Source organism: Streptomyces sp. NPDC088246 (assembly GCF_044741025.1).
In the GTDB taxonomy this organism is placed as follows: Bacteria; Actinomycetota; Actinomycetes; order Streptomycetales; family Streptomycetaceae; genus Streptomyces.
Map to the genome: position 1 here is coordinate 125,666 of NZ_JBIURV010000007.1, position 53,832 is coordinate 179,497.

Below are 53,832 nucleotides of genomic sequence, written 5' to 3' on the forward strand. Positions count from 1 at the left end.
CCTCCCACCTGCTCGCTCACCCGGCGGTAACCACCCACTTCGAAGTGCGTACTTGATCACTTCCGGGCCTGCGACAAGCCTAATCGGCATGACCGACAACGCCATTGAGAAGTCGCCGCTCACTCTCCTCGGGCTCGGTGCCATGGGTACCGCGCTCGCCCGCACCTGGCTCGCCGCCGGGCATCCGCTCACCGTCTGGAACCGCAGCCCCGGCAGGGCCGAGCCGCTCGCCGCCGAAGGGGCGGCCGTCGCCGGGTCCGCTGCAGAGGCGGTGGCGGCCGGCAGGCTGGTCGTGGTCTGCCTGCTCGACGACGCCTCGGTCGACGAGGCCCTGACCGGCGTCGACCTGGCCGGCAAGGACCTGGTCGACCTCACCACCTCCACGCCCGCCCAGGCCCGCGCCCGCGCCGTCCGGGCCCGCGAGCGCGGGGCCCGCTTCGTGGACGGCGGGATCATGGCGGTCCCGCCGATGATCGGCGCCCCGGGCTCCGGCGCCCATGTCTTCTACAGCGGCTCCCGCGCCCTCTTCGACACCCACCGCGACACCCTGGCCGTACCGGCCGGCACCTCCTACGTCGGCGAGGACGCCGGCTTCGCCGCCCTGCACGACGTGGCGCTGCTGAGTGCGATGAACGGGATGTTCGCCGGGGTTTCGCACGCGTTCGCCCTGATCCGCAAGGAGAACATCGAGCCGACGGCCTTCGCCCCGCTGCTCGCCGACTGGCTCGTCGCCATGACGTCCTCCGTGCACGCGGCCGCCGCCCAACTGGCCGACGGGGACTACACGCGCGGGGTGGTGTCCAACCTCGCCATGCAGGTCGCGGGCAACGCCACCCTGCTGCGCACGGCCGAAGAACAGGGCGTCAGCGCCGAACTCCTCACTCCTTACCTGGCCTTGATGGAACGCCTTCTCGCGGACGGGCGCGGCAACGAGAGCACGACGGGCGTGGTCGACCTGCTGGCACTGTGACCCACCCGATTGCGTACGGTCGGCGCATGACATCCGACCGCGAAGCCGACCACGGCCACCGCAGCTCCCCCGGCCTCGACCTCGACGCCTATCTCGCCCGCATCGGCTGGACCGGGGAGCGCCGGCCGACCGGGGAGGTACTGCGCTCCGTGCACCGCGCCCACGCACTGGGCATCACGTTCGAGAACCTGGACCCCGTTCTGGGCAACGCGCCCTCGCTCGCGCTCGCGGACCTGGAGGCGAAGCTCGTACGGGGTGGGCGCGGCGGGTACTGCTACGAGCAGAACACCCTGCTCGCCGCCGCGCTGACCGCGCTCGGGTTCAGGATCACGCTGCTCTGCGCACGGGTCGTGCTGGGGGCCGGGCCCGGGGACGTACGGCCGCGCACCCACATGCTGATGCGGGCCGAGGTGCCGGGCGAGCCGACCCCGTATCTGGCCGATGTCGGCTTCGGCGCCTCCGGCGCGCTGCTGGAGCCGATCCCGCTGGCCGCGGACGCGGAGCTGCACGACGCCCCGCGCCGCCACCGGCTCGTGAACACCCCGCACGACGGGCCGCTGGAGCAGTGGGAGCTCCAGGCGCAGACCGCCGACGGGAGGTGGGAGGCCCAGTACGCCTTCACGCTGGAACCGTTCGAGGCGCCGGACTACGAGGTCATCAACTGGCACATCGCGACCAACCCGCGCTCCCCGTTCCAGCACCAGGTGTACGTCCAGCGCACCACCCCGGACGCCCACCTGTCCCTCACCGGCCGCACACTCGTGGTCAAGGCGAACGACGGCACCCGCGAGGAACGGGAGCTGACGGACGGCGCCGAGGTGCTCCGGGTACTGGCAGCCGCCTTCGGCATCCACCTCCCCCGGGGCACACGGCTGCCGGAGTGACGTGAGGGACGCGCCCCTCACACCCCCCAGCGCCCCTCACGCCCCTCACGCCCCTCACGCCCCGAACACTGCCGCTCACGTGGCGCATCTCACCCGTCCGCGTCCGTCACGCCCCCACTCCGGCCCATTCCAAGCCCCGACCCGTCCCGGACCGGCGTTCCCACGGTTCGGGGACGGTGGGTGCATGGCTATGGAAGACGAAGCGGGGCGCCGGGGTTACCCGAGTGGGGCAACCGGAGGCGAAAGCCCGGGCGGCGCGTGAAACGCAGTCGTAAGCTCCCAGACATGCAGGTCATCCAGTCCACGAAGCTCGCCAATGTCTGTTACGAAATCCGGGGCCCCGTGCTCGAGGAGGCGATGCGGCTGGAAGCAGCCGGTCACCGCATCCTCAAGCTGAACACCGGCAACCCTGCCGCGTTCGGGTTCGAGTGCCCGCCCGAGATTCTCGAAGACATACTGCGCAACCTCTCCGGGGCGCACGGTTACGGCGATGCGAAGGGGCTGCTGTCCGCGCGGCGGGCGGTGATGCAGCACTACCAGACCAAGGGGATCGACCTCGACGTCGAGGACATCTACCTGGGCAACGGCGTCTCCGAGCTGATCCAGATGTCCATGCAGGCGCTGCTGGACGACGGCGACGAGGTCCTCGTACCGGCTCCGGACTATCCGCTGTGGACCGCCTCGGTGTCGCTGGCCGGCGGTACGGCCGTGCACTACCGGTGCGATGAGCAGGCCGACTGGATGCCGGACCTCGCCGACATCGAGCGGAAGATCACCGACCGCACCAAGGCGCTCGTGATCATCAACCCGAACAATCCGACGGGTGCGGTGTACGACGACGAGATGCTGCGCGGGCTGACGGAGATCGCCCGGCGCCACAATCTGGTCGTCTGCTCCGACGAGATCTACGACCGGATCCTGTACGACGGAGCGACGCACACCCCGACCGCGACGATCGCGCCCGATCTGATGGTGCTCACCTTCAACGGACTCTCCAAGAACTACCGGGTGGCCGGATATCGCTCGGGGTGGATGGCGGTCTGCGGTCCGAAGGCGCACGCCTCCTCGTACATCGAGGGGCTGACGATCCTCGCCAATATGCGGCTGTGCGCCAATATGCCGTCGCAGCACGCCGTGGCCAGCGCGCTCGGCGGGCGGCAGTCGATCAACGATCTGGTGCTGCCGGGCGGGCGGATCCTGGAGCAGCGGGATGTCGCGTACGACCTGCTGACCCAGATCCCCGGCGTGACCTGCGTGAAGCCGAAGGGGGCGCTGTATCTCTTCCCGCGCCTCGACCCCAAGGTCTACAAGATCAAGGACGACCGGCAGATGGTCCTCGACCTGCTGCGGGCCGAGAAGATCATGGTCGTGCACGGTACCGGGTTCAACTGGCCGGAGCCCGATCACTTCCGTGTCGTGACGCTGCCCTCGACCGAGGACCTGACGGACGCGGTGACCCGGATCGCGCACTTCCTGGACGGATACGGCCAGCCTTAGCGGGCGGCCGGTCCCCCTCCACCCCGGCATCGATTGCAGATAACTTTAGACTGAATCCAATGTAGGATGGTTCCACTGCAACACCAGGAGGCCATCCATGTACGAACCGATCCGCACCAAATCGGTCCACACACCGGCCGACCACGCCGCCGACTTCCCGCACCGTTCCCGCGAGGAAGAGCTGGACATCCAGCTCGCCGGACACCTGGCCGCACTTCTCGCGGTCACCGACGAGCTGGACCTCGGCGCGGCGGGCGACCGCATCGCCGAGCAGGTGGCCAGGCTGCGCGGCGCGCCGCCCGCCCGGCACGCCGGTCGAACCGATGCACCCGCACTCGCGCTGCACCGCCGCGCCCATGCCCTCGCGGGCCGCGCACTGGTGGTGGCCGCGTCCCGCGCCGACACGGCCGTCGCGATTCTCGCGGCCGAGCGCATGGACGCCCACACGGCGGCGGTCGCCGCCGCCACCGCCCCCGCCGCCCCCTCGCGACTGGTCGGCGCCCTCTGACGGCCCCGGTCCACGGGCCGCCGAGGCGCGTGGACCGGGTGCCACCCGTTGCCGGTTGCGGACCCGTACCGTCGCCGGAGCCGTCGATGCGCCGCGCAGGTCGCCGCCCGAGTTCGCAGCACTTCGCCCCGCCGAGCCGAAGCTCGACGGGGCGAAGCGGACCCCCGAATCAACCAACAGTGTCCCGATAAGGGGATTCCGGGGGCCGTACCGCGGCGGGTCATTGACCCCACAGGTCAGGGCGGATGTCCGGAGACCCGGCCGCGGAGTGTGTGGGGGCGCCCGGCCGCGCGGGGTGCGCCCGGGGGCGTCAGCCCAGGCGCTGGACCAGCGCGCGGTACTCGTCCCACAGTTCCTTCGGTGTGTGGTCACCGAAGGTGTTGAGGTGCTCAGGAATCAGCCCCGCCTCCTCGCGCCAGACTTCCTTGTCGACGTCGAGCAGGAAGTCCAGGTCGGAGTCGGAGAGGTCCAGGCCATCGGTGTCCAGGGCGCCCTTGGCGGGCAGGATGCCGATCGGCGTCTCGACGCCCTCGGCCCTGCCCTCCAGGCGCTCGACGATCCACTTCAGGACGCGGCTGTTCTCGCCGAAGCCGGGCCACACGAACTTGCCCGCGTCGTTCTTGCGGAACCAGTTCACGTAGTAGATCTTCGGGAGCTTCGACTGGTCCGGCTTGTCCGCGCCGACCTTGATCCAGTGGTTCATGTAGTCGCCCATGTTGTAGCCGCAGAACGGCAGCATGGCGAACGGGTCGCGGCGCAGCTCGCCGACCTTGCCCTCGGCGGCGGCGGTCTTCTCGGAGGCGACGTTGGCTCCGAGGAAGACACCGTGCTGCCAGTTGAAGGACTCGGTGACCAGCGGTACGGCCGAGGCGCGGCGGCCACCGAAGAGGATGGCCGAGATCGGCACGCCCTTCGGGTCCTCCCACTCGGGCGCGATGATCGGGCACTGGCCGGCCGGGACGGTGAAGCGGGCGTTGGGGTGGGCGGCGGGCGTGTCGGACGCGGGCGTCCAGTCGTTGCCCTTCCAGTCCGTGAGGTGGGCGGGGGCGGTCTCGGTCATGCCCTCCCACCACACGTCGCCGTCGTCGGTGAGCGCGACGTTGGTGAAGACGGAGTTGCCCCACATGGTCTTCATGGCGTTGGCGTTGGTGTGCTCACCGGTGCCGGGCGCGACGCCGAAGAAACCGGCCTCGGGGTTGATCGCGTAGAGGCGGCCGTCCTCTCCGAACCGCATCCAGGCGATGTCGTCGCCGATGGTCTCGACGGTCCAGCCGGAGATCGTGGGCTCCAGCATGGCGAGGTTGGTCTTGCCGCAGGCGCTCGGGAACGCGGCGGCGATGTACGTGGGAACCTGCGCCTCACCCTGCGGCGGCGTGAGCTTGAGGATCAGCATGTGCTCGGCGAGCCAGCCCTCGTCGCGGGCCATCACCGAGGCGATGCGCAGCGCGTAGCACTTCTTGCCGAGCAGGGCGTTGCCGCCGTAGCCGGAACCGTACGACCAGATCTCGCGGTCCTCGGGGAAGTGCGAAATGTACTTGGTGGTGTTGCACGGCCACGGAACGTCTTCCTGGCCCTCCTCCAGGGGCGCGCCCAGCGTGTGGACGGCCTTGACGAAGAAGCCGTCGGTGCCGAGCTCGTCGAGGACGGCCTGTCCCATGCGCGTCATGGTGCGCATCGAGACGGCGACGTACGCGGAGTCGGTGATCTCGACGCCGATCGCGGAGAGCGGGGAGCCGACGGGGCCCATGCAGAACGGGACGACGTACATCGTGCGACCGCGCATGGAGCCGCGGAAGACACCCTTCTCACCGGTGAAGCTGTTTCCCTCTTCCCCCGTAAAGATGGCCCGCATCTCGGCGGGGGCCTTCCAGTGGTTCGTCGGGCCCGCGTCCTCCTCCTTCTCGGAGCAGATGAAGGTGCGGTCCTCGACGCGCGCGACGTCACTGGGGTCGGACGCGGCGTAGTAGGAGTTCGGGCGCTTGATCTCGTCCAGCTTCGTGAACGTGCCCTTGGCCACGAGCTCCCCGCACAGGCGCTCGTACTCGGCCTCGGAACCGTCGCACCAGACCACCCGGTCCGGCTGGGTGATGTCTGCGATCTCATTCACCCAGGAAACGAGCTCCTGGTGGTTGGTGGGGGCAGTGAGGGGAGCCGCGATGTCGCGCGCCACGATCGCTCCTTGGTGAGGGTGTCTGTTTGGTAGTTGCCCCGTGGGGGCCGCGACCCGGATGCTTCGTAGCCGCTCATCCGGTGCCGAACGCACTCATTTGATCATCCGACCGAATCACCCATATGTCCAGGGGGCCGCCCACGTGAGCATTGCCACTCGCATTCGTTACCTACGGTTGCGTAGGTACGATGCGGGAATGACTGCTGCCGCCGCCGCGCCCGAGCCAGCCGGGCTGGAAACAGCCGAGTCCGACGCCGTCCCGGTGAAACCACGGATGCGCGGCTGGCTGCACGCCGGAATGTTTCCCGCCGTGATCGTCGCGGGGATCGTGCTGATCGCGCTGACGGACAGCGTCCGTGGCCGGATCGCCTGCGGCATCTACGTCCTGACCGCGTGCCTGCTGTTCGGCGTGAGCGCGCTCTACCACCGCGGCACCTGGGGTCCGCGCGGCGAGGCGGTGCTCCGCCGGCTCGACCACGCCAATATTTTCCTGATCATCGCGGGCACCTACACCCCACTGACCCTGCTCCTGCTCCCCGAGTCGACCGGGACGCCGCTCCTGTGGGCGGTCTGGGCGGCGGCAACCGCGGGCATAGCCTTCCGGGTGTTCTGGGTCGGCGCCCCGCGCTGGCTGTACACGCCCTGCTACATAGCGATGGGCTGGGCCGCGGTCTTCTTCCTGCCGGACTTCATGCGGACCGGCGGGATCGCGGTGCTGGTGCTGGTCGTCGTCGGCGGGCTGCTCTACAGCGCCGGCGGTGTCATCTACGGCATCAAGCGGCCCAATCCGTCACCGCGCTGGTTCGGCTTCCATGAGGTCTTCCATTCACTGACCCTGGCGGCCTTCGTCGTGCACTACGTCGGCATCTCACTGGTGGCCTACAACCACGGCTGAGCACCCCCTTCCATCTCCTCCCCGCAATGGCCGTGGCTTGAAAGCCGCGGCCATTCGTCATTCCTGGGCCCGGACAGGCGACACACATTGACACTCACACTCTTTTGAGAGTTACTTTCACTTGACTGCGACTCTCGAAGGAGTTTTCCCATGAACCGACGCTGGTGGGCCCTGGGCGCGCTGGTCGCGAGCATGCTCGTCCTCGGATTCGACATGACGATCCTCAACGTGGCGCTGCCGACCATGGCCGAACAGCTCGGCGCGACCACCGGCGAGCAGCAGTGGATGGCCGACGCATACGTCGTGGTCTTCGCCGCTCTGATGCTCCCGGCCGGGCTGCTCGGTGACCGTTCCCCAAGCTCTCAGCTTCGTTCGAGCAGGGGAGATCTCACTGGCCATCGCGGATGCTCATCACCGGCCTCGGCATCTTTCTGATCGGCTCGCTCATCGGCTCGCTCGCCGACGCCGTGCCCGCCGTCGCGACCGCCCGCTGTGTGATGGGCATCGGCGCGGCGCTCGTGATGCCGCTCGCGCCGGCCGTGCTGCCGTCGCTGTTCGGCGCGCCCGGGCGCTGCTGGTCGGGGCGTTCCTGACGAACCTCCCCACCCCGTCGCGGGAGCGGACGGACGTGGCCCCCGCGCCCGCCGATGCCTGACAATGGCGACCATGGCCGCCACCTCTCGTCCCCCTTCCGTTTCCGCCCCCGCAACGCCGCCCCCACTTGGGTTGCGCGAGCGGAAGAAGCTCAAGACCAGGATCGCGATCCGTCGGGCGACCTATCGGCTGATCTCCGAGCAGGGGTACGACGCGACAACGATCGAGCAGATCGCGGAGGCGGCCGAGGTGTCGCCGAGCACCGTCTTCCGGTACTTCGCGACCAAGGAGGACATCGTCCTCACCGACGAGTACGACCCGATCATGGAGGCCGAGCTGCGCAACCGGCCGGCCGACGAACCGCCGCTGGAGTCGCTGCGGTTCATCATGGCCGAGGCGCTGACGGCGTTCCTCGCGAGCGAGGAGGAGGAGCTGCGGCAGCGCACCCGGCTGATGGTGGAGGTCCCCGCCATCCGGGCGCGGATGACGGAGACCATGTCGGACACGGCGAAGGTGCTGGCCCGGACGCTCGCCGACCGCAGCGGCCGCAGCCCCGACGACCTGGAGGTCAGGGTGTTCATCGCGGCGGTGCTGGGGGCGCTGCGCGAGGTGACGCTGTACTGGGGCGAGCACGGTCAGGAGGGCGACCTGATCGCGATGATCAACCAGGCACTGGATACGCTCGAAGGCGGGCTGACGCTGTAGGGCCTGTCCGGCGGATCTTCGCGGGCCCGCGACGCCCGGCACGGCACCTCGCTGCGTTGTCGGAGTCGTCCAAGTACGTCCAGTACGAGGACGATCCTTCGCGTTGCGATGCACCGCACCGGACGCCGCGGGCCGATCCGCGAAGATCCGCCGTACAGGCCCTGGCTAGGTGGTCACACAGGGTGGGTCGTACGGCAGTTGGACAACGTATCGCTTCCATTGCTGCTGGCTCAGGGCGCCGGAGCTCCCGGCGCAGATGCGGCTGATGGCGGACTCGACCTTCAGGTCCCAGAGCGTGGCCACGCCGTCGTCGGTGGTGGCAGCCAGAGTGTGGCCGTCGGGGCTGAACGCCAGAACGGCGACGTATCCGGTATCCACGGTCAGCGGCCGGCCGATGGCGGTGGGGTGGTCGGGATCGGTGACGTTCCACAGGTTGATGGTGCCGTTGTCGGTGTGGCCGGCTGCCGCGAGGGTGTGCCCGTCCGGGCTGAACACCACCGACCACAGGCTGCCGCCGGGCACAGTCAGGGGACTGCCCCTGCGCGTCAGGTGGTTGGGGTCGGTGGTGTTCCACAGGGTGACGGTGCCGCGGCTGTTCCCGGTGGCGAGCGTGCGGCCGTCCGGGCTGAACGCCACCCAGGTGCTGGTCGCGGCCGGCTGGGAGATCGGCTCCCCGATGCGGACCCCCTGGTCCGTCGTACTCCACAGTCCGACCTTGCCGTTACTGCCGTCGCCGCCGGCCGCCAGCATCGTGCCGTCGGGGCTGAACGCCAGGGACATGACGGACTGCGTGTGTGAATTGGAGATGCCGGGCTGGGTGGCGGGCTTTGCGGGGTCGCTGACGTCCCACAGGGCGATGCTGCCGAGCTTGTTGTCGCCGGCTGCGGCCAGGGTGTTGCCGTCGGGGCTGAACGCCAGGGAGAAGATGAGCCCGTTCGCCCCGGTGAGGGTCTCGGGGAGGGGAACGGGGTGGCTGGGGTCGGCGGTGTTCCACAGGTGGACCTTGCCGTCGGCGTCGCCTGCGGCCAGGGTGCGGCCGTCCGGGCTGAACGCCACGGCGTCGACCGGGTCCTTGGGTCCGGTGAGCGGATCACCGCGGGGAGCGGGATTGTTGGGGTCGGCGGTGTTCCACAGAGAGACGGTGCTGTTCTGGTTTCCCGCGGCCAGGGTGCGCCCGTCGGGGCTGAACGCCACGGATGCCACATTGCCGCCGGCGCCGATGATCCGGGTCGGCGGCAGACTCCACAGATCGACGTTGCCGTCGGCGTTCCCGGCGGCGAGGGTGCGGCTGTCGGGGCTGAACACCACGTCGGTGACAGCGTCGCCGGGACCGGTCAACGGCCGGCCGAGAGGGCCGATGGGCCCGGAGCGGGTGATGTTCCACAGATGGATGGTGTGGTCGGCGCTGCCGGCCGCCAGGGTGTGACCGTCGGGGCTGAACGCAACCGACATGACGGGCTGGGCGGGACCCGTCAGCGGCTTGCCCAGCGGGGTGGGGTGGCCGGGGTCGGCGACCTTCCACAGGTGGACCTTGCCGTCGTTGGATCCGGCGGCCAGGGTGCGGCCGTCGGGGCTGAACGCCAGGGTTCTGACGCGATACCCGGTCTTCAGGGAACGGCCGCGGACGGGTTGGGCCGGGTCGGTGGTGTTCCACAGGCTGATGGTGCCGGCGTCGTCGTCGCATGCGGCGGCCAAGGTGCGCCCGTCGGGGCTGAACGCGACGCGCCGGGAGAAGGCGTCGGGGCAGTCGAGGTCCAGGGGCGCTTTCGCGGGCTTGACGTCGTCGGGGTGGGTGACGTTCCACAGGCTGACGAGTCCGGCGTACGATACGGCGGCCAGGGTGCGGCCGTCAGGACTGAACGCCAGCGATTCGATGGCGTACCTGGCGTCCCAGCTTTGAATGCCGGGACTCTTCAGCCGGCCCAGCAGGACGGGGTGGCTGGGGCTGGTCAGACTCCACAGGTCGACGAATCCGCCGGAACCCTCGTCGCCGTTGTGGCTGGTGTGACCGCCGATGGCCAGCACCTGGCCGTCCGGGCTGAACGCGAGCGACAGGATCGAATTGACGGAACGGTCCACGGGCACGGGTCGGCCCAGCGCCACCGGACGGCCGGGATCGGAGACGTCCCACAGCCGGACGAGGTTCTGGTCGATGTTCCCGGCCGCCAGCATGTGCCCGTCGGGGCTGTAGGCCACGGTGTGCACCACACCGCGCGGACCGGGAAGCCGGGTGGCCAGCGGGGTGTTCTGGGTCGTGATGAGCCGGGACGCCGCATCCGGGCTCGGGTCCATCCGATAGGCGGTGAGGGCGAGTTGGGCGGACAGCGAGGGGTCGGTCGGGCCGAGTTGCACGGACGCGGAGGTGACGGCGGCGTTGATCGCCTGGTCGCGGGAGTGCAGGGCCTTGGTGGCGGCGTCCCGGGCGCGGGCCTCCTGCCGGAAGGCGAACGTCGCGGCCAGCGAGGCGACCACGGCCAGGGCGGTGATGGTGGCGACCGCGGCGCGCCGGAGCCGTTGCCCGCGCCGCTGGTGGTGGCGGGCGGCTGCCAGAAAGGCCCGGGCGACGCCGCTGAGTTCCGGCCCGTGCGTTTCGGCCCAGGTGAGGGCGGCCTCCAGGCGGTTGCCGCGGTACAGCGCGGCTGCCTCCCGGCCGGCACCTTCCCAGAGCTCGGCCGCGTCCTGCAGATCCTGTCGTACGAGGTTCCCGGTGCGGTCGTGCTCGATCCAGTCCCGCAGCCGGGGCCAGGCACGGATGAGCACCTCATGGGTCATCACCACCGTGTCCTGGTCCCGGGTCAGCAGCCGGCCGCTGGTGAAGTCGTCCAGGACCCTGACGGCCGCATCCCGGTCCGGCGCGTGACGCAGCAGCTCCTCGTACCGGACGCGCCGGCGGCTGTCGTCGGCGTCGCGCCCCACGATGACGAGCCGCAGGAACACCCACCGTGCGGCCTCCTGGCAGGGCGGCGGCAGGGTGTCGTAGAGCCTGTTCGCCGTGTTGGCGATGGCGCCCTGGATGCCGCCGGTGACGCGGTACCCGTCCACGGTGAGCGTGTAGCCGTTGCGCTGCTGCCAGGTGGCCCGCAGCGCGTGGGCGAGCAGCGGCAGCCGGCCCGTGGTGCTCGCCCCGAGAGGGCCGCCGACCGTACCCAGCTCCGTCAGCAGCACCTCGACCAGGCCGTCTTCGACGTCGAGTCCCACGCTGCCGGCCGGGCGGCGGATCGCGTCCTTGAGTTCGCCCTCCGTCATCGGCTCCAGCAGGACCGGTCCGGCCCTGAGCGCCGCCCGGAGCTGCGGATGCGCCGTGCACGCGGCATAGAAGTCCGCGCGTACTCCCAGCACCACGACCGCACCGCCCGTGGGCCGGGCCAAACGGTCGAGCACGTCGATGAGCCACTGCCGTTCGGTCTCGTCGCCGCAGGCCGTGAAGATCTCCTCGAACTGGTCGACCACGACGACCAGGCCCGCGGAGGGGGGCTCCCCGCCGGGCGCCGGATCGCCGGATCCGGTGATCTCACGCAGCTCGGCCAGGCACCGTGCGGGATCGGCCCGCCACGCCGGTGCCGTGCGCCGCGCGGTCTCGGCGTCGAGCCCGGCGGCCGCCGCCAGCGCCAGGGCCGGGGATGCCGTCGGGGTCAGCACCAGGCGCGGCCAGGTGCTCGACCCCGCCACCGGAAGCCGCCCGTCGTCCAGAGCCGGCAGTACCCCGGCCGCGAGCAGGGACGACTTCCCGGCCCCCGAAGGACCGATCAGCACCAGCGGGCCGCCCTCACGCATCCGGGCGTCCATCCGCTCGCACACGAGGTGGACCATGCGCTCACGGCCGTAGAACCACTGCTTGTGCTCTTCGTCGAACGGGACCAAGCCCGGGTACGGGCACGGAACGTCATCGGCGCCGGGGCCGGCCACGGTTCTGCGCCCCTCGTCGCCGAGGTGGACGTGGAAGTCGCGGCCGGCCATGAAGGCGCTGCCGCCGCCGGTCACACGCGCCTCCTGCCGTCTCGGCTGCCAGAGCGGCGGCCCGTCGGGGGCCGAGGCCTCGGTGCTGCGTTCGGTCACGCCTGTCCGCCCCTGGTGACGTTCATGTCCCGGCCGGCCAGGAACGCGTCGCCGTCGGAAACGTGTGCCTCCAGCGTCATCGAGCCCGTGATCTGCGGTCCCGGGGTTCCGGCAGCGCGCAGTTCCCCGCCGAGCAGCGCGCGCAGTTCTGCGACAGCTTCCGGCCGCGTGGCCATGAGCCGGATGATCCGCGCCTGCCACTCGGCGACCAACAGCCCCTGGAGCTCCTCACCGCCGCCCGTCTGCTGCGCCTGAAGCAACTCGCTGCGTACGTCGGTGAGTTCCTCCTCGACGCGCTCCGGGTGCGCGGACCGCCACAGCGCCAGGACCGAGGACTTGACCGCGCCCCAGCCGTCCGTCGCCAGCAGATCGATCAGGCGCGCCGCGGCTGCCGATGCCAGGCCGGCGAGTTCCACACTCGTCTCCATGTCTTCTCCTTGTCCCTTACCGCCCGTGGGCCGCGATGGCTGTCATGGTCAGGTGGGAGGCGATGAACGCGTGGTCGCCGCCCACCGTCCACAGGAACCCCACGTCCGGCTGCCCCGGGTCCCTGTATCTCCACCGGGCCCTGCCGGTGGCGGCGTCGATGGCCCACAGCGTCTTGGCGCTGTCGGTGGCGAAGACGGTGTCGGCCGAACACTGCGCGTTCTTGCCACCCAGCGTGGCGGAGGCGTTGAACGCGTTGGTGGTGCCTGTGTCGCTGGCGCCGTCGAGCACCGCGACCCACTGGATTGTGCCGTCGGCCGTGGCCAGGGCGGCCAGGTCGCTGCCGACCGGTACGTAGACGGTCGCGCCGTCCAGGCTGGAGAACGGGGTGCCGATCTGGACCTGGTCCCCGTTCTTCGCGTCGAAGCGCTGATGCCACTTCTCGCTGCCCGTGGCCGCGTCGACGGCGAACAGCGTATTGCCGTTGCCGCCGGCGAACAGGAACAGCCCTGCGGCGTAGCACGTCAGCGGCCAGCCGGTGGTGAAGTAGGACGAGGAGTGCGGGACGGACACCTTCCAGCCGCGGGCGCCCTTCCTGCCGGCGTCGATCATCTGGACGCGGCCGGGTTTCCTGCCCGGAACGGCCGAGGCGGCCAGCAGATGAGAACCCGTGGGCGGCACGAGCACGTTGTTGATGTCCGTGCCCTTGACCTGCCACAGTCTCTTGCCGGTCGTGGCGTTGAACGCACGGATGTAGCCGGTGGTCGGATCCTTGGCCGAGAACTTCCCGTCAATCTTGAGTACCGTTCCGCATACATAGACCGTGTCCCCCGCGACTGCCACATAGTTGCTCACGTACCTCGCGGCATGCGTGCCGCCACCGGGATCGACGTCGGCAAGCGTGGTCGCCCACTTCGCCTTCCCGCCGGCGGCGTCGAACGCCGCCAGCACGCCTGACTGACTCGGTGTGTCGCAGAGCAGGTAGAACACTCCGTCCCCGTACGCCGTCGGGTAGTTGCCCATGCTTGTGCCGAACTGGTTGGTCGTGTTGAGCGGGGAGGACGCGGATTTTCCGGTCGCGGCGTCCAGGAAGGACGTGGCCGTGTCCGTGACCACCATGACCACCTTGTCGGACGCTTCCAGGCAGGTGGGGGCGTGCTTTCCGGCTTCCGACCATGCCTTGACGGCGTCGGGTCCGGCCAGCACGACCGGTTGCGGTCCGTCCGTCGAGGACGGCGACGCGGAGGGGGCGGACGTGGATCGCCCGCCCGAGGGAGAGGCCGGCCGCGCGGTGGGCCCGGGCCCGCCGGCCCGGCCGTCGGGTGCTGGTGACGAGTCGCCGGAGAGGGCGAGTGCCGCCGCGGTCCCGCCGAGTACGGCCGCGCCCCCGGCCAGAGCGATGATCAGCTTCCGGCGGCTGACACCCGCGCCGGCGGCGATCTCCGGCGGCGGAAGCGGGCCCCGGCCGCCGCCCCCGGCGGACTCCGATCCCACCGCCGCGGTCGCTGCGGCCATGTCGGCGGTCACCGCCGGGGACAGCCACCTGCCCTTCAGGGACGGCAGGTTCTGATGCCTCAGGTAGGCGACGAGTTGCTCCGCGGTGGGACGGTCCTGCGGTTCCGGGTACAGGCAGCCGCCGATCACGTCGCGCAGTGACACGGGCAGTGCGCCCGTGTCCGGCTCGCCTCCGGAAGCGGCAAACAGCACGGTCGACCCGAGGTCGAACATGTCGTCCGTCGGTGAGGGTGCCGGGCTGCCGGTGGCCTCCACCATCCCCAGGGCGGTGATGCGGGGCCCGTCCATGGTCAGCAGCACCGAGTCCGGGCTCACCTCGCCGTGGACCGTCCCGGCCGCGTGGAGTACGGCCAGCGCCTGGGCTAGGCCGTCGGCGAGCACCCGCAGAGCCGGTTCGGACAGCGGGCCGTGCCGGTCCACCGCCCGCCGGAGCGGCAGTCCGGCGGTGAACCGGGTCGCCAGCCAGGGAACCGGCGCGTCGACGTCGGCATCCACCACCGGTACGAGGAAGGCACCGGACAGCGCCCGTGCGGCCTCGACGGCGGCTCGGAACCGGTCCCGGAACCCCGGGTCCCCGGCGAGCTCGGGCCCCACGACCGTGACCGTGAAGAGGAGCCCCTCGTCCGTGCGGGCCGCGAAGACTTCGCTCCCGCCGACCGCGCGCTCTCTTCCGAGCAGCGCATACGGCCCGATCCGACGCACACCGTCTGTTCCGGGATGATTCATCGTCCGCCCCTCACGCCAGCCTGATCGTCTGATCACGGGCCGCCTGGTAGGCGCTGCCGCCGCCGGACACATGGGCCGTCATGGTGATTGATGGCTCCGGATCGGCGGCCGGCTCCGTGCCGTGCCCGGGTTCGACAGCGGGGTCGGTATCGGTATCGGTATCGGTATCGGTATCGGACAGGAGAGCGGTCACCGCGTCGCCCAAGTGCTCCAGCCCGTCCGGCAGATGGGTCTCCGGAACGCGGAGGAACTGCAGGCGCGCCAGCTCCGCGATCTCGGCCGGCAGCGCCGAGGCGTCGGGCAGCATCGTCGCGTCCCCCAGAAGGACCGGGACGACGCGGTTTCCCGCCCGCAGTGCTGTCGCGATCTCCAGGCGGACCCAGTCGTGAGCCCGGTCCAGGAGCCGCACCCCGTCCTCGCTCCGCGCGTCGAGCCACCCTGGCCCGATCAGTACGCACATGAGCTCGCACTCGGCGGCCTGCCTCCGCAGGATCTCGGCGAAATCGGCCCCGGGCGGTATCGACCGGCCCGACTTGAAGATCTCGTCGGCACCCAAGCGGTCGGACAGCGCGCGGTAGACGCGATTTCGCATCCACCGGGAGTCCGGTTTGCGAAAGCTGAGAAAGATGCGCGGCACAATTGCCCCCTCTCTGGCAAGCCTTGACGTCAGGGATCGTGCTCACCCTAGGGGCGCAGTACTCGCCCGGTGGCTATTCGCCGGGGATTGAATAGCGGCCGCAAGGCTCCGTACGCTGGCGGGTATGGATCCGGCGGACAGCGCGGCAGGGACGGTCCCGGCAGGGAGATCGACCAGCACGCGTCTGCCGCCGGGCGACTTCGGCGTCGTCCTGGCCACACTCCGGGCACGGCGAGGGTGGAGCGTGCGCGAGTTCGCCCTGCGTGCGAACGTGTCCGAAGGGCAGATCTGCAATCTGGAGAGCGGGTTGCGCAACCCGACGCCCGCTGTGGCGGCGGCATGCGACGCGGCCTTCGGCACCGGCGGGGAACTCGTCGAGCTGGCCGGGGCCGGCCGCCGCGGCGCCCGGGCCGAGAGCGTCGTCGAGGCCGGCCCGGTGGTCGCCGGATACGAGCGGGTCCTGTGGGAGCTGAAGGACATCGGCAGATCCACCGGACCGAGGTTCGTCACCGCTTCGATGAAGTCGATCACGCGGATCCTGACGGACGCCGGCCCGCACGCCGTTGGCGAGCAGCGCGCCGAGATCTGGCTGCTGGCCTCGAGGTTCGCCGAATACACGGGGTGGATGGCACAAGAGGCGGGAAATCCCGCGGAGGCGCTGCGCTGGACGAATCTCGCTGTCCGCTGGGGCGCACACGGCGGGGACGAAACGGTGGCCGCGTATGCCCTGGTCCGCAAGGCGTTCATCGCCCAGCACCGCGGTGACACCCATGCGGCGATCGGATTCGCCGACCAGGCCGCCGGGCACCCGGCGGCCAACCCGGTGATCCGCGCGCACGCCGCGCGCCGCGCGGCCCAGGGGCATGCGCGCCGTGGCGATGCGGGGGCCTGCCGGGAGGCACTGGAGCGGTTCAGAAGCCACGCCGCCGAGGTCATCGGCGACCGGACCCCTCACTGGGGCCCGCGCACCGAGAACGGCAACCCTCGGCTCATCGAGGCGTCCTGCATGCTCAGCCTCCGTCGCTTCGAGCTGGCCGCCGACCTTTTCGCCGCCGAACGCCGGCGCCGGCCGGCCGTCCCGGCGGACAGCAACTCCCAGGCCCGCTTGGCGGTTCGGCAGGCGACAGCCCTGGCCGGTTTCGGCCGCCTCGACGACGCCTGTCAGATCGTCGAGGCCACGCTGCCAGTGATCAAGCGCATCGACTCGGCCACCGTCCGCGCGGAGCTGGGCCGTTTCGTGGAACAGGCCCGGACCCGGAGAGCCAGCCCGGGCCAACTCGCCCTCATCAACGCATCGGCCGCCCTCGCGACCGGCTGACAGTCGCGATCGGCTGGCAGTACGGACAGATCTAGCTAGACGGGGCTTCGCCCTCAGCCCCCGGATGGCTCCGTACTCAGTCGTCGGACGGGCTTGATCCGAGGCTCCGCGCCAGCTCCTCCCGGTCCGTCGTCGGCGCATCGCAGACGAAGTGCCTGCACACATAAGCCGTCGGCGCATCGCCCACCATCGGCCGGTCCGCCAGCAGCGGGAACTCCGTCCCTGCCGTCTCCCCCGCCGCCACCACCGCACCGGGCGCCCGCCCCAGCAGCGCCGTACGGTGCAGTTCGCCGCCGACCGGCCCGGCGACCGCGACCTCGCGCGGCCCGTCGAGCAGCGCCTCGGCGACGGCGAGCCCCCAGCCGATGAACCGGGGAACCCGCGGGCCGAGCGCCTGCACCACGCCCAACGCCCCCTCCGCTGCGGTGCGATGGGCCTCCGAGCCGGTGTACGCGGCGTACGAGAGCAGCGCACCGGCCGCCGCCGTCCAGCCCGCCGGGGTCGCGCTGTCGGTGGGGTCCTGCGGGCGGCGGATGAGCTTCTCGGCGTCGTCCGCCGTGTCGTACAGCTGCCCGCCCTCGCCGGTGAAGTGCTGGAGCACGATGTCGAGCAGGAAGCCGGCGAACTCCAGCCAGACGCCCTCGCCGGTGACCGCGGCCAGGGCGAGGAAACCCTCCGCGACATCGCCGTAGTCCTCCAGGACCCCGGCGTGCCCGCCGGTCCGTCCGTCCTTCGACGTACGGGTCAGCCGGGCCACGTCGCCCATGTGCACCCGTACCAGCAGATCCGCCGCCTCGGTGGCGCGCTCGATCAGATCGGGCCGGTCGAAGTACGCCCCCGTCTCGGCGAGCGCGGCGATCGCCAGACCGTTCCAGGCGGCGACCACCTTGTCGTCCCGCCCGGGACGAGGGCGCAGCTCACGGGCGGCCAGCAGCTTGGCCCGTACGTCGGCGGCCCGGTCCGCGTCCACGACGGTGCCCGTCCGCGCGAGCCGGAGGACCGAGGCACCCTCCTCGAACGTGCCCTCCTGCGTCACCCCGAAGTGCTCGGCGGCGAAGGCCGCGTCCTGATCGCCGAGGACCTCCCTCAGCTGCTCGGGCGTCCATACGTAGTACGCGCCCTCGACATGCCGGCCGGCCCCGTCCTCGCTGTCGGCGTCGAGCGCGGAGGCGAAACCGCCCTCCGGCGTGCGCAGCTCGCGCACCATGAAGTCGGCGGTCTCCAGAGCGACCCGGCGGGCCGGTTCCGAGCCCGTCGACCGCCACAGGTGTGCGTACACCCGGCAGAGCAGCGCGTTGTCGTAGAGCATCTTCTCGAAGTGGGGTACCAAAGCGCCACCAGTCCTCGGCGTGAGTACGTACCGGTGGAACCCGCCTCCCACCTGGTCGTACAGGCTCGAACGAGCCATCGCGCCGCACAGCCCTTCTGCCATCTCCAGCGCCGCCACGGAACCGGCCCGCGCGTGGTGGCGCAACAGGAACTCGATCACCATCGACGGCGGGAATTTGGTGTCTCCCTTGAACCAGCCGCTCGCGGGATCGATGTCCCGAGTCAGTTGGAGGAGGGCCAGGGCCTGAGTCTCCTCGGTGGGCATCCCGGCATCCCCAGTGCTCAGCTCCCGCCCGGCAAGGTCCCGAGTGATCTTCCCCGCGACTTCTCCCACCTCGTCCCGTCGGCTCGTCCAGGCGTTGTGCACGCCTTCAAGCACCTGACGGAAGGACGGCATGCCATGGCGAGCCTCGGGCGGGAAGTAGGTGCCGAAGTAGAAGGGCTCGCCATCCGGCGTCATGAACACGGACATGGGCCAGCCGCCCTGCCCAGTGGCGGCTTGCACGGCCTCCATGTAGACGGCGTCCACGTCGGGCCGCTCCTCACGGTCCACTTTGACGGACACGAAGTGCTCGTTCATGTACGCAGCGGCGTCGTCGTCCTCGAAGGACTCGTGCGCCATGACGTGACACCAGTGGCAGGCGCTGTAGCCGACGCTCAAGAACACGGGGACGTCGCGCCGCCGGGCTTCTTCGAACGCGTCGGTCTCCCACGGCCACCAGTCAACGGGGTTGTCCGCGTGCTGGAGGAGGTACGGGGACGTGGCCTGCGCGAGTCGATTGGGCATGGTCCCATCCTTGCGCACCCTCCCCCGCCCCGCCCATGCGCCACAGGGGCAGCACACAAACGGGGCGGAGGTGCCGGCTCAGTATGAACAAGGCCGGGTCCGATGCCCGGCCTTGCGCTTCGAGCTCACCTCTCGGTGGTGGCGTCCTTCTTCGACAGCCAGTCGAACTCAAGCCGTTCCAAGATCGGGGTGTGGTCCCCCTGCCGCGCGGCGGGCTGGACCGTGATGCCCTTCCTTCCAAGGGCGCACTTCAGGAGCATCCGCTTGTCCGCCATATCCGCCGCTTCCCACGCCTCACGCAGGGTGCCGACCTGTGTGAGGGGCGAGAGGTCTGCCTCCGCGTCCAACGCCTCAAGGGTGGCGGTGGTGCTCTCGATAACGGCACGCTGCCCTTCGCTCAGTTCCTCGAAGCGCTCTTCGTCCATCTTCCCGTACACGTAGAAGTCGTCTTCGAGCTTCTTCACACGCCGCTGGGCCGCCTCAAGGGCCTTCTGGGCCTCGTCCTTCTTCGCCTGCGTTTCGGGGTCCGCGAAGGCGAGCCACCGGCGGGCTATCTCGATGACCACCGGGTCACCGGGCTCAAGGGCCGTGATGTGGTGGATCCAAGCCTGTCCAACCGCGTGGTCGATGCGGTCGGCGAGGGTCACAACTCCCTCGCAGATGGACTTGCCCCGCGTCTGCCGGACCTCACACCGGTAGCGTCCGCCACGGTGACTCATCGAGCCACCACACGGTTCAAGCTCGCCCGTACCCTTCTTGTCCCGCAACCGCCCACATCGGTAGCTCCCCGTGCCCAGGTACTTGGCTTCCGGCTTCCCCCTCGCCCACCGTTCATCGGTCCGTTCGGAAATGAGCGCCTTGATCTTGAACCACTCGCCCGGCGTCACAACCCCTTTGCCGCACATGACGACTTCGCCCTTCTCGTTGCGCAGAGGCTCGCCGTACCCCTCCCAGTTGTCCAAGGGGTCAGGAACTGTTCTCGACTAAGTGTCCATGAGTGTCCTTTAAGTGCCACTCCCGGTCCACCGAGTAGCGGGCGAAACCCCCGCCGAGCAGGTCGCACATCCCGCCCATGGCCATCGCCGCGCAGGTTTCGGCGGCCATGTCGAGGGCGTCCTGGGCCCGGTTGATCGCATCGCTCTCTCGCGCTGACGCGCCGTACCCAGCACACTGGGCGGCGATGACAGCAGGGGCAGTTGCAATCGTCGTATCCGGAGGGGGACGCACATGCGGGACAGCCATCGGGCCGAAGCCGAACGGCTGTTGGTACGCGCCGTCGAGGAGGAGGTACGGCGGTCGGGTGGCCGCGCGGACGCCGGTGCGCTGACGGCACGCGGGCGGGCCGCGCTCGATTCCCTGGCGGCCGGGGCGTCCGACGAGTACGCCGCGTACCTCCAGGCGCTGGACGCGGCGGAGGCCGGACAGCAGCCGCTGTCGCAGCGGTTCAGCCGATCGGCCATGGGAACTCCACTACTGGTCACGGGAGTTGCCGCGGTCGCGGCCTTCGGAGCCGATGTTGCGTTCGGTACGGCGGCGGGGCCGGCCCTCGGCGCGGGCGCCGTCGTCGCGGTCGCGGGGGCCACAGCGACCGTCGCCAGGATCACCGCATCGCACTGGCCCGCCGCCCACCGGCACGCAGGTGCGCTCGGACAGCCCGGCGGCGCCGAACAGCTGCGGCTGCAGTGGCTGGCGGCGCTGGAAGTACGGGGCATCCGCCCGTTCCTCGACCAGCAGCGGATGCTCACCGCCTCGTCGCGCACACCGGCGAAGAAGGTCCCCGCGCAGTCGCGCACCGCCCCGTCGCTGCGCGGCGGGGACCGCAGCGCAGCGGCCCGTATGCGTGCGGTCCTTGAGCAGTCGTTCGGCCATCTGCCCGCATCCGAGGGGCCGTTCGCCGGGCGGCGGGCCGAGCTGGCGCAGATCGCGCAGTGGGTGCGGGAGGCCCGTGCGTCGACGGAGACCAAGCCGACCGTCGTCGTCCTGCACGGTGCGCCCGGCGCCGGGCGCACCACGCTCGCGGTACGGGCGGCGCACAGCCTGAAGGACCAGTTCCGGGGCGCCTGCGTGGTGGACCTGCGCGGCGACGTGGCCGGCCAGGCGCCGCTGCCGACGCGTGACGCGCTGCTGCATCTGCTGAACCGGCTGGGCGCGCCCCGCGAGCAGCTGCTGTTCCGAGAGGGGGTCTCCCCCGGTCGAGCGGAGTCGGGAACTCGGGGAAGGGCCTCTGCCGAGCAGCAGGTGCGGCGGCTGAGCGAGCTGTACCACCAGCATCTGACCGGCACCCCGGTGACCATCGTCCTCGACGACGCCGGCGACGCCGCCCAGGTCCGCACGCTGCTCCCCGAGCGTTCCGACAGCCTCGTCCTCGTCACCGCCCGCGAGCCCCTGGAGCTGCCCGCCGACATCCCGGCCCGGGTCCATCAGCTGCCGGTCGGCGCACTGGACGCGGCGGGCGCGGAGGAGCTGCTGCGCGAGGCCGCCGAGGCGCAGGAGCAGGGGCCGTACGACTCCCAGTCGACGGACACGGTCGTCGAGCTGTGCGGTGGGCTGCCGCTGGCGCTGCGCATAGCGGGCTCCTCGCTCGGTCCACGCACCCGGAGCGCACTCGCCACCGATCTCGCCGCGTACGGCCCGGTCGCACCGGCCGAGCGGGCGCTGTGGCTGCGCTACACCGACCAGTCCGAGCAGGCGCGGCGGCTGCTTCGGCGGCTCGCGCTGGCCGGGCGGGCCAGCCTGGGCGCCGCGGCGGCGGCCGCGCTGCTCTCGGCCGACGAGCAGGAGGCCGAGCGGCTGCTGACGGCGCTGGCGGGGGCCGGGCTCCTGGACCATGTGCGGGGCTCGCGCTACCGGCTGCACGATCTCGTACGGGGCTTCGCCCTGGCCCGGCTGCGGGACGAGGAGGAGGCGGCGGACCGTACCGCGGCCCAGGAGCGGCTGATCCGGAACTACGCGGACCTGGCCGGCGCCGTGATCCGCATGGTGGACGGCAAGATGTCCACCCGGGCCGGGCAGTTCGGCTCGCACGGGTTCGGTTCGCTGGACTCGGCGCTGCGCTGGCTGGACGACGAGTCGAGTTTCATCACCTCGGCGCTGCGGCACGCGGAGGGCGTCGACCAGGGGGCCGTACTGGATCTGCTGGGCGCGCTCTGCGACTACTGCCTGCTGCGCGGCGACCTCTACCGGCTGGGCGAGATCAGCGAGTTGACGCAGGCCGTGGACAAGGGGCTGCTGGAGCGGTCCGTACAGTGGCGTACCGGCATCGCGGCCCGTCAGCTCGGCGAGCTGGACAAGGCCCGCACCACGCTGTCGTCGGTCGTCGGGCTCTACCGCGAGGCGCAGAACGAGGCGGGTACGGCGCTGGCGCTCTGTTCGCTCGGCATCACCCTGCACCACCAGGGCAATCTGACCGAGGCGTCGGCGCGGCTCCGCGAGGCGATCGAGCTGCAGTCCTCCGAGGAGCAGGCCGAGGACCGGGCCTGGTCGCTGCACGCCCTGGCCGCCGTGGAACGCGACCGGGCCCATGTCGCGGAGGCGCTGAGTCTCCTGGACACCGCGCTGGCCCTGCACCGGGAGGGCGAGTCGCTGCACGGCGAGGCGTGGACGCAGTTCCAGCTGGGCCAGACCCTGCTGCGGATGGGCGACGTGGAGCGGGCGGAGGAGGCGCTGCGTACGGCCCTGGACCTGTACGGCCGTACCCGCGACGAGCGCGGCGAGGCGTGGGCGCTGACCCAGCTGGCCCGCGCGCGGCTGCTGGACGGCGACCCGGCCCCGGCCGTCGAGCAGCTGGACCGGGCCCTGGCCCGCCACCGCGACAACGAGGACGCGCGCGGCGAGGCGTGGACGCTGTACTACCTGGGCCAGGCACTGGAGGAGAACGGCGACACCGACCAGGCGGTGCGGCAGCTGGAGCGGGCGCGCACGATGTTCTCCCGGATGCGGGACACGTACGGGCTGGCGTGCGCCCGGCACCACTCGGGCCGGGTCACCCGCGACCAGCGGGCCGCCCAGACCGGGAACCTCCGCAACTCCGGCTTCGCCCGCCAGCTCCTGGTCGACGCCCGTGCCGACTTCCGGCGCATCGGGGTCGCCCACGGCGAAGCCTGGACCTGCCTGGAGCTGGTCCTGATCGACGCGGGCAACAACCGCGCCGCGCAGGCGCTGGAGCTGTGCGGCGAGGCGGCCGAGCTGTTCGAGTCCTACGGCGACAAACGGGGCGAGGACTGGGCCCGCTTCCTGCGCTGCACACTGCTGCCGTACGCGTCACCGGGCGGCAGCGAGGTGGGCACGGTGGTGGCCCAGCAGGAACTGGCCGACCTGCTCCTGGCCGGCCACCCGACGCGCGACAGCAAGCTGGAGGACTGCGCGGAGGCGTTCACCGTGGTGCTGAACCGCGGCGTGGACCTGGAGGACGGCTGGCAGGCGTGGCGCCTGGGCATGACGCCCACACGCCACGCACGGGAGGTCATGGGCGTACCTGTCCGGCCATGACCGGCCCGTCCGGCGTGTGAGGACGTCTTCCACCCCGGCCGGGCACAACCGCCCCGTCCGGCGCCAGGCGAACGGGGCGGCCACCGGATGCCCCGGTACCGCCCCGCGCCTACTTCCGCTTCGCGGACCCCGCACCCGCGGCAACGGCGCCGCCGGACGCCGCCTCCGGGTCCGGGGCCTCCTCGAAGTCGACCTTGCCCATGTGACGGTTCATGGACTTCATCAGCAGCCACACGCCCGCGGCGAGCGCCGCGAAGACGATGAAGCCGAGAACGCCGGGGGTCACCTTGTTCTTGTCGAGCTCATCGGCAAGCGGAACGAGGTCGGTCAGTGCCTGGGTCGCGTACATATCAGGCATTGTCGCGGATGCCCGCGAAGAGGTCGCTCTCGGGGAGGGAGGTATCGACGAGAGACTTCGCCAGCTCGTACTCCTCGGTCGGCCAGACCTCCTTCTGGATCTCCATCGGAACGCGGAACCAGCCGCCGTCGGGGTCGATCTGCGTCGCGTGCGCGATCAGCGCCTTGTCGCGGATCTCGAAGAAGTCCGCGCACGGAACATGCGTGGTCAGCGTGCGTTCGTCGCGCTCGAACTCCTTCCAGCGCTTCAGCCACTCGCCGTACGGGGACTCCAGGCCACGGGCCAGCAGCGCCTCATGGAGCGCCACCGTGCGCGGCCGGTTGAAGCCCTGGTTGTAGTAGAGCTTCTGCGGCTGCCAGGCCGGACCGAACTCCGACTCGGGGAACGTCTCGGAGTCCGACGCGCCGTCGAACGCGATCATCGTGATCTTGTGGGTCATGATGTGGTCAGGGTGCGGGTACCCGCCGTTCTCGTCGTACGTCGTGACGACCTGCGGCCGGAACGCACGGATGCTGCGGACGAGACGCCCTGCGGCCTTCTCCTCGTCCTCCAGCGCGAAGCAGCCCTCGGGCAGCGGCGGCAGCGGGTCGCCCTCGGGCAGACCCGAGTCGACGAAGCCGAGCCACTCCTGCTCGACGCCCAGGATCTCCCGGGCCTCGTCCATCTCCTTCTTGCGCACCTCGTGGATGTTCTCCTCGATGTACGCGTCGCCCTGGAGCTTCGGGTTGAGGATGGAGCCGCGCTCGCCTCCCGTGCAGGTCACGACCAGCACGTCCACCCCCTCGGACACATACTTGGCCATGGTGGCCGCGCCCTTGCTCGACTCGTCGTCGGGGTGGGCGTGAACGGCCATCAGTCGCAGCTGCTCAGTCAAGACTCGATCCTCGTTGAGTTGATTGGACGCCATGAAGAGGTGTCGTCCCGAAGGGACGTCGGTCCGGGGTGGCGGTCGGGTGGCGGGTGGCAGGCTTCTATAGTGACCGAACCGGGGGGCGGAAAATTCCTCGATCCCCGGCACGGGAGGAACGATCATGACTGCGGTGCGCGAAGCGCTTCCGGACAACCGCTACGGCCGCTCCGCGGACCAGAGCGCGGACCGCAAACTCAAGATCATCGGTTCGGTGCTGGGCGCCGCCCTTCTCGGCGTGATCGGCTGGATCGGATACGACTACGTCGCCGGCCAGGGCATCAGCGCCGAGGTGATCAAGTTCAAGGTCGTCTCGGACCAGCGGGTCGATGTGCACCTGGAGGTGCGCAAGGGCACCGACACCAAGGGCTACTGCACGCTCCGCTCGCAGCACGAGGACGGCAGCGACGTGGCCCGCAAGGACTTCCGCTTCGACGACCGCACGGACCGTATCGACCGCGTCCTGTCGTTGCGCACGACAGCCAGGGCGACCAACGTCGAGCTGCTGGGCTGTACCGACGACGGCGGGGCGGCACAGTGACCGCCGCACGCCGACGCTGAACCGCTGTTGTAGCCGCTGACCTGCACATATGCAGTCCTGACGGTTTACCTCCTCCCCCTTTTCCTGGGGAATTGTTAGGCTCGTGGTTTCGCCCACCCGTGGAGGCACATGCTTACGGGTAGGGCGATGCTTTGTATTCCCAGTACCGACGAGGAGCACCCTGTGACCCAGACCAGCGAAAACGTCACCTGGCTCACGCAGGAGGCGTACAACCAGCTCAAGGCCGAGCTGGAGTACCTGTCTGGTCCCGCGCGCACGGAAATCTCCGTAAAGATCGCGGCGGCCCGTGAGGAGGGTGACCTCCGGGAGAATGGCGGGTACCACGCGGCCAAGGAGGAGCAGGGCAAGATGGAGTTGCGGGTGCGCCAGCTCACCCAGCTCCTGGAGCACGCGAAGGTCGGCGAGGCACCTGCCGACGACGGCGTGGTCGAGCCCGGCATGGTTGTGACGATCGCCTTCGACGGCGACCCGGACGACACGATGACCTTCCTGCTCGCCTCGCGCGAGTACGCGAGCTCGAACATCGAGACGTACTCCCCGCAGTCGCCGCTCGGCACCGGCGTGAACGGCAAGAAGATGGGCGAGGACGCCGAGTACGAGCTGCCGAACGGCAAGACGGCCACCGTGAAGATTCTCGCGGCGAAGCCTTACACCGGCTGATCCCGCACCACTGATGCGGGGAGCCTCCGGCCCGACGGGCCGGAGGCTCCCCGCATGTGCGGCGTCCCCCGGACCGTGACCCGCCGGCACTTTCGCACCGCCGGTGTGCGCAGGACCACCAGGATCAGCAGCGACCGGAGCAGCGACACCCGGACCGCGACACCTCGCGGCACACAAGGCTCAGCCCATCACCAGATAGCCCGCGTCGTGCAGCGCCGCCGAGACCTCCTCGCAGTGCTCCGGCCCCTTCGTCTCCAGCTGCAGCTCCACCTCGACCTCGGTGAGCCCGAGCCGGGGATCGGTCCGCACATGGCCGATGTCCAGGACGTTGGCGTCGACGACCGAGAGCACGGCCAGCAGCGTGGCCAGCGCGCCGGGGCGGTCGGTCAGCCGCAGCCGCAGGCTCAGATAGCGGCCGGCCGCCACCATGCCGTGGGTCAGGATGCGCTGCATCAGCAGCGGGTCCACATTGCCGCCCGACAGCAGCGCGACCACCGGCCCGCGGAACGACTTCGGATCGCTCAGCAGCGCCGCGACCGGGCTCGCACCGGCCGGTTCCACCACCAGCTTCGCCCGCTCCAGACAGAGCAGCAGCGCACTGGACAACTCGTCCTCGGAGACCGTACGGACCTCGTCGACCAGCTCCCTGACCAGCTCGAACGGCACATCACCGGGGCGCCCCACCTTGATGCCGTCCGCCATCGTGTTCAGCGGGCCGATCGACACCGGGTGCCCCGCGGCCAGCGACGGCGGATAACAGGCCGCGCCCGCCGCCTGCACACCGACGATCCGCACATCGGGCCGGACCGCCTTGACCGCCACCGCGATACCCGCGGCGAGACCACCGCCGCCGATCCCGACGACGATGGTGCGCACCTCGGGACACTGTTCGAGGATCTCCAGGCCCACCGTGCCCTGGCCGGCGATGATGTCGGGGTGGTCGAAGGGGTGGATGAAGACCGCACCCGTCTCCTGCGCGTACTCCTGGGCAGCGGCCAGCGTCTCGTCGACGACATGGCCGTGCAGCCGGACCTGTGCCCCGTACTGGCGGGTGGCGGCCACTTTCGGCAGCGGCGCACCGACCGGCATGAAGACCGTCGACCGTACGCCGAGCAGAGCAGAGGCGAGTGCGACACCCTGCGCATGGTTTCCGGCGCTGGCGGCTACGACTCCGGCCGCCCGCTCCACCGGGGACAGGCCCGCGATCCGTACATATGCACCACGCAGTTTGAACGAACCGGTCCGTTGCAGGTTCTCGCACTTGAAGTGGACCGGCGCGCCCACGAGCTCGGTCAGGTGGCGGCTGCCTTCCATGGCGGTCACTCTGGCCACGCCGGAAAGCATCTTCTGCGCCCCGCGGATGTCGTCGAGGATCAGTGGGGGAAAATGGCCGGGCGCACAGAAATTCATACCGTAAGTCTTGCAGCTCGGCAGGGTGCCGGACGCCTTGTACGGTCCCGTCCTGAGCCGTTGTCCACAGGTTTGTGCAGCACTGGTACGCGTTGCCCCGTGGCCGCGTACTCTGTCCCCCACCCATCCGACACCGCACGAAGAGAGCCCCCGGCCATGCCCCCTCAGGACATGACGACAGCTGCGTCTCCTTCCGGGGGCGCCACCCCCGAACCCACGGGTTCCGACCACGTCCTCGATGCGCTGCAGCACCAGGTCGCGGTATTCGCCCGCCGTGCCGAGCAGACCCGCCTCGGCGGTGTCGGCCAGGTGCGCAATTCCATGGACCGGGCCGCCTATCTGCTGCTCAACCGGCTGGACCGGGAAGGCCCGATGGGCGTCAAGGCACTGGCCGCAGGCATGGGGATCGACTCCTCGACCGTGACCCGGCAGGTCGCACCCCTCGTCGACACCGGTCTGGTCAAGCGCACCTCGCACCCGGAGGACGGCCGTGCCGTCGTGCTCCAGCTGTCGCCGCGCGGCCAGGCACGGCTGGACGAGGTCCGCGAATCCCGGCGCGAGCTCATGACACAGGTGACGGACGACTGGACGGCCGAGGAGCGCGAGACGTTCTGCACGCTGCTCACCCGGTTCAATCTGGCACTGGCCGCCCGCCAGACCTCGCCCCAGGCATCCCCGGCCGGCTAGCGGGAGCGGCAGCACCTGACGGTGCTGCGCAGGCTGTCGGGCGCACGCCTCTTGACCAGGAGCCCGGCAACGGCTCGGATGAGGACTGTGCGAGAGCGCCAGGCGGGCCGGGAGCGGCGCCGCGCCCAGGAGTTCGAGACCTTCGTGGCGGGCGCGGCCGGCCGACTGCTGCACACGGCCACGCTGCTGACCGCCGAGCCCATGCAGCCGCCCGGAGCGAACCCCCGGGCCCAGCGGATGCTCACGTCCGCGCTGGCACGCACGTACGCGCAGTGGGGGCGGCTGCGCGGCGAGGACCCGTACGACCGCACCCGGCGGGAGCTGGCCATCCGGTTCGCCCACGAGGTCTGGCGGCACCACCGGCCGCGCGGCGGGCTGCTGGACCGGCTGACGCCGCAGGAGCGTCTCGTTCTCGTGCTGCGGCTGTACGAGGGCGTCGCGGAGGAGCAGGCCGCGGCGCTGCTCGGGCTTCCGGTGGAGCGGATCCGGGCGATCTGCAACCGTTCGGTGGCCACGATGCGCGGCACCCGCCGGCCCACGGCGCGGTGGGGGTTGCAACGGCCGCTGGGGATCGCGCCATGAGCCGCAGCAGCAGGCGCGAGGACGAGGTCCGGCGCATGCTGGACGGCCGGCATCCGCAGGTGCCCGCCGATCTGGCACAGCGGGCGACGGAGCGCGGCGGCCGACTGCTGCACCGGCGCCGTTTCGCCCGCAGGCTGGTGCTGCTGGTGGCGTTCGCCGCGGTGGTCGCCTTCACGGTGTGGGCGCTGAAGGCGCAACCGTGGCAACTGCCTCCCACCGAGACGACGCCGTCGCTGGACAGTTGGTGAGGGCCGGTCCGGGGCGAACTATCCTGGAACGAGGCGCCACGGGGAACCGGCCGAGGAGGCTGCGATGACCAGGAAAGTCGCCGACTGCCGCAAGTATCCGAGCGTCACGAACTGCTCGCTCACCATCTCCGGCGAGGAAGAAGAAGTCGTGAGGGCCGCGGCGGAGCACGCGGTCTCCGTCCATGAGCACACCGACAGCCCGGAACTGCGCGAACAGATCCGGGCGTCGCTGGACGACGAGAAGGCCGGCGTCTGAGAGTGCCGAGGGCGGCCGGGCCCGAACGATCGAGCCCGCCCGCTTCCGCTCGGCCCCGAGAGCCCCTAGCCGAGCGCCTGCGTCAGATCGGCGATCAGGTCGTCGGCGGACTCGATGCCGACGGAGAGCCGGACGAGGTCGGCCGGCACCTCCAGCGGGGAGCCGGCCGCCGAGGCGTGCGTCATGCGGCCCGGGTGCTCCACGAGGGACTCGACGCCGCCCAGGGACTCACCGAGGGTGAACAGCTTCGCCCGGTTGCAGACGTGGACCGCCGCGTCCTCGCCGCCCACGACGCGGAAGGACACCATGCCGCCGAAGGCCTTCATCTGCTTGGCGGCGACCTCGTGGCCCGGGTGCTCGGGCAGCCCCGGGTAGAGGACCTGGGTGACCTTGGGGTGCCGGGTCAGCAGATCGGCGATCTTCGTGGCGTTCTCGCTGTGCCGGTCCATGCGGACCGCGAGGGTCTTGATGCCGCGCAGCACCAGCCAGGCGTCGAACGGTCCGGCGACCGCGCCCATCGCGTTCTGGTGGTACGCCAACTCCTCGGCCAGTTCCGGGTCGTTGACGATCAGCGCACCGCCGACGACGTCCGAGTGGCCACCCATGTACTTCGTTGTGGAGTGCACCACGACGTCGGCGCCCAGGGCGAGGGGCTGCTGGAGGTAGGGGCTGGCGAAGGTGTTGTCGACGACCAGTCGTGCACCCGCCGCGCGGGCCACACCGGCGATCGCGGCGATGTCGGTGATACCGAGCAGCGGATTGGACGGGGTCTCCACCCAGATCGCCTTGGTGCGCGGGGTGATCGCCGCCCGTACCGCCGTCACGTCCGAGGTGTCGGCGACCGAGAAGTCGACGCCCCACCGCGAGACGACCTTCGCGAACAGCCGGAACGTGCCGCCGTAGGCGTCGTTCGGGATGACCACATGGTCGCCGGGGGTGAGCAGCGTACGGAGCAGGCAGTCCTCGGCGGCGAGGCCGGAGGCGAAGGCGAGTCCGCGGCGGCCGCCCTCCAGGGCTGCGAGGTTGTCCTCCAGGGCGGTACGGGTCGGGTTGGCGCTGCGGCTGTACTCGTAGCCGCCGCGCAGTCCGCCCACGCCGTCCTGCTTGTACGTGGACACCTGATAAATGGGCGGAACAACGGCGCCGGTGAGGGGATCGGCGGTGTTTCCCGCGTGGATCGCGAGAGTCTCGAAGCTGTGCTGGTCGCTCATGGGGCCCGAGCGTAGTTCGTCGCGAGGGCGCCCACCGGGCTACCGGGCCGTCCGGTGACAATGGGGGCATGGAGATTCTCTGGTTCCTGATCGCACTGTGCATGCTCGCCGCGGTCATCGGCCCCTTCGTGCTGCGCCGCCGCGGCGGTATCCGTCAGGTCGCGCCCGGTTCCCCGGACGCCGCCGATCCGGACACCTACGGCTTCGTACGTCAGGAGGAGCTGGACATCCGGCTGCCGGGCCCGGACCAGGATCTTCTCGATGTGCTCGATGTCGTGCAGCGCTCCCAGGACTGGCGGGCGGCTTCGCAGTTGCTGGCCGGTACGCCCAAGGAGGGCGAGGTGCGGTGGCAGCGGGTGCAGGCGTTCGCCGGCGCCGCCTCGCTGGAGCTGGCGCAGCAGCCCGGTGTCGGTGGTTCGTGGCTGCGCAAGTGGCGGGCCGATGCGCCGAAGGACGCGGGCGGTGCGGCGGTGCACGCCGAATTCCTGGTGCAGCAGGCGTGGCGTTCGTCGACCGCGGGGACGGACGACTTCCGGATCATTCTGGAGGAGGCCCGTACGGTCTGCGGCGAGGCGGCGCTGCTGGCGCCGGGCGACCCCGTTCCGTACCTCGTCGAGCTGGCGGTCTCCCGTGGACTCGGTTACTCGCACGAGGAGTTCGACCGGCTCTGGGCGAAGGTGATCGACCGGGCCCCGGCCCACATGGGCGCGCACATCGCCGCGCTGCACTACTGGTGCGAGAAGTGGCACGGCTCCCGCGAGGAGGCCGACCGCTTCGCCACCACGGCCGCCGCCCGCGCCCCGCAGGGCTCCCTGCTGGCCGCGCTGCCGCTCTTCGCGGTGTACGAGCATCTGCCCGAGGTCAATCTCGTACAGGGCTTCTACCGGAGCGCGGTGGTGACCAAGGCGGTCGAGGGCGCCCTGTTCGCGGTGCACGCGGCCCGCGCCGACGACCCGATGCTCGCGCACGTCCGCCATCTGCTGGTGCTGTTCCTGGTCCGGATGGAGCGCTGGTCGGAGGCGATGAACCAGCTCGTCCACATCGACGGCCATGTGGGCGCGCTGCCGTGGACCCAGAGCCCCGACCCGGCCGCCGAGTACACGGTCCACCGGGCCCTGGCGGTGGCCGGCTACGAGGCGAACGGCGGCAGCCCGGCGACGCTGCCGCGGTAGTCCTGAGCCCCGGGGCCCGGCACTCGCTGTCGGCGAACGGCGCAGTCCCGCCACGCGCTGCCGCGGTAGTCGCGAGCCCCGGCACCCGCTGCCGAGGCGCTGCCCGGGCGACCGCCCGACAGCGGACGGCTGCCGGCGGCGAATGGCTGCCCGACGGCGAACCGGTGACACCGGCGGGGCAGCGGCCCGGTGACGCCGGGGGCGGCATAGCGGTGACGCCGGGGGCGGCGGACCGGTGACACCACCGGGGCGGCCGCCCGTCGCCCGTTCTCCGGGCGATGGCCAGGCCGGCACGCCGCGAGCCCCGGTCCCGGGCTGCCCGCATATCGCGTTGCCGCGCCCGTCCGCGGGACGACATACTCCGATTCCCCACGCGCACCACCGCCACCGCTTCCCGTCCCCTTCCCGTGGGGGAATCCGTCCGATGAGCCCAACTCTGCGTGCCGTGCGCGCCGTTGCCCTGTTCGCCGGCTTCTACCTGCTGGGCATCCTCCTGCTCGCCGTCCTCTGCGTCCTCGACTGGGCCGCGTTCCGCTGGACGTGGATCCCCGTCGCCGTGATGGTTCTCGCGCGCACCTCCTTGCCGGCGCTCCCGATCGTGCGAGGCATGTTCGTGCTGCGCATACCGAAGAACGACGATGTGCGTGGACTGCACGTCGACGAGACCCGGCAACCCCGGCTCTGGGCCATGGTCCGCGACCTCGCCGACCGGGTCGGCACCCGCACACCCGACGAGATCGTGCTCACCGACCAGGTGAACGCCTCGGCCGTCGAGGACACCAGGTTCCTCGGCCTGGTCGCCGTCCGACGCCGGCTCCACGTCGGGCTGCCGCTGATGGTCGGCTTGTCCGAGGCCCAGCTGCGTTCCGTGCTCGCGCACGAGATGATCCGTTTCGCCAACTCCGACACCCGCCTCACCGCAATCAACACGCGCGGCCGGATCCAGACCGCCCGCACCATCACCCACTTCCAGGAGTGGGTGGGCAAGGCTGTCGCCATGGAGCGGGCACGCCAGGAGAAGAAGGCCGCCAAGGCGCTCGCCAAGGGCAGGAAGGCCAAGAAGATCGACCCGAGCGACGCCGGTACCTCGCTCCGTAGGATGGCGGCGCTGTACCAGCGGTACGCCAATTTCTCCAGGCGCGTCACGCTGTCCGACACCCGCTGTGCGCAGTTCGCGGCCGACGCCGCCGCGGTGCGGATCGCGGGCCGTGACGTGACCGCGTCCGCACTGCGCGAAACCCAGGTTCTCCGCGACATGCACGAGGACTACATGGACACCTACGCCACGCTCGGCGTGGCGGCCGGGATGCTGCCCCCGCCCGGCCAGGTCCTCGGCGGTCTGCGGCATGTGCTGGCCGCGCGCAAGGACGAGCTGGACGAGATGCGCGACTCCCTGCCGTTCGAACCGTCCGCCCCTTACACGCATCCGTGGGTCACGGAACGTATCGCCCGGATCGAGGCGCTGCCGGACGACGGGCGCGCGTCGGAGCCCGTGGAACCGGCCCTGGGCCTGCTCGTCGACACCGGGCGCACACTGGCCGCTGTCGAGGAGCAGGTGCTGACACCTCAGATGCTGCGGCTGCGCCGCGTCGACTGGCCGGACCTGGTGCACGAGTCGATGACGACGTACGGGATGTGGTCGGCGCAGAAGTTCAGAACGGCGGTCGCCGAGGTGACCGGCGGCGACGGCTCGGTGACCGACGCGCTCGACGCGCTCGACGCGGGCGCACAGTGGCAGATCGCCGACCGCCTCCCCAAGTCCGACGAGGCCCGAGCGGCGACCGGACGCGCGGCCCGCGAGTTCGCCAGGCCCAAGCTGCGCGACGGGCTGAGGCAACTGGTCGAGAGCGAGTACGTGCGGCAGGGGCGGGCCCGCTGGCGACTGTCCTGGATCGACGACGACACGTCGCTGGAGTTGCCACGGGGCCACGAGGAAATGCTCCCGGCGGCGCTGGACGCGACGGTGGCGGATGTCCCGGACACGAAGTTGCTGCGCGAACTGCTCACCGTTCCCAGCCAGTGTGCATGAGTGAGTCCTGGACCCGCCCATGTGAACCCGCCGACAGCAACTCACAACCCCCTGACCGCCGTCCCCGCTTCCGACCCGGACCGGAACTTTCCATGACACCCCTGCTGCTCCTGTCGGCCGCCGCTCTGTGCGGGTACCTCTGGGCAAAGGCCCGGAAGAAGCCGCCGCAGACCGCGCAGAACACTCCCGGCCCGCCGGCGGCCACCGCGGAACTCGGCCTGGTACCGCCCGACGAACTCGACACCGCGGAGGCCTGCGCCCCCGACCCGCGCGACGAGGAGATACGCGCCACCGTCCGCTCCGGCGACTGGCGGGCGGGCGCCGCCTTCCTCGACGAAGCGGGCCGGGACTGGCAGGAGCGCTACCGGCGCGCCGCCGTCCTCCAGGACGAGGCCGCGGCCGACGACGCCTGGCTGCTGGCCTGGCGCGCCGCGCGGCCGAAGGACGCGGGTGCGGCCCTCGTGCACGCCGGTGCGTTGACCGGCGTCGCCGCACAGGTCCACGGTACGAAGCCGACGCAGCGCCCCACGTGGGAGCAGTCCTACGTCTTCCACCAGGTGATGGTCAGGGCCCGCGAGGCATGCCACGAGGCCCAGGCGCTGGCGGGCGACGACCCGTGTCCGTACGTCGCCGAGATCCCCTGCGCCCTGGGCCTCGGCTACACGCCCACCGAGTGCCGTGCCCTGTGGGCGGAGGTCGTCGAGCGCGAGGCGCCCCACCTCGCGGCCCACGACGCGGTGCTCCGGTACTGGTGCCACAAGTGGCCCGGCTCGCACGCGCAGGCCGAGTGTTTCGCACGCGAGGCGGCGCGGCAGGGCGCCCCCGGCCGGCTGCTCTCGCTGCTCCCGCTGTACGCCGCGTTCAAGCAGGAGCGGGCCGACCGGAACACGGATGAGGATGTGTACTACAAGAGCCCGGAGCTGATCGCCGCGGCGGACCTCTGCCTCGTCGACGTGGCCGCCGCCGTGGCGGCCGACCCCGGAGACCGGCGGATCCTCCAGGCCCGCCACCTGCTCGCCTGGACGCTGTACTGGCAGGACCGGTACGAGGAGGCGGTGGAGCAGTTCCGGGCGATCGACGGCCATTTCGATGCCGACGCCCCGTGGTCGTACTTCAGGGATCCGAAGAAGTACTACGTCCAATGCCGCGGCTACAGCGCCCGGCGGGTCGTGGAGGCGAACGGCAACTGACCGTCACGTACGCGGTGCGGGCGCCGGAATCTCCGGCGCCCGCACCGCGTTGTACGGACCGTAAACGCCAGCCCCCGGAGGAGCCGCCGCATGTTCCTGCACCGCCGTACCCCCCAGCTCCCCACCCCCGAGGAGGCACTGAAGGGCCGCCCCGCCCCCGAATTCACCGTCCCGTCCCGCCACACGGTCCTCGGCAACCCGCTGCTGGGCCCGTACCCGGAGGGTCTGGAGGTCGCGGACTTCGCGCTGGGCTGTTTCTGGGGCGCCGAGCGCAAGTTCTGGCAGACGGACGGCGTCTGGACGACGCTCGTCGGCTACCAGGGCGGCTACACCGAGAACCCCGCGTACGAAGAGGTCTGCTCGGGCCTGACCGGCCACACCGAGGCGGTCCGCGTCGTCTTCGACCCGAAGATCGTCTCGTACGCCGAGCTGCTGAAGCTGTTCTGGGAGTCCCACGACCCGACGCAGGGCTTCCGCCAGGGCAATGACGTCGGTACGCAGTACCGCTCGGCGATCTACACCCACTCCCCCGAGCAGGCGGCAGCGGTGGCGGCCTCCCGCGAGGCGTACCAGAAGGTCCTCACGGGCTCCGGGTACGGCGAGATCACCACGGAGATCCTCCCGGCGGAGGGCCGCACGTTCTGGCCTGCGGAGGCGCATCACCAGCAGTACCTGGACCGCAACATTAACGGCTACTGCGGCATCGGCGGCACGGGCGTTGCCTGCCCCATTGGCATCGCCGATTCTCCTGGAGACGAGTGATCCACAGGCCCGGTGCAGTCCTCAATTAACTGCGCTGTACTGGGCCAGGAAGGACTCGTACACCTCACGGCAGTCGGCAGCCATCTGTCGCTGCTCGGCTTCGGTGAGTGGCTGGATCGTCCCGATGTCTTCGGGAATGCGCTTCTTACTCAGGTGCATGACGTGCTTGCTTGCAAGATCCCACCATTCACCGATGCGCTTCCCGGCTTCGGTGTCAGCCTTCCAGCCCGGTACAAGATCTACAGCACGGAGATCTTTCGGCTCTCGCTTCTTGAACAAGAAGTCGGCCACCAGCCGCACATTGACCATGAAGGACTCGGTACAGGCAATCTCAACCGCGCGTGGCTCGATCGGCTGCCTGCCTGTGACGTAGTCCACCAGACCGTCGATCTGGCCGATGGCCTGCTGAACTATGCCGATCGCCCGGAGCTCCGGCGGGAGTTGGGCATTCCACCACTCAGGTGAGGGTCCTCTGTCAGTCATGCAGGGAGCATAGGCGCGCGACCTTCGAGCGGTCGCTCGGTCAGTCCGGGCCGAACGCATAGACATGCAACGCATCGAGATGCAGCTCGTAGGGGCCGTAACAATCAGCGGCGAGCGTGGCCACCCGGGCGCCACAGGGACAGGCACGGTTGAGTCCGCTGTCTCCGGACGGACCGCAGCATCCGCCGCTGTTCTCCCAGCCCGACAGCGGCTGGAGATCAGGCGCGTCTTCGGGGTGGATCACGATGTTGTTGCGCGGCCCGGCCGAGACCATTGCCCCCCTTAGTCGCGCTGCCAGGGCCCACACGGCCGCGCAGGTCTGCCGCACACCGAACGAAGGGGCACCATCCAGATGGCAGTGCCCCTTCCCGCTTCAGCTCCCCGGTCAGTCGCGCCACTTCGGGACCAGCAGATCAGGGTTGAACGGACGACGTCCCCCGCCACCCACCGGCAGCACGATTACCGCGTGCAGAGCTTCCCTGATCAGGGCACGCTTCTGCGCCAGGTCCAGCCTGCCCGAGGTCCAGCGCTTGCGTACGTCACCGGTGACCTCAACGGCCCGCTGCTGACTCAGAACGTGGCGTGTCCTGTCTGCGCGGAGTTCCTTGACGCGCGCTTCCATCTTCTGATTCTCCGGGAAGAACAGCTCATCCGAGATCTGGTCCTCCTGCCATGCCTGGAGCAGCTTGCGCTGCTTACCCGTCAGGCGGTCCAGTTCTTCCTCCCCTCCCCATTTCTCGTCGGCACGCGTCTTCTTGACCGCCCTCTCTTCCAGCTTGGCGAGTACGGCCTCCGTGAAATTCATCAACCTTGGCACCGTTGCGCCCAGTACCACCGCAGCCGCCCATCTCTTTGCTGGGACACTGATAGAGGTATCCCCCGGAGAGGTCCGCTCGTGCGGTCGCCCGAAGGGGCGAGTTGCAGATCTGCCCGTCCTCGCCAGGCTTTCCGCATCGGAGGATTCCCGTCAGCAGGTACGACGGGGTGCGGTGGTCCGTAACTGATCCATCAGCCCTCACATTGGGGCCGACGCGGGCCGAGAAGACAGCGTCGATAGCCATCCACTCCTTGGGCGTGATGATGGGCTCCCAGAGGCCCACGATAGGCACACCGTTGGCATCACGCACCAGCTCGCCGTTGTGCTTTCGCCAGCCGCACAGCCGCGGGTTCCACAGCGCGAGCTTGAGGGAGCGGCTCGCCCACTTCTTGTCGTTGATCGTGCGGACGCCGGCCTCCTGCCACTCACGCAGGATCGAGTGGAGCGACTTGCCCGCGATCACCTCGCGGGCAGCCTCTGCCAGCCACGCCGCCTCCTCGGGCTCCAGCGTGAGCTTGTCGTCCCTCCAGCCGAACGGGCGCTTCCCTCCCACCGGGATGCCCAGCTCAGCGCGGGCACGGTGCGAGCGGCGCGCGCGCCGCTGCATCTTGCGCACCTCCATCTTGGAGATGACGACGCCGAAGAGACCCATGGACTCCACGTCTTCGCTGTAGAGGTTCTTCGACCCCTTGGCGTCGGCGTAGAGCCGTCCCTCCTCGTACGTGAGCGCGTCCACGAACCGCTCGTAGTCGCCCGCCCGGCGCGTAAGTCGGTCGTCCGCGACCACGATGACGCCGCGCACCGGTTGACCGTCCGGCATGTGTCCCAACTTGAGCGCCTTCACCATGGCCTCGAAGTCCGGACGTACCACGGCTGCCTTGGCCGCCGACATGTCGTTGTCGGTGTAGCGGTGCACGATCGTCCAGCCGAGACGAGCCGCCGTCTCCCCGTTCACCTTGTGCTGGTCCTCGACGCCGTGGCCGTCCCTTGCCGTATCGGCGGAGATACGGGCGTACGAGACAGCCGGGATCACCGGTGCCGCTTCGTTCACTTCCCACCCCTTTTACGAAGAGTCACTAATTCTGCGCAAAGAGAAGTGGTATGCCAGCCGTATCTGGACAAGAACCCGGCGGATTACTGCGGGATCGGCGGGACGGGTGTCTCGTGCCCGATCGACGTAGCACCGGCGCCGTCGACCGAGGACTGACACGGCAGGGCCCGGTCCGGTGATCCGGCCCGGGCCACTCACCAGGCGGTGTCAGTGGCGACTGCCATGCTTGCGCCATGTCTGAAGCAACTGCCCATGACTATCTGTGGTTCGACGAGCACTTTCCCGCTCTGGCCGAGGCGTACTGCGTCACGCTGGTCCGCGGGCTGACTCCCGACACCCTGCTGACGCAGATGGGCGCGACGGACCTGCGTCGCGTCACCGGCGTCGACGACCTGCAAGAGCCCGCATACGAGGCCTGGGACACGCATGACGGGGACCGGTTGTTCGCCGGTGTGACCAGGGTCGGCGAGTGGGCGCTGATGATCGAGCCCAACGGCTACCTCGGAATCACGGACGAACTCATCGGACCGCTCTCACGAGGAACCACGGCCGTGTCGCACTTCCGCAACGTCAACGCCGTTGACCACTTCAACTGGTATGAGAACGGCGAGCTGCGGCTCCACTTCGAACCGCTCTTCGCCTACGCACGCGATGGCAGCGACCCCGACGGTTCGGTGGACACCATGCGCGCGGCAGGCTTCGATCTGAGTGAGGACGACGAGCGGGACTTCAACCTGCACTCGGAAGCCGCCTTCGCGCTCGCCGAGCGCCTCACGGGCCTACGACTCACCCGCGAACTACTCAACGTGTCCGAGTTCTTGGGCGGGGCAGTACCCCTGCCCCGCACCTGACGGCAGGCATCGCCGAGCACATGGCAGCGCACGCTCGCAGGGACGGGCTGCCCCGCCCGAGGGCCAGATCACACGCGCCGTGAAGCGCAAGCTCAAGATGCTGCCGTGCCGACTCCACGCGATCGGCGGATGCCTCACCGGCACCGGCCTGGCCCTGGACCGCTGCTCGCGTCGAACGTTTGCCAGGGGCCTCTTGCGTCCGCGCGCGCCCCATGGGAGAGGATGCACGGTACTCGCACCAGCAAGGCGAAGCGGAGGCGCACCGTGGGAGAGCCGGAACCAGTCGACCTGATTCACCTGGTGGACGCAGACGGCGACCGCTGCGTCGTTCGCGTCACCGGGCGCTATCAGCCCGGCGTTCTGACCGGGCATGACACCCTGCGCGCCGATGTCCTGGTGTCCACCAGCTTCCTCGACGCACGCCTTGAGCTCTACCTCTCCCAGCGGGATCTCGCCGCCTGGGAACACGACCTCGAAGGGCTGGTACCGGGTGGCGACGTGGGAATCGGCGACGGCCGGGGGCTGGAGCTCGGCATTCGACTCAACGAGGATCAGTCCGTATCCGTGACGATCAACGACCCCGACCGGCTCTCCACCTCCTTCTGGATCCAGCCACCGGCCGACTGGATCCAGGACCACCGACTCCGGCTGGACCGACTCCGACAGATCTGGCCGAGCGAGGTCATCGAGACCGCACCCATGGCCTACGAATGGAGCCCGGACCGCAGGAACTAGGCAGCTACGGCACGGTCATCGGGAGCCAAGCCGCCCGTTGGGACCCGGAGCGTCGAGCGATACGTAAGTCAGCGGGCGGACGTGCCACTCGATGTGCCGGCCACCACGCAGCAGGAGCGTGAACCCACAGGGCTCGCCGCGATGGAGCGCCCCCAGGGCCTGCATCCAGCCGCCCTTGTCGGACCAGTAGAGGGCACGGGCCAGCTCGTGCGGCGTGAGGCCGAAGAGGTGGTTCGCCCGGAGCTGGACGCGGATGGCTCGGATGGCCTCCTGGGGCGTGGCCATGATGCGCAGATCGATCGGCTCGGGGACGAAGCCCGTGGCGGGGCCGTAGCGGAGAGCCTCGAACCGGTAGCCGTGCTCGACGACCGGCGATAAAGGGCTGCGGGTGTGGGGAGTTGTACGAATGGCCGACCATCCGATCGCAGCGTGCGGCAGTCCGCCTCAAGTGGTGTGCGGACAGGTGGGGTTACGGCGCCTCGCGGCAGGGTGGAGCGCTCGGCTCCGCCGGAGTGGCGGCGTAGGGGGACGGTAGCGTCACGGGGGCAGGGGGTGCAACATTGGTACGTCCCAAAGTTGCGCCGGGCGCGCGAAACGCCCCCCGTCGTGCAGCCGGAGGGCGCTTGCGGCTCAGGATCAGATCAGGTGGTCGAACTCCCCAGCCTTGACGCCGAGCACGAAGGCGCGAAGTTTGGCGACGCTCGTGGTGACAACGACGTCCGGGTCGTCGCTCTCGCGCATTTTGATCGAGCCGTCGACGGGGGCCAGTTCGATGCAGCTCTGATTGTTGTCTGCACCAGAGAAAGAGGACTTCTGCCAGTTGATTGCGTCGGTCATGCGGGTGGGCTCACATTTCCTTTGCGATGCGTTGAATGAATTGGGCGGACTCCTTCGCGTCGAGCGAGATGGACTCGATGGAGTCAAGTAGGGTTCGATATCGGGCCAGTTGGGCCTCGGCGTCCAGGAAGCCCGCATCGAAGGCGCTGTCCAGTTGGACGGTGTCAAGCGCCGGGACGCCGGCCCCGGCGTACAGCGTCGAGTGCACGGAACCAGTGATCTGCCTGGCGAACGGGATGATGCGGATCGTCGCCGACGGCCAGGTCGAGACCTCGCACAGGAAGGCGAGTTGACCCCGCATGGTGTCGCGGTCGCAGTACCGCATGCGCAGCGCCGCCTCATGAATGAATGCCTCGAAAGGTGTGGGCGAGGGCCGGTCGAAAATGTCGCGCCGCCTGGTGCGGTGCTCGACTCGGGCGTTCAGCTCGTCGGCGGGAAGGTTGGAAATTCCACTCCGGATAATGGCTCGCGCATACGACTCCGTCTGGAACACGCCGGGGATGTTGAGCATTTGAATGGCGCGGATATAGGACGCCTTGTGCTCAAGCTCGGCCAGATCAAGGAACCCGGGTGAGAGTATTCCGCGGTAGTCGTCCCACCATCCCTTGGTGCGTTCCTCGGCCATGTCGGCCAGTGCGTCGACCAGATGCTTGTCGGTGGCCGAGTAGTGGGCCGCGAGCCGTCGTACCCGGTCACTGCTCACTCCGTACCGACCGGACTCGATGTGGCTGATCTGGGCCCGCTCGCCGCCCAGATACGCAGCGGCTTCACTCCCGGACATCCCGGCACGCTCGCGAAGCTTGCGAAGTTCCGCACCCAATCGCCTCTGCCTGGCGGTCGGATAGTTCCTTGGTGGCATGAACCCTCCCCTATATGCGGGTACGAGTCTGCCGCCCCATTGCACCAGCGGTCCACTCGTACGGGTGCTACGACCGTCACACTGTTGCACCGTCCCATTGTTGCGCCCTAGCGTCCCGTGATGCCGAGACGGCGATTGACCGGCCCGAAGTGCAGCCCCCCGTAAGCAAGTTGACAGCGAACGGCAACGGCCAATGCCACGGACCACGCCCACCACCCCGCGCCCCGGTGACCGCATCACGCAAGGGAGACCGCCCATGACCCCCGTAACCGCCCCTCCCCCACCTATCCCCTACCTCCCCCAGCGCGGCGAGCGCTACCGCATCGTCGCACCGAACACCCCCACCGCGCCCAAGATCGTGCGGGACTTCGTGGCCACGGTGCTGTGGGCCAGCGGGCACCCCCGCCTCGTCGACGACGCCCGGCTCTGCGTGAGCGAGGTCGTCTCCAACGCGTACTGCCATACGCGCACCCCGCAGGTCCGAGTGGAAGTCACCGTCAACCAGCGGCAGGTGACGGTGTACGTGACGGACGACGAACCCGGCCACCTGCCCACGCCGCCGCCCCCGCGCGTCCCCGGGCCGGAGGCCGACGCGGATGAGGGCGGCCGGGGACTCGTCCTCGTGGACGGTCTCGCCGCCCGGTGGGGGACCACCGCGCACGGAGGACGGTCGCCGCACTCGAAGACCGTGTGGTTCACCCTCGCCGCCGAATGCTGAGGCGTCCCGAGTCCGTTCCGGCTACGGCATTGGGCGGCACGGCTGGCCTACGCACCTTCGTTTCCGACAAGGCAGCAGCTTTCCTGTTCTGGAAAGGATCAGCGCTTGACCCCGCCGTGACCGTCTCGGGAGCATCAAGCGGGACAGCCACACGCCGATGCCAGGGGGAACGATGCTGCGGAAGCTGACAGGTGATCCGAACTGCAAGAACGGCACGTGCCCGACCCTGTGGGCCACCGAGGACGAGAAGAACTACATCGTGCAGGGGTACGCAATCACTGATCCTGAACGGCTCGCACAGCTAGCCCTGCCAGAGGGAGAGACGGCAGTCATGGTCCCGGTCGCCATGCTGGAGGAGTACTTCAATGCTCGACGGTGAGGCTTTCGGGCAGCTCTTCGAGACCTTCGAGCGGACTGCCTTCCGTCTGGAGACCCTGGCTGTGTACGACGTCGAGGAAGAGGCCGAGGAGATGGCCCGCTTCCTGGCCGGCGAGCCCATGGGCCCGGAGTGGGACGACAACCGTGGGTCCGGTCGATGACCGACAAGGGCAAGCAGGTGTCCCGCGTGCACGTCCTGACCTCCCCGCTCACCGACTACCTGCGCTACGAGCTGTCCGCTTACCCCGGCAACATCAGGGCCGGAGAGTGCATCGGGATCACCGACCTGTCTGAGCTGTCCGTACACGGCCTGCCAGATCACGACTTCTGGCTCTTCGACGACCGCGAGGTGTACCGCATGCACTACACCGATACTGGCAAGTTCATCGGCGCGGAGTTGCTGCCTGCCGACCGGCTGCCCGAGTACCGGGCCTACCAGGACACGGCCCAGGCGTACGCCACCCCCTTCACGGAGTACTGGGAGAGCCACCACTGACAGCAGACGGATCGATCGGCAGAGCCCTGCGGGCACTGCGGGAGACATCGGGGCTGACCGGTGACACCGTGGGCCGCAGGGCTTCCATGTCCGCAGGCAAGCTGTCGAAGATCGGGGAGTACCCCGGCGCTACCAGGGTGGCCACCAAGACGGGCTTTTTTGATCGAGATCCGACCGCCTGTTGCCATGGCTACCGAGGTGCCTACCTGACGGCTTCGTCCTGCGAGCGTGCTGAGGGGTACGAGTGATGGGCAGTGGTGTCGCGTACGCCGACCCCGAGCTGATCACCCACAATGTCGAAGCCCACGACTATCTGCCGCCCGCTGAATTCATGGCGGCGGTGCTGTCCTCCGACGCTGTCGCCCGAGCTTGCAAATCCCTGCTCGTCTAGTCTCGACAGGGCGGTTGAGCTGCGGAAAGCCGCGCCCGGCCGGTCACCGTTCCCGGCAGGGATCGACCACCGCGCGAAGAGGAGTTCCCCACCGATGACGAGCGAAGGCCGCAGCACTCCTGCCGCCCCGGCCGGCCGGCCCTGGTTCATGGCCAACGAACTTCTCGCGTTCGTCGTCGAGTTGGTGGCGCTGGCTGCTCTGGCCCGGTGGGGTTTCGTCACCGGGGACGGCACGGCTGCTCGGCTGCTGCTGGGGCTCGGGACGCCGGCGGTGGCCATCGTGCTCTGGGGGATGCTCGCCGCCCCTCGCGCCCGCTTCCGGCCGCCTCTCGCGGGGGTGCTGCTGGTCAAGGCGGTGGTGCTCGGCGGCGGTGTGTACGCGGTCCACGCGGTGGGGCATCCGGTGGCGGCGGTGTTCTTCGGCGTCGTCGTGGTCGTGAACACGGCCCTGGCGGAGACCCTTCGGCGCCGCACACCGCAGCGCGGAGCGCCGGCTGCCTGACGTGACAGCGGCCCGGCCGCGGAAAGCGGCCGGGCCGGTGTGGCGTCGGATCGGCCGGATCAGATGAGCCCCTGCGCCAGCATCGCGTCCGCGACCAGTTCGAAGCCGGCGATGTTGGCGCCCACCACGTAGTTGCCCGGGCTGCCGTAGCGCTCCGCGACCGTGTGGCAGGAGTCGTGGATGTGGCGCATGATCTCCGCGAGCCGCTCCTCGGTGTGGGCGAACGTCCAGGAGTCGCGTGAGGCGTTCTGCTGCATCTCCAGGGCGCTGGTGGCCACGCCGCCCGCGTTGGCCGCCTTGCCGGGGGCGAAGGCGACGCCCGCGTCCTGGAGGATGCGTACGGCCTCCGGGGTGGTGGGCATGTTGGCGCCCTCGGCGACCGCCTTCACGCCGTTGCGTACGAGGGCCAGGGCATCGGCCTCGTGCAGTTCGTTCTGCGTGGCGCAGGGCAGGGCCACATCGCAGGGGACGTTCCAGAGGCCGGTGCCGGGGACGAACCTGACGTGTTCGCCGCGGCGCTCCGCGTAGTCGGAGACCCGGCCGCGGCCGGCCTCCTTGATCTCCTTGAGCAGGGCGAGGTCGATGCCCTTCTCGTCCACGACGTACCCGTCGGAGTCGGAGCAGGTCACCACGGTCGCGCCGAACTGCTGGGCCTTCTCGATCGCGTAGATCGCGACATTGCCCGAGCCCGACACGGCAACGCGCTGCCCGTCGAGGGACTCGCCACGGCTGCGGAGCATCTCGGCGGTGAAAAGCACACAGCCGTACCCGGTCGCCTCGGTGCGCGCCTGGGCACCGCCCCAGCCCAGGCCCTTTCCGGTGAGGACACCGGACTCGTAACGGTTGGTGATCCGCTTGTACTGGCCGAACAGGTAGCCGATCTCGCGGCCGCCGACACCGATGTCACCGGCGGGGACATCGGTGTACTCGCCGAGGTGACGGTGGAGTTCGGTCATGAACGACTGGCAGAACCGCATGATCTCGGCGTCGGAGCGGCCCTTCGGGTCGAAGTCGGCGCCGCCCTTGCCGCCGCCGATGGGCATGCCGGTGAGCGCGTTCTTGAAGATCTGCTCGAAGCCGAGGAACTTCACGATGCCGAGGTTGACCGAGGGGTGGAAGCGCAGCCCGCCCTTGTACGGTCCGAGCGAGCTGCTGAACTCGACCCGGAAGCCGCGGTTCACATGGATGTCGCCGGAGTCGTCGGACCACGGCACCCGGAAGATGAGCTGGCGCTCCGGCTCGCAGATGCGCTCGATGATCCGGGCGTCCACGAACTCCGGCCGCTGTTCGAGGACGGGGCCGAGGGTCTCCAGGACCTCCCGTACCGCCTGATGGAATTCCTTCTCGCCCTGGTTGCGGCGGAGAATCTCCGCGTACAGCGGCTCGATGACACTCATATGGGTCATACCTTCCCTGGGTCGGCATCGCGCGCGTGGGTGCCCCGTCCCGGGGGCACCAGCGGTCCCCCTCCCCATTGAGGGCGTCGCCCAGACATCGCACGCTCTGCGGCTCACGGAAGCGACGTACAGAACCGTTGTGGCATATCGATTGTCCAGGTGGCCCCGGAAAATCGTTCACCGCGTCCGCATTCTGGGCCGGGTCTACGACTCCGCCGGGCGGCGCAGCATCCACAGCCCCGTCCCGGACGCGAGGACGACCACGCCGGAGACGACACTCAGCGCGATGTGCAGAGCGCCGTCGTCCATGAAGAAGTTCAGGGAGACATTCGCGGCGATCGCCGCGCAGAGCACGGTCCAGAGCAGTGCTTTCATGAGCTTCGCCTTCCGTTGTCGGGTGATGGATCCATTCTCCCGGCACGTATCCGCCGTCACGAGGGACCGGTCCCCCACATCCGTGGTGTAGCCAGCTGAACCGTCGTGCGGTTCGAACGGTCCCGTTAGGGTTTGCGAGGTGGGGATCACCGAGAGAGCTGCGACGCGCGAGCGGAGAGACGAGCGGGTCGGCGCCGGTGTGCGCCGAGCGGTCACGGATCCGGACTCGGCGCGGTGGTGGGTGCCGGGTCTCGCGGTGCTGGTCGTCGTGCCGTTGTACCTCGTGTGGGCGCTGGCGCTGGCCACCGGCGGCGGCGATCTGGCGGCGCAGTCCGCCTGGGCCTCCTTCGCGTCCCGGCATCCGTGGTCCGCGTACAACCTCTCCTGGTACGGAGGGGCGCACACCGCCAACTACAGCCTGCTGACGCCGCCGCTCATGGCGATGTTCGGGGTGCGGGCCGTCACCGTCGCCGCCGGCCTCTGCGGGTCGTGGGCGCTGGGGCGGCTCTGTGTGCGGACCGGGGTGCGGTGGCCGGTCGCGGTCTCGGTGCTGGGGTCGTTGGTGCTCTGGTGCAATGTCGCGTCCGGGCGTACCACGTTCGCCATGGGCGTGGCGATCGGGCTGGCCGCGCTGTTGTACGTACGACACCGTGCGGGCGTCGCCGCGGGCTGCGCGGCGCTGGCGACGGCGGCGAGTCCGGTGGCGGGGCTGTTCGTGGTGGTGGCGGGTGCGGCGTACGGGCTCGACCGGCAGTGGCGGCGGGCGGCCGTGCTCCTCGTACCGCCGTTCGCGGTGGTGGCGGCGACCACGGTGCTGTTTCCGTTCACGGGCGAACAGCCGATGGCTCCGGGGAAGTTGTGGATGCCGTTGGCCGCCTGCGCGGCCCTGTGGCTCGCGGCGCCGCGCGAGGGCGGCTGGCGGGTGGTCCGGTTCGCGAGCGTGGTGTACGCGGTCGGTGTCGTCCTGACCTTCCTGGTCCCCTCGCCCATCGGGACGAATGTGGAGCGGCTGGTGGGGGTGGCCGGCCCGCCCGTGCTGCTCGCCGCGGCACTGGCCACCCTGGCTGGTTGGGCGCGGGGCGGTCTGCTGCTGCGGGTGCGGGCGGTCGTGCTCGTCGGGATGCTCGCGTTCAGCACCGGCTGGCTGGTCGACAAGACCGATGACGATCTGCGGGTCTCCACCACCGTGCCCGCCTGGGCGGCGCACACCGACGGTGTGGTCGCCGAGCTGCGCAGGATCGGTGCCGAACGGACCCGGGTGGAGGTCGTACCGGCCCGAAATCACCGGGAGGCGTCCGTGCTCGCGCCGCATGTGAACATGGCGCGCGGCTGGAACCGGCAGCTCGACGTGGAGCGCGGGCGGCTGTTCTACGAGGGAAAGCCGACTCCGGCGGCGTACCGCGCCTGGCTGGACCGGTGGGGCGTGGGTCTCGTGGTGCTGCACAGCGGCAGGCCGGACGGCCCGGCCGAGGCGGAGGCGGAGATCGTCCGGCGCGGGACCGACTGGCTGGAACCGGTGTGGCAGGACGCGGGGTGGCGGATCTACCGGGTGCGGGGCGCCGTCCCGCTGGTCTCCGCGCCGGGCGCCGTCGTCGGCGGGGACGACGCCTCGCTGGTGGTACGGATGCCCGCCGCCGGATCGGTGACGGTACGGATCGCGTACTCGCCCTGGTTGCGGGCCGACGGCGGCGGGTGCGTACGGCAGGACGGCGAGTGGACGCGGCTCACGGTGGAGCGGGGCGGCGAGTACCGGCTGGACTCGCACTACCGGCTGTGGCCGTCCGGGGCTTGCCGGCAGACGCCGCCGGCCGGTTCGGCGGTGACGCCGAGGCCGGGGTTCAGTCGGTGACGCCAAGGTCCTGACGCATCAGTTCCCGCATCGTGTCGAGGCAGGGGTCGGCCGCTCTCAGGTCCTCCAGGGCCCGTTCGACGCTCTCGCCGTCACGGGCGAGGCCCCGGTCGAGGCGTTTGATGGCCGCGTCACCGAGGGCGAGGACCCGGTTGAGGTCGCGGGACGCCTGCAGTATCCGTTCGGGGACGATCATCTGAGCCTCGGCGTAACGGTCGCGGTGGTCGAGGCGGGCCTCTTCGAGCTGGGTGCGTTCCTGCTCGGTGTACACGCCGTCGCGGATGCGGTGCAGAGCGTCCTTGAGGAGTGTGTGGAACTGCCGGGAGGCCCGGTTCATGGCCGTGTACTGAGCGCGCCGCTCCTCGAACTTCCGCTGTTCACCGACCAGTCGGGCCTCTTCGGTGCGCTGACGCGCGGTCAGGCGCTGTGCGAGCACCGGGGCGAAGAGGGTGCCGAGCACCCCGACTACTGCGGTGATCATGGCGGTGATGGCGGCGGTCATGACCGCGAGATTAATGCGGCGTACGGGGCAGCGGGAAAGTGGTCCCGGGCACACGGTGAGCGGCAATCGGACATGATGCCGTGATGACCACGTCGCCGGGGCACAGACGTAACCGAAGCTGTTCCGCGCAGGCCTTGCCGGCCGGCCGCACACCGCCCGGACCGGGGCATCCGGGACCCGCCGGGCCGTACGCCCATCCGGCTCTCCCGCCCGTCCCCGGGCAGCGCGCCGCGCCCCGAATCCCACCGCGTGTGGGCGACATGCGCCGCTATCTCGCCGTCGGCCTCGACTGCTACCTCTGCCTGGTCACCGGCGGTTTACTGGCCCGGCCGTATGTGGACACGGCCCGCATCCCCGAGACCGTCGGTCTGCTGCTCGGCCCGACGCTCGCGTTCTCGTTCCTCAACCAGGTGGTCCTCACCGCGATCGCCGGGGGCGGCGCGGGCAAGCTGATCATGGGGGTACGGGTGATCAGACTGCCCGACGCCGGGCGGCCGGGACCCTGCAGGCTGGTGCGGCGCTGGCTGTACGGGCTGTGCCGGCTGCCGTTGCAGCCCTGGTACGCGATGAGTTCGTTCCTGGCGGGCCCCGGCGCCCTCCCCCTCAGTGCCTTCTGGAGCAGCGGGCACGACGATCCGGTGGGCCTGCGCCAGGTCCGCCACAGCGACCTCGCGGCCCACCGGAGCGCCGCAGCCGAACACCGCTGAGGCCGGGCCGCGCCACCGCCGACAGGCGTACCGCACCACCGCCGACGGCCGGACCGGGCCGCACCACTGCCACCGGTCGACGGCAGAGCGCCCGCCGGACGGCCTGCCCCCCGCAAGTCCCTTCTCAGGCCGCCGCGTTCTCCGTGATCGTTACCTTGCCCTTGCGAATCGTCGCCAGTCGTGGCGCACGCCGGGCGATGGCGCTGTCGTGCGTGACCATGATGAAGGTCAGGCCGTGCTCCTTCCACGTGGCGCAAGGCTGGGGACGCGGTGTGATGGTGAGTTGAGGCCACGGTGAGAGCCGGATGAGAACCCCTGCGAACGCCACAGGCGGCGGCACCCGGATCCGAGGGGATCCGGGTGCCGCCGCCTGTGTACGGGGATTGGGTACTGCGGGAGGGGAGGTGCGTGCGGGTCAGGCCTGGGAACCCGCCGTCCACTCCGCCCAGCTCATGTTCCAGCCGTTGAGGCCGTTGTCGGGGGTGATGGTCCTGTCCGGGGAGTTCTTGACGATGACCACGTCGCCGACGAGGGAGTTGTTGTAGAACCAGGCGGCGGGCTGGTTGGCGTCGCTCGCGCCCTTCACGTCGGCGAGGCCGACACAGCCGTGGCTGGTGTTGGCGCTGCCGAAGACCGACCGCGCGCCCCAGTAGTTGCCGTGGATGAAGGTGCCCGAGGTGGACAGCCGCATGGCGTGCGGCACGTCCTTGATGTCGTACTCGCCCTTGCCGTCGGAGTCGGTGAAGCCGACCGTCGCGCCGTTCATCCGGGTCTCCTTGAACTTCTCGGAGATCACCATCTGCCCGTTGTACGTGGGGTTGGCGGAGGAGCCGGAAGAGATCGGGATGGTCTTGATCGTCTTGCCGTTCTGGGTGACGGTCATCGTCTTCGTGTTGGCGTCGACCGTCGAGACCTGGTTGCGGCCGACCTTGAAGGTGACCGTCTTCTGCTGCACACCGAAGACGCCGTCCGCGCCCTCGACGCCGTCCAGCGCGAGCTTCAGCGTGACGGTGGAGCCGCCCTGCCAGTACTGCTCGGGGCGCAGGTCGAGACGCTGCGAGTTGAACCAGTGGCCGGCGACTTGCTGACCGCTGCTGGACGTCACGGTGATTGCGTCCTGGACGGCCTTCTTGTCCGTGATCGGCTTGTTGAAGTTGATCGAGACCGGCATGCCGACGCCGACCGTGGAGCCGTCCTCGGGCGTGAAATTGCCTATGAAGCTGTTGGCAGGCGACACGGTGGTGAACGAGGAGTTCTCGTGCGCCTCGCGGCCCTTGGAGTCCTTGGCCGCCGCACTGATCTTGTACGTGGTCGAGCGCTCCAGCTGGACGTCCGGCTTCCAGCTCTTGCCGTCGGCGGCGAGCGTGCCCTTGACGGTCGCACCGGCCGACGTGGTCATGGTGACCTGGGACAGCGTGCCCTTGGTGACGGTGACCTTGGCGTCGTTGTTGATGCTCGCGTTGGTCGCACCGTTCTTCGGCGCGATGCTGATCTGCGCCTCCGACGCGTCCTGGGCGGCCGCCTTGTCGACCTCGGCCGCCTGCGACTTCTTCGAGCCCTCGGCGCTCGCGCCGTTGTCGTTGCAAGCAGTGAGCACCAGAACGCCACCGAGCAGTGCGGACGCGGCCATCAGGCCCTTGCGCCGCTTGCTGTCCGTCATCACACGTTTCTCCATCGTTGCCTAATCCCCAAAAACCCCGAGCAGAGCCGCCGACGACCGGCGAAACCCGTCAATGTTCCTAGAACCCATGGAAGGGGTCTTCCGTTCCACATCCAAGAGGGATGTGGGGAACAACACTCATCGACGCATCCGCGTCGGCGGTGGTTCCCGGTGCCGGTCGCGTATATACGGCCGGTACGCACGACGGCCCCGGTTCGCGGAAAGCGGGCCGGGGCCGTGGCTCACCGCCTGCTAGATCCGCCGCTCCGCACCGCCGCTCGCGCCGCTGTGCTCGCCGTCGTCCTCACCATTGTGCGGGACGTCGCCGGCGACCCACTCCTCGTCCTCGTCGTCGAGGTCCCAGCCGTCCGGGTCGTCCGGGTCGTAGTCGACGGTCTCGCTGCTCCAGGACGCCTGGGTGAGCTCGACCCCCGGCACCTCGCTGACCAGGTCGAACGGATCGATGAGGGAGGCGAGGGCCTCCGCTCCGTCCTCCCGTACGGCCGACTCGGCCTGCATGCGTTCCTCGGCGGACTCGCCGCCGGGCTCCCCGTACTCGGCGGCGATGGACTCCAGTGCGGTACCGCTGAGGGCGGCGGGGTCCGTGATCTCCAGCACCATTTCGACCTGAAGTCGAACAAACCGTGATGTCTCAGAAGTGCTCATGTGCCGGAGCGTAAGCTCCCCGCCCTCGCGACTTTCCTGCGACCCGCTGCTTTCACTAGCATCGGCGTACAGGCCTAACTCACGGCTGTGACAAGGGGGATCGATTCCGTGGCCGCTGCTCGCCGCCCGCTCCTGACCGCCACCGCTGCGGGCACGTTGCTGGCCGCCCTGTGGTTCGTACCGTCCGCCAACGCGACGGACGAGTCGACCGGCACACCGGGAGCACGGAGCCGGCAGGTCACCGCCGCCGTGGACACCGCGGCCGGTCCGAGGCTCGCCGACACCGGGGCCGGGGTCGACACCACCCCGTATCTGATCGGCGGCACGGCGTTCCTGGGCATCGGCGCAGCGTTCGTCACCTACTCGGTACGCCGCGCCGACGCCCTGTCCGTCTGAACTCCTGCCGGGCCTAAGCCAGCGGTCCGGTCACCGGCTCGACCGCCGCGACCAGCTTCCCGGCACGTACGAACGCGTCCGCCGCGGCCAGGTCCGGCGACAGGAAGCGGTCCGGCCCCGGGCCCTCGACACCTGCCGCGCGCAGCGCCTCGATGGCGGCCTGCGAGGCGGGCGCGGGGGTGAGGCCCTGGGCGGCGCGCAGTTCGATGGCGCGGGTCGCCGCGTACAGCTCGACGGCGACGATCCGGGCGAGGTTGTCGACGGCGGTACGCAGCTTGCGCGCGGCCGACCAGCCCATGGAGACGTGGTCCTCCTGCATCGCGGAGGACGGGATCGAGTCGGCCGACGCGGGGACGGCGAGCCGCTTCATCTCGCTGACCAGGGCGGCCTGGGTGTACTGGGCGATCATCAGGCCCGAGTCCACACCGGCGTCGTCGGCGAGGAACGGCGGCAGTCCGTGCGAACGGTTCTTGTCCAGCAGCCGGTCGGTGCGGCGCTCGGTGATCGAACCGAGGTCGGCCGCGACGATCGCCAGGAAGTCGAGCACGTAGGCGACGGGGGCGCCGTGGAAGTTCCCGTTGGACTCGACCCGGCCGTCGGGCAGCACCACGGGGTTGTCCACGGCGGAGGCCAGCTCGCGGTCCGCGACGATCCCGGCGTAGTCGAGGGTGTCGCGTCCGGCGCCGTTGACCTGGGGCGCGCAGCGCACGGAGTAGGCGTCCTGCACGCGCGGCGCGTCGTCCTGATGGTGGCCGGTGAGGCCCGATCCGGCCAGCACCCGCAGCATGTTGTCGGCGCTGACGCCCTGGCCCGGATGCGGGCGGATGGCGTGCAGTTCCGGGGCGAGCACCTTGTCCGTACCGAGCAGCGCTTCCAGGGAGAGGGCGGCGGTGATGTCGGCGGAGGTGTAGAGGCTCTTCAGATCGGCCAGGGCCATGACGAGCATGCCGAGCATGCCGTCGGTGCCGTTGAGGAGGGCGAGGCCCTCCTTCTCACGCAGCTCGACCGGGGTGATGCCATGGGCGGTGAGCAGCTCACCGGCGGGGCGCACGGTGCCGTCGGGGCCCTCCGCGTCACCCTCGCCCATCAGCGTCAGGGCGCAGTGGGAGAGCGGGGCCAGGTCGCCGGAGCAGCCGAGCGAGCCGTACTCGTGGACGACGGGGGTGATGCCCGCGTTGAGGACGTCGGCCATGGTCTGCGCGACCTCGGGCCGTACGCCGGTGTGTCCGGAGGCCACCGTCTTCAGCCGCAGGAACATCAGGGCGCGGACGACCTCGCGCTCGACCCGCGGGCCCATGCCGGCAGCGTGCGAGCGGACGATGTTGCGCTGGAGCTGTGCGCGGAGATCCTGGCTGATGTGCCGGCTGGCCAGCGCCCCGAAGCCGGTGGAGACGCCGTAGACCGGCTCGGGCTTGGCGGCGAGCGCGTCCACGATCTCGCGGGCGGCGGCGAGTGCGCTCACGGCGGCCGCGGAGAGCTCGACACGAGCGTTGCCGCGGGCCACGGCGATGACGTCCTGGGCGGTGGTACCGGACGTCCCCACCACGACTGTATGCATATCCATATTCAGAAGCGTACGGACTGAATCCCTTCATGTCACTAGTGGTCGTACGGTTGACCCCTTACCGATCCGGTCACACAGTCAGGGCCGACTGCCGCGCAGGTGGCGGCGGTCGTGCGGGGACTTCGGCGGCGAGTCGGCCAGCCGGATCACCTCGCCGTCGCGCCCCGCCACCACCGGCTTCGTGGAGCGGGCCGCCTTCGCCCGGTACTGGGCCGCGTCCGCCAGCCGGAACAGCCGCCGCGCCGACACCACCGGGCCGATCGGATCACCGGTCGACGCGATCCCGCAAGCCACCCCGTCGCCGAGCTCCAACTCGGCTGCCCGTTCGCAGAGTTCGGCGGCCACCCGGATCACTTCGTCCACCTCGGGGCCCACCGCGAGCAGGCAGAACTCATCGCCGCCGAGCCGGGCCGCGAGCGCACCGGGCAGCATGGCACCGCAGCGGGACAGCACCGAGCCGAAACGTTCCAGCAGACGGTCGCCGACCGCGTGGCCATGGCTGTCGTTGACCCGCTTCAGACCGTTGAGGTCGCAGACGACCAGGCTGACCACTGCCCCGTCCGCCTGATGCTGCTCCACCGCCTCGTCGAGCCGCACATCGACTGCGCGGCGGTTGGCCAGCCCGGTGAGCGGATCGGTGAAGGCGAGCTTGCGGAGCTCTTCCAGCCGCTCGGTCTGGGCGATCCCGGCGGCGACGACGGCAGCCAGCACGGTCGCGAGGTCCGCGTCCTCCCGCCCGAACACCGGCTCCCCCACCGGGCGGGCCACATAGAGCTCGCCCCAGGCCCGCCCGTGGAGCACGATCGGCGCGACCACGCAACAGCCGCGCCGGCGCCGGCGCAGGGCGGCCACCCGCTCGTGGCAGTACACATGCCCGTACCCCCGCACCCCCGCACCCCCGCCCGGCATGCCGCCCACCGGGCCGTCGGCGGTCTCCACCCAGGCGTCCGGCTCACCGCCCCCGGCCCACCGTTCATGCAGGAACTCGGCGATCTCCGGGAACCGATGCACCGGGTACGTCTCCTCCTCGGGGAACTCCTCCTCCCCTTCGGCCCGTTC

At 70.1% G+C, this 53,832-nt stretch carries 56 protein-coding genes and 3 pseudogenes (1 of these 59 running past the window's edge); 32 read left to right on the forward strand and 27 right to left on the reverse strand.

Going from position 1 to position 53,832, the window contains the following annotated elements; all coding sequences use genetic code 11:
* Positions 1–88 precede the first annotated feature (88 nt).
* The 4 genes from ACIPEK_RS12705 to ACIPEK_RS12720 all read left to right on the forward strand — a co-directional run bounded on the left by ACIPEK_RS12705 (position 89) and on the right by ACIPEK_RS12720 (position 3,859).
* Positions 89–970 carry an NAD(P)-dependent oxidoreductase gene (locus tag ACIPEK_RS12705; protein ID WP_401994341.1) on the forward strand — a complete coding sequence of 294 codons (882 nt, stop codon included), beginning with the start codon at positions 89–91 and terminating at the stop codon, positions 968–970.
* A 26-nt stretch (positions 971–996) separates the two neighbouring features.
* The gene (locus ACIPEK_RS12710; RefSeq protein ID WP_401994344.1) at positions 997–1,854 is read left to right on the forward strand and encodes an arylamine N-acetyltransferase; all 858 of its coding nucleotides are present in this window, start codon (positions 997–999) and stop codon (positions 1,852–1,854) included.
* A 285-nt stretch (positions 1,855–2,139) separates the two neighbouring features.
* Positions 2,140–3,351 carry a pyridoxal phosphate-dependent aminotransferase gene (locus ACIPEK_RS12715; protein ID WP_266358436.1) on the forward strand — a complete coding sequence of 404 codons (1,212 nt, stop codon included), beginning with the start codon at positions 2,140–2,142 and terminating at the stop codon, positions 3,349–3,351.
* Between the two features lie 97 nt (positions 3,352–3,448).
* Positions 3,449–3,859, forward strand: coding sequence for a hypothetical protein (locus ACIPEK_RS12720; protein WP_401994347.1), 411 nt, complete (start codon positions 3,449–3,451; stop codon positions 3,857–3,859).
* A 310-nt stretch (positions 3,860–4,169) separates the two neighbouring features.
* Here ACIPEK_RS12720 and ACIPEK_RS12725 read toward each other — a convergent pair whose 3' ends face one another.
* On the reverse strand, positions 4,170–6,029 hold the full coding sequence (locus tag ACIPEK_RS12725; RefSeq protein ID WP_401994350.1) for a phosphoenolpyruvate carboxykinase (GTP): 1,860 nt from the start codon (positions 6,027–6,029) through the stop codon (positions 4,170–4,172).
* A gap of 196 nt (positions 6,030–6,225) precedes the next feature.
* Between ACIPEK_RS12725 and ACIPEK_RS12730 the strand changes: the two genes are divergently transcribed.
* From ACIPEK_RS12730 to ACIPEK_RS12740, 3 genes and pseudogenes are all read left to right on the forward strand, one after another.
* Entirely contained in the window at positions 6,226–6,924 is a 699-nt protein-coding gene (locus ACIPEK_RS12730; protein WP_401994353.1) for a hemolysin III family protein, read from the forward strand.
* Between the two features lie 150 nt (positions 6,925–7,074).
* Positions 7,075–7,496 (forward strand): annotated as a pseudogene (locus ACIPEK_RS12735) (MFS transporter); the annotation flags it as partial.
* Positions 7,497–7,590: 94 nt separating this feature from the next.
* Positions 7,591–8,223 carry a TetR/AcrR family transcriptional regulator gene (locus ACIPEK_RS12740; RefSeq protein ID WP_401994356.1) on the forward strand — a complete coding sequence of 211 codons (633 nt, stop codon included), beginning with the start codon at positions 7,591–7,593 and terminating at the stop codon, positions 8,221–8,223.
* A 165-nt stretch (positions 8,224–8,388) separates the two neighbouring features.
* Here the strand turns inward: ACIPEK_RS12740 and ACIPEK_RS12745 are convergent, their stop codons facing one another.
* Genes ACIPEK_RS12745 through ACIPEK_RS12760 form a run of 4 tightly spaced genes read right to left on the reverse strand, consistent with a single transcriptional unit; the run spans position 8,389 to position 15,583 of the window.
* A complete protein-coding gene (locus ACIPEK_RS12745) occupies positions 8,389–12,279 on the reverse strand; it encodes a hypothetical protein (RefSeq protein ID WP_401994359.1) in 3,891 nt (1,296 codons plus the stop codon).
* Positions 12,276–12,707: a hypothetical protein gene (locus tag ACIPEK_RS12750; protein WP_401994362.1), complete on the reverse strand. Its 432-nt coding sequence runs from the start codon at positions 12,705–12,707 to the stop codon at positions 12,276–12,278. Before ACIPEK_RS12750 ends, ACIPEK_RS12745 begins: the two co-directional genes overlap by 4 nt.
* A 16-nt stretch (positions 12,708–12,723) precedes the next feature.
* Positions 12,724–14,946 carry a PQQ-binding-like beta-propeller repeat protein gene (locus ACIPEK_RS12755; protein ID WP_401994365.1) on the reverse strand — a complete coding sequence of 741 codons (2,223 nt, stop codon included), beginning with the start codon at positions 14,944–14,946 and terminating at the stop codon, positions 12,724–12,726.
* 10 nt (positions 14,947–14,956) lie between these two features.
* Complete coding sequence (locus ACIPEK_RS12760) at positions 14,957–15,583, reverse strand: toll/interleukin-1 receptor domain-containing protein (RefSeq protein WP_401994368.1); 627 nt, start codon at positions 15,581–15,583, stop codon at positions 14,957–14,959.
* A gap of 124 nt (positions 15,584–15,707) precedes the next feature.
* Here ACIPEK_RS12760 and ACIPEK_RS12765 point away from each other — a divergent pair, with 124 nt between their 5' ends.
* Positions 15,708–16,901, forward strand: coding sequence for a helix-turn-helix domain-containing protein (locus tag ACIPEK_RS12765; RefSeq protein ID WP_401994371.1), 1,194 nt, complete (start codon positions 15,708–15,710; stop codon positions 16,899–16,901).
* Between the two features lie 76 nt (positions 16,902–16,977).
* Here ACIPEK_RS12765 and ACIPEK_RS12770 read toward each other — a convergent pair whose 3' ends face one another.
* The 3 genes from ACIPEK_RS12770 to ACIPEK_RS12780 all read right to left on the reverse strand — a co-directional run bounded on the left by ACIPEK_RS12770 (position 16,978) and on the right by ACIPEK_RS12780 (position 20,121).
* On the reverse strand, positions 16,978–19,017 hold the full coding sequence (locus tag ACIPEK_RS12770; protein WP_401994374.1) for a thioredoxin domain-containing protein: 2,040 nt from the start codon (positions 19,015–19,017) through the stop codon (positions 16,978–16,980).
* Between the two features lie 125 nt (positions 19,018–19,142).
* Entirely contained in the window at positions 19,143–19,979 is an 837-nt protein-coding gene (locus ACIPEK_RS12775) for a hypothetical protein (RefSeq protein ID WP_401994377.1), read from the reverse strand.
* Between the two features lie 4 nt (positions 19,980–19,983).
* Entirely contained in the window at positions 19,984–20,121 is a 138-nt protein-coding gene (locus ACIPEK_RS12780; protein WP_401994380.1) for a hypothetical protein, read from the reverse strand.
* 123 nt (positions 20,122–20,244) lie between these two features.
* Between ACIPEK_RS12780 and ACIPEK_RS12785 the strand changes: the two genes are divergently transcribed.
* Entirely contained in the window at positions 20,245–23,505 is a 3,261-nt protein-coding gene (locus ACIPEK_RS12785) for a tetratricopeptide repeat protein (protein WP_401994383.1), read from the forward strand.
* A gap of 109 nt (positions 23,506–23,614) precedes the next feature.
* Here the strand turns inward: ACIPEK_RS12785 and ACIPEK_RS12790 are convergent, their stop codons facing one another.
* Positions 23,615–23,854, reverse strand: a complete 240-nt coding sequence (locus ACIPEK_RS12790) for a hypothetical protein (RefSeq protein WP_383075504.1) — start codon at positions 23,852–23,854, stop codon at positions 23,615–23,617.
* A 1-nt stretch (position 23,855) separates the two neighbouring features.
* Complete coding sequence (gene mca / locus ACIPEK_RS12795) at positions 23,856–24,737, reverse strand: mycothiol conjugate amidase Mca (RefSeq protein WP_401994386.1); 882 nt, start codon at positions 24,735–24,737, stop codon at positions 23,856–23,858.
* A 157-nt stretch (positions 24,738–24,894) separates the two neighbouring features.
* Here mca and ACIPEK_RS12800 point away from each other — a divergent pair, with 157 nt between their 5' ends.
* Together ACIPEK_RS12800 and greA are read left to right on the forward strand one after the other, a co-directional pair.
* Positions 24,895–25,311 (forward strand): DUF4307 domain-containing protein, encoded by a 417-nt coding sequence (locus ACIPEK_RS12800; RefSeq protein WP_401994389.1) that lies wholly within the window; start codon positions 24,895–24,897, stop codon positions 25,309–25,311.
* 183 nt (positions 25,312–25,494) lie between these two features.
* Positions 25,495–25,992, forward strand: coding sequence for a transcription elongation factor GreA (gene greA, locus ACIPEK_RS12805; RefSeq protein WP_266358450.1), 498 nt, complete (start codon positions 25,495–25,497; stop codon positions 25,990–25,992).
* Positions 25,993–26,172: 180 nt separating this feature from the next.
* On the opposite strand, the gene ilvA is transcribed toward greA, so the two are convergent.
* Positions 26,173–27,402, reverse strand: coding sequence for a threonine ammonia-lyase (ilvA, locus tag ACIPEK_RS12810; protein WP_383075510.1), 1,230 nt, complete (start codon positions 27,400–27,402; stop codon positions 26,173–26,175).
* Between the two features lie 156 nt (positions 27,403–27,558).
* Here ilvA and ACIPEK_RS12815 point away from each other — a divergent pair, with 156 nt between their 5' ends.
* The 4 genes from ACIPEK_RS12815 to ACIPEK_RS12830 all read left to right on the forward strand — a co-directional run bounded on the left by ACIPEK_RS12815 (position 27,559) and on the right by ACIPEK_RS12830 (position 29,175).
* Entirely contained in the window at positions 27,559–28,089 is a 531-nt protein-coding gene (locus ACIPEK_RS12815; RefSeq protein ID WP_383962822.1) for a MarR family winged helix-turn-helix transcriptional regulator, read from the forward strand.
* Positions 28,090–28,176: 87 nt separating this feature from the next.
* Positions 28,177–28,671: a sigma factor-like helix-turn-helix DNA-binding protein gene (locus ACIPEK_RS12820; RefSeq protein WP_401994695.1), complete on the forward strand. Its 495-nt coding sequence runs from the start codon at positions 28,177–28,179 to the stop codon at positions 28,669–28,671.
* A complete protein-coding gene (locus tag ACIPEK_RS12825; RefSeq protein ID WP_401994393.1) occupies positions 28,668–28,919 on the forward strand; it encodes a hypothetical protein in 252 nt (83 codons plus the stop codon). Before ACIPEK_RS12820 ends, ACIPEK_RS12825 begins: the two co-directional genes overlap by 4 nt.
* Before the next feature lie 64 nt (positions 28,920–28,983).
* Positions 28,984–29,175 carry a DUF1059 domain-containing protein gene (locus ACIPEK_RS12830; RefSeq protein WP_114246326.1) on the forward strand — a complete coding sequence of 64 codons (192 nt, stop codon included), beginning with the start codon at positions 28,984–28,986 and terminating at the stop codon, positions 29,173–29,175.
* Positions 29,176–29,240: 65 nt separating this feature from the next.
* On the opposite strand, the gene ACIPEK_RS12835 is transcribed toward ACIPEK_RS12830, so the two are convergent.
* Positions 29,241–30,386 carry a cystathionine gamma-synthase gene (locus tag ACIPEK_RS12835; protein ID WP_093900087.1) on the reverse strand — a complete coding sequence of 382 codons (1,146 nt, stop codon included), beginning with the start codon at positions 30,384–30,386 and terminating at the stop codon, positions 29,241–29,243.
* Between the two features lie 68 nt (positions 30,387–30,454).
* Here ACIPEK_RS12835 and ACIPEK_RS12840 point away from each other — a divergent pair, with 68 nt between their 5' ends.
* The 4 genes from ACIPEK_RS12840 to msrA all read left to right on the forward strand — a co-directional run bounded on the left by ACIPEK_RS12840 (position 30,455) and on the right by msrA (position 35,539).
* Positions 30,455–31,558, forward strand: coding sequence for a hypothetical protein (locus tag ACIPEK_RS12840; protein WP_401994397.1), 1,104 nt, complete (start codon positions 30,455–30,457; stop codon positions 31,556–31,558).
* Between the two features lie 424 nt (positions 31,559–31,982).
* Positions 31,983–33,587 carry a M48 family metallopeptidase gene (locus ACIPEK_RS12845; RefSeq protein ID WP_401994400.1) on the forward strand — a complete coding sequence of 535 codons (1,605 nt, stop codon included), beginning with the start codon at positions 31,983–31,985 and terminating at the stop codon, positions 33,585–33,587.
* 92 nt (positions 33,588–33,679) lie between these two features.
* Positions 33,680–34,777 carry a hypothetical protein gene (locus ACIPEK_RS12850; RefSeq protein WP_401994403.1) on the forward strand — a complete coding sequence of 366 codons (1,098 nt, stop codon included), beginning with the start codon at positions 33,680–33,682 and terminating at the stop codon, positions 34,775–34,777.
* 90 nt (positions 34,778–34,867) lie between these two features.
* On the forward strand, positions 34,868–35,539 hold the full coding sequence (gene msrA, locus ACIPEK_RS12855; protein WP_401994406.1) for a peptide-methionine (S)-S-oxide reductase MsrA: 672 nt from the start codon (positions 34,868–34,870) through the stop codon (positions 35,537–35,539).
* Between the two features lie 21 nt (positions 35,540–35,560).
* Here msrA and ACIPEK_RS12860 read toward each other — a convergent pair whose 3' ends face one another.
* From ACIPEK_RS12860 to ACIPEK_RS12875, 4 genes are all read right to left on the reverse strand, one after another.
* Positions 35,561–36,022, reverse strand: coding sequence for a hypothetical protein (locus ACIPEK_RS12860; RefSeq protein WP_401994409.1), 462 nt, complete (start codon positions 36,020–36,022; stop codon positions 35,561–35,563).
* Between the two features lie 40 nt (positions 36,023–36,062).
* Positions 36,063–36,296 (reverse strand): hypothetical protein, encoded by a 234-nt coding sequence (locus tag ACIPEK_RS12865; RefSeq protein ID WP_401994411.1) that lies wholly within the window; start codon positions 36,294–36,296, stop codon positions 36,063–36,065.
* 111 nt (positions 36,297–36,407) lie between these two features.
* Positions 36,408–36,827 carry a hypothetical protein gene (locus ACIPEK_RS12870; protein WP_401994414.1) on the reverse strand — a complete coding sequence of 140 codons (420 nt, stop codon included), beginning with the start codon at positions 36,825–36,827 and terminating at the stop codon, positions 36,408–36,410.
* On the reverse strand, positions 36,718–37,890 hold the full coding sequence (locus ACIPEK_RS12875) for a recombinase family protein (RefSeq protein WP_401994417.1): 1,173 nt from the start codon (positions 37,888–37,890) through the stop codon (positions 36,718–36,720). The genes ACIPEK_RS12870 and ACIPEK_RS12875 overlap by 110 nt, the downstream gene beginning before the upstream one ends.
* Positions 37,891–37,932: 42 nt before the next feature.
* On the opposite strand from ACIPEK_RS12875, the pseudogene ACIPEK_RS12880 reads away from it, so the two are divergent.
* The 3 genes and pseudogenes from ACIPEK_RS12880 to ACIPEK_RS12890 form a co-directional block, all read left to right on the forward strand.
* A pseudogene (locus ACIPEK_RS12880) lies at positions 37,933–38,046 on the forward strand (peptide-methionine (S)-S-oxide reductase); the annotation flags it as partial.
* Positions 38,047–38,123: 77 nt separating this feature from the next.
* Entirely contained in the window at positions 38,124–38,741 is a 618-nt protein-coding gene (locus ACIPEK_RS12885; protein ID WP_401994420.1) for a DUF6461 domain-containing protein, read from the forward strand.
* A 264-nt stretch (positions 38,742–39,005) separates the two neighbouring features.
* Entirely contained in the window at positions 39,006–39,476 is a 471-nt protein-coding gene (locus tag ACIPEK_RS12890; RefSeq protein WP_401994423.1) for a DUF5959 family protein, read from the forward strand.
* Between the two features lie 15 nt (positions 39,477–39,491).
* On the opposite strand, the gene ACIPEK_RS12895 is transcribed toward ACIPEK_RS12890, so the two are convergent.
* The 3 genes from ACIPEK_RS12895 to ACIPEK_RS12905 all read right to left on the reverse strand — a co-directional run bounded on the left by ACIPEK_RS12895 (position 39,492) and on the right by ACIPEK_RS12905 (position 41,172).
* A complete protein-coding gene (locus tag ACIPEK_RS12895) occupies positions 39,492–39,761 on the reverse strand; it encodes a hypothetical protein (RefSeq protein WP_401994425.1) in 270 nt (89 codons plus the stop codon).
* A 351-nt stretch (positions 39,762–40,112) separates the two neighbouring features.
* Entirely contained in the window at positions 40,113–40,313 is a 201-nt protein-coding gene (locus ACIPEK_RS12900) for a DUF397 domain-containing protein (RefSeq protein WP_266913484.1), read from the reverse strand.
* A gap of 10 nt (positions 40,314–40,323) precedes the next feature.
* Entirely contained in the window at positions 40,324–41,172 is an 849-nt protein-coding gene (locus tag ACIPEK_RS12905) for a helix-turn-helix domain-containing protein (protein WP_401994429.1), read from the reverse strand.
* Between the two features lie 256 nt (positions 41,173–41,428).
* On the opposite strand from ACIPEK_RS12905, the gene ACIPEK_RS12910 reads away from it, so the two are divergent.
* From ACIPEK_RS12910 to ACIPEK_RS12940, 7 genes are all read left to right on the forward strand, one after another.
* Positions 41,429–41,890: an ATP-binding protein gene (locus tag ACIPEK_RS12910; protein ID WP_401994432.1), complete on the forward strand. Its 462-nt coding sequence runs from the start codon at positions 41,429–41,431 to the stop codon at positions 41,888–41,890.
* Between the two features lie 157 nt (positions 41,891–42,047).
* Complete coding sequence (locus ACIPEK_RS12915; RefSeq protein WP_401994435.1) at positions 42,048–42,269, forward strand: hypothetical protein; 222 nt, start codon at positions 42,048–42,050, stop codon at positions 42,267–42,269.
* Positions 42,256–42,429 carry a DUF6879 family protein gene (locus tag ACIPEK_RS12920; protein WP_401994438.1) on the forward strand — a complete coding sequence of 58 codons (174 nt, stop codon included), beginning with the start codon at positions 42,256–42,258 and terminating at the stop codon, positions 42,427–42,429. Before ACIPEK_RS12915 ends, ACIPEK_RS12920 begins: the two co-directional genes overlap by 14 nt.
* Complete coding sequence (locus ACIPEK_RS12925) at positions 42,426–42,764, forward strand: DUF6879 family protein (protein WP_401994441.1); 339 nt, start codon at positions 42,426–42,428, stop codon at positions 42,762–42,764. Before ACIPEK_RS12920 ends, ACIPEK_RS12925 begins: the two co-directional genes overlap by 4 nt.
* A 26-nt stretch (positions 42,765–42,790) precedes the next feature.
* Entirely contained in the window at positions 42,791–43,012 is a 222-nt protein-coding gene (locus ACIPEK_RS12930; protein WP_401994698.1) for a hypothetical protein, read from the forward strand.
* Positions 43,012–43,155 (forward strand): hypothetical protein, encoded by a 144-nt coding sequence (locus ACIPEK_RS12935; protein ID WP_401994444.1) that lies wholly within the window; start codon positions 43,012–43,014, stop codon positions 43,153–43,155. Before ACIPEK_RS12930 ends, ACIPEK_RS12935 begins: the two co-directional genes overlap by 1 nt.
* A gap of 94 nt (positions 43,156–43,249) precedes the next feature.
* On the forward strand, positions 43,250–43,657 hold the full coding sequence (locus ACIPEK_RS12940) for a YrdB family protein (RefSeq protein ID WP_401994447.1): 408 nt from the start codon (positions 43,250–43,252) through the stop codon (positions 43,655–43,657).
* A 59-nt stretch (positions 43,658–43,716) separates the two neighbouring features.
* Here the strand turns inward: ACIPEK_RS12940 and gdhA are convergent, their stop codons facing one another.
* Both gdhA and ACIPEK_RS12950 read right to left on the reverse strand, forming a co-directional pair.
* The gene (gdhA, locus tag ACIPEK_RS12945) at positions 43,717–45,054 is read right to left on the reverse strand and encodes an NADP-specific glutamate dehydrogenase (RefSeq protein ID WP_401994450.1); all 1,338 of its coding nucleotides are present in this window, start codon (positions 45,052–45,054) and stop codon (positions 43,717–43,719) included.
* A 204-nt stretch (positions 45,055–45,258) separates the two neighbouring features.
* Positions 45,259–45,429 (reverse strand): hypothetical protein, encoded by a 171-nt coding sequence (locus ACIPEK_RS12950; protein WP_401994453.1) that lies wholly within the window; start codon positions 45,427–45,429, stop codon positions 45,259–45,261.
* Between the two features lie 241 nt (positions 45,430–45,670).
* Between ACIPEK_RS12950 and ACIPEK_RS12955 the strand changes: the two genes are divergently transcribed.
* A complete protein-coding gene (locus tag ACIPEK_RS12955) occupies positions 45,671–47,278 on the forward strand; it encodes a hypothetical protein (protein ID WP_401994701.1) in 1,608 nt (535 codons plus the stop codon).
* Here ACIPEK_RS12955 and ACIPEK_RS12960 read toward each other — a convergent pair.
* On the reverse strand, positions 47,268–47,780 hold the full coding sequence (locus ACIPEK_RS12960; protein ID WP_401994456.1) for a hypothetical protein: 513 nt from the start codon (positions 47,778–47,780) through the stop codon (positions 47,268–47,270). The two genes, ACIPEK_RS12955 and ACIPEK_RS12960, sit on opposite strands and share 11 nt — an antisense overlap.
* Before the next feature lie 260 nt (positions 47,781–48,040).
* Here ACIPEK_RS12960 and ACIPEK_RS12965 point away from each other — a divergent pair, with 260 nt between their 5' ends.
* Positions 48,041–48,487 carry an RDD family protein gene (locus ACIPEK_RS12965; protein WP_401994704.1) on the forward strand — a complete coding sequence of 149 codons (447 nt, stop codon included), beginning with the start codon at positions 48,041–48,043 and terminating at the stop codon, positions 48,485–48,487.
* 124 nt (positions 48,488–48,611) lie between these two features.
* Here ACIPEK_RS12965 and ACIPEK_RS12970 read toward each other — a convergent pair.
* The 3 genes and pseudogenes from ACIPEK_RS12970 to ACIPEK_RS12980 form a co-directional block, all read right to left on the reverse strand.
* Positions 48,612–48,734, reverse strand: a pseudogene (locus ACIPEK_RS12970) (ABC transporter ATP-binding protein); the annotation flags it as partial.
* Positions 48,735–48,902: 168 nt separating this feature from the next.
* The gene (locus ACIPEK_RS12975) at positions 48,903–50,162 is read right to left on the reverse strand and encodes an Ig-like domain-containing protein (protein WP_401994459.1); all 1,260 of its coding nucleotides are present in this window, start codon (positions 50,160–50,162) and stop codon (positions 48,903–48,905) included.
* A 237-nt stretch (positions 50,163–50,399) separates the two neighbouring features.
* Positions 50,400–50,813 carry a hypothetical protein gene (locus ACIPEK_RS12980; RefSeq protein WP_401994462.1) on the reverse strand — a complete coding sequence of 138 codons (414 nt, stop codon included), beginning with the start codon at positions 50,811–50,813 and terminating at the stop codon, positions 50,400–50,402.
* 108 nt (positions 50,814–50,921) lie between these two features.
* Here ACIPEK_RS12980 and ACIPEK_RS12985 point away from each other — a divergent pair, with 108 nt between their 5' ends.
* Complete coding sequence (locus ACIPEK_RS12985; protein WP_351264502.1) at positions 50,922–51,209, forward strand: hypothetical protein; 288 nt, start codon at positions 50,922–50,924, stop codon at positions 51,207–51,209.
* A 13-nt stretch (positions 51,210–51,222) separates the two neighbouring features.
* On the opposite strand, the gene hutH is transcribed toward ACIPEK_RS12985, so the two are convergent.
* Together hutH and ACIPEK_RS12995 are read right to left on the reverse strand one after the other, a co-directional pair.
* On the reverse strand, positions 51,223–52,773 hold the full coding sequence (gene hutH, locus ACIPEK_RS12990) for a histidine ammonia-lyase (RefSeq protein WP_383075544.1): 1,551 nt from the start codon (positions 52,771–52,773) through the stop codon (positions 51,223–51,225).
* 78 nt (positions 52,774–52,851) lie between these two features.
* Positions 52,852–53,832: the 3' portion of a diguanylate cyclase domain-containing protein gene (locus ACIPEK_RS12995; protein WP_401994466.1), read on the reverse strand. It continues 189 nt past the right edge of the window; only the last 981 of its 1,170 coding nucleotides appear in the window; its start codon lies off the right edge, out of view — the gene reads right to left on this strand; it ends in the stop codon at positions 52,852–52,854.

What these genes read in the sequence shown, in the direction of transcription:
- ACIPEK_RS12765 (WP_401994371.1), top strand. Translation starts at nt 15,708, where the DNA reads ATGGATCCGGCGGACAGCGCGGCAGGGACGGTCCCGGCAGGGAGATCG.
- ACIPEK_RS12785 (WP_401994383.1), top strand. Translation starts at nt 20,245, where the DNA reads ATGCGGGACAGCCATCGGGCCGAAGCCGAACGGCTGTTGGTACGCGCC.
- ACIPEK_RS12870 (WP_401994414.1), bottom strand. Translation starts at nt 36,827, where the DNA reads ATGAATTTCACGGAGGCCGTACTCGCCAAGCTGGAAGAGAGGGCGGTC.
- ACIPEK_RS12935 (WP_401994444.1), top strand. Translation starts at nt 43,012, where the DNA reads ATGGGCAGTGGTGTCGCGTACGCCGACCCCGAGCTGATCACCCACAAT.
- ACIPEK_RS12965 (WP_401994704.1), top strand. Translation starts at nt 48,041, where the DNA reads ATGCGCCGCTATCTCGCCGTCGGCCTCGACTGCTACCTCTGCCTGGTC.
- ACIPEK_RS12895 (WP_401994425.1), bottom strand. Translation starts at nt 39,761, where the DNA reads ATGGCCACGCCCCAGGAGGCCATCCGAGCCATCCGCGTCCAGCTCCGG.
- msrA (WP_401994406.1), top strand. Translation starts at nt 34,868, where the DNA reads ATGTTCCTGCACCGCCGTACCCCCCAGCTCCCCACCCCCGAGGAGGCA.
- ACIPEK_RS12920 (WP_401994438.1), top strand. Translation starts at nt 42,256, where the DNA reads ATGCTCGACGGTGAGGCTTTCGGGCAGCTCTTCGAGACCTTCGAGCGG.
- ACIPEK_RS12900 (WP_266913484.1), bottom strand. Translation starts at nt 40,313, where the DNA reads ATGACCGACGCAATCAACTGGCAGAAGTCCTCTTTCTCTGGTGCAGAC.
- ACIPEK_RS12715 (WP_266358436.1), top strand. Translation starts at nt 2,140, where the DNA reads ATGCAGGTCATCCAGTCCACGAAGCTCGCCAATGTCTGTTACGAAATC.
- ACIPEK_RS12835 (WP_093900087.1), bottom strand. Translation starts at nt 30,386, where the DNA reads ATGAGCGACCAGCACAGCTTCGAGACTCTCGCGATCCACGCGGGAAAC.
- ACIPEK_RS12825 (WP_401994393.1), top strand. Translation starts at nt 28,668, where the DNA reads ATGAGCCGCAGCAGCAGGCGCGAGGACGAGGTCCGGCGCATGCTGGAC.
- ACIPEK_RS12830 (WP_114246326.1), top strand. Translation starts at nt 28,984, where the DNA reads ATGACCAGGAAAGTCGCCGACTGCCGCAAGTATCCGAGCGTCACGAAC.
- ACIPEK_RS12710 (WP_401994344.1), top strand. Translation starts at nt 997, where the DNA reads ATGACATCCGACCGCGAAGCCGACCACGGCCACCGCAGCTCCCCCGGC.
- ACIPEK_RS12850 (WP_401994403.1), top strand. Translation starts at nt 33,680, where the DNA reads ATGACACCCCTGCTGCTCCTGTCGGCCGCCGCTCTGTGCGGGTACCTC.
- ACIPEK_RS12800 (WP_401994389.1), top strand. Translation starts at nt 24,895, where the DNA reads ATGACTGCGGTGCGCGAAGCGCTTCCGGACAACCGCTACGGCCGCTCC.
- ACIPEK_RS12780 (WP_401994380.1), bottom strand. Translation starts at nt 20,121, where the DNA reads ATGGCCGCCGAAACCTGCGCGGCGATGGCCATGGGCGGGATGTGCGAC.
- ACIPEK_RS12730 (WP_401994353.1), top strand. Translation starts at nt 6,226, where the DNA reads ATGACTGCTGCCGCCGCCGCGCCCGAGCCAGCCGGGCTGGAAACAGCC.
- ACIPEK_RS12755 (WP_401994365.1), bottom strand. Translation starts at nt 14,946, where the DNA reads ATGAATCATCCCGGAACAGACGGTGTGCGTCGGATCGGGCCGTATGCG.
- ACIPEK_RS12950 (WP_401994453.1), bottom strand. Translation starts at nt 45,429, where the DNA reads ATGAAAGCACTGCTCTGGACCGTGCTCTGCGCGGCGATCGCCGCGAAT.
- ACIPEK_RS12975 (WP_401994459.1), bottom strand. Translation starts at nt 50,162, where the DNA reads ATGGAGAAACGTGTGATGACGGACAGCAAGCGGCGCAAGGGCCTGATG.
- ilvA (WP_383075510.1), bottom strand. Translation starts at nt 27,402, where the DNA reads ATGAATTTCTGTGCGCCCGGCCATTTTCCCCCACTGATCCTCGACGAC.
- ACIPEK_RS12865 (WP_401994411.1), bottom strand. Translation starts at nt 36,296, where the DNA reads ATGGTCTCGGCCGGGCCGCGCAACAACATCGTGATCCACCCCGAAGAC.
- ACIPEK_RS12720 (WP_401994347.1), top strand. Translation starts at nt 3,449, where the DNA reads ATGTACGAACCGATCCGCACCAAATCGGTCCACACACCGGCCGACCAC.
- ACIPEK_RS12840 (WP_401994397.1), top strand. Translation starts at nt 30,455, where the DNA reads ATGGAGATTCTCTGGTTCCTGATCGCACTGTGCATGCTCGCCGCGGTC.
- ACIPEK_RS12705 (WP_401994341.1), top strand. Translation starts at nt 89, where the DNA reads ATGACCGACAACGCCATTGAGAAGTCGCCGCTCACTCTCCTCGGGCTC.
- ACIPEK_RS12910 (WP_401994432.1), top strand. Translation starts at nt 41,429, where the DNA reads ATGACCCCCGTAACCGCCCCTCCCCCACCTATCCCCTACCTCCCCCAG.
- ACIPEK_RS12815 (WP_383962822.1), top strand. Translation starts at nt 27,559, where the DNA reads ATGCCCCCTCAGGACATGACGACAGCTGCGTCTCCTTCCGGGGGCGCC.
- ACIPEK_RS12960 (WP_401994456.1), bottom strand. Translation starts at nt 47,780, where the DNA reads ATGACCGCCGCCATCACCGCCATGATCACCGCAGTAGTCGGGGTGCTC.
- ACIPEK_RS12845 (WP_401994400.1), top strand. Translation starts at nt 31,983, where the DNA reads ATGAGCCCAACTCTGCGTGCCGTGCGCGCCGTTGCCCTGTTCGCCGGC.
- ACIPEK_RS12905 (WP_401994429.1), bottom strand. Translation starts at nt 41,172, where the DNA reads ATGCCACCAAGGAACTATCCGACCGCCAGGCAGAGGCGATTGGGTGCG.
- ACIPEK_RS12790 (WP_383075504.1), bottom strand. Translation starts at nt 23,854, where the DNA reads ATGTACGCGACCCAGGCACTGACCGACCTCGTTCCGCTTGCCGATGAG.
- ACIPEK_RS12940 (WP_401994447.1), top strand. Translation starts at nt 43,250, where the DNA reads ATGACGAGCGAAGGCCGCAGCACTCCTGCCGCCCCGGCCGGCCGGCCC.
- gdhA (WP_401994450.1), bottom strand. Translation starts at nt 45,054, where the DNA reads ATGAGTGTCATCGAGCCGCTGTACGCGGAGATTCTCCGCCGCAACCAG.
- ACIPEK_RS12860 (WP_401994409.1), bottom strand. Translation starts at nt 36,022, where the DNA reads ATGACTGACAGAGGACCCTCACCTGAGTGGTGGAATGCCCAACTCCCG.
- ACIPEK_RS12770 (WP_401994374.1), bottom strand. Translation starts at nt 19,017, where the DNA reads ATGCCCAATCGACTCGCGCAGGCCACGTCCCCGTACCTCCTCCAGCAC.
- ACIPEK_RS12885 (WP_401994420.1), top strand. Translation starts at nt 38,124, where the DNA reads ATGTCTGAAGCAACTGCCCATGACTATCTGTGGTTCGACGAGCACTTT.
- ACIPEK_RS12980 (WP_401994462.1), bottom strand. Translation starts at nt 50,813, where the DNA reads ATGAGCACTTCTGAGACATCACGGTTTGTTCGACTTCAGGTCGAAATG.
- hutH (WP_383075544.1), bottom strand. Translation starts at nt 52,773, where the DNA reads ATGGATATGCATACAGTCGTGGTGGGGACGTCCGGTACCACCGCCCAG.
- ACIPEK_RS12925 (WP_401994441.1), top strand. Translation starts at nt 42,426, where the DNA reads ATGACCGACAAGGGCAAGCAGGTGTCCCGCGTGCACGTCCTGACCTCC.
- ACIPEK_RS12750 (WP_401994362.1), bottom strand. Translation starts at nt 12,707, where the DNA reads ATGGAGACGAGTGTGGAACTCGCCGGCCTGGCATCGGCAGCCGCGGCG.
- ACIPEK_RS12915 (WP_401994435.1), top strand. Translation starts at nt 42,048, where the DNA reads ATGCCAGGGGGAACGATGCTGCGGAAGCTGACAGGTGATCCGAACTGC.
- ACIPEK_RS12740 (WP_401994356.1), top strand. Translation starts at nt 7,591, where the DNA reads ATGGCCGCCACCTCTCGTCCCCCTTCCGTTTCCGCCCCCGCAACGCCG.